The 55,893-nt window shown below is 72.8% G+C and carries 49 protein-coding genes, 3 tRNA genes and 1 pseudogene (2 of these 53 cut by a window edge); 23 read left to right on the forward strand and 30 right to left on the reverse strand.

Annotated features, from left to right (window positions below):
- On the forward strand, positions 1-496 hold the final stretch of the coding sequence (locus IEZ01_RS23490) for an ArsR/SmtB family transcription factor (protein WP_189203609.1). The gene continues 521 nt to the left of window position 1, outside the view; the window shows 496 of its 1,017 coding nt (coding positions 522-1,017); its start codon lies off the left edge, out of view; the stop codon is at positions 494-496.
- Here the strand turns inward: IEZ01_RS23490 and IEZ01_RS23495 are convergent.
- Both IEZ01_RS23495 and IEZ01_RS23500 read right to left on the reverse strand, forming a co-directional pair.
- Positions 466-1,626, reverse strand: a complete 1,161-nt coding sequence (locus IEZ01_RS23495) for a PhoX family protein (RefSeq protein WP_189203611.1) — start codon at positions 1,624-1,626, stop codon at positions 466-468. The two genes, IEZ01_RS23490 and IEZ01_RS23495, sit on opposite strands and share 31 nt — an antisense overlap.
- Before the next feature lie 149 nt (positions 1,627-1,775).
- The gene (locus tag IEZ01_RS23500) at positions 1,776-2,345 is read right to left on the reverse strand and encodes a hypothetical protein (protein WP_019886110.1); all 570 of its coding nucleotides are present in this window, start codon (positions 2,343-2,345) and stop codon (positions 1,776-1,778) included.
- A 178-nt stretch (positions 2,346-2,523) separates the two neighbouring features.
- Between IEZ01_RS23500 and IEZ01_RS23505 the strand changes: the two genes are divergently transcribed.
- Entirely contained in the window at positions 2,524-2,934 is a 411-nt protein-coding gene (locus tag IEZ01_RS23505) for a VOC family protein (RefSeq protein WP_019886108.1), read from the forward strand.
- Between the two features lie 21 nt (positions 2,935-2,955).
- Here the strand turns inward: IEZ01_RS23505 and IEZ01_RS23510 are convergent, their stop codons facing one another.
- The 4 genes from IEZ01_RS23510 to IEZ01_RS23525 are packed head-to-tail and all read right to left on the reverse strand — an operon-like array spanning position 2,956 to position 8,048.
- Positions 2,956-3,891 carry an oxidoreductase gene (locus IEZ01_RS23510; protein ID WP_189203613.1) on the reverse strand — a complete coding sequence of 312 codons (936 nt, stop codon included), beginning with the start codon at positions 3,889-3,891 and terminating at the stop codon, positions 2,956-2,958.
- A 59-nt stretch (positions 3,892-3,950) separates the two neighbouring features.
- A complete protein-coding gene (gene nirD, locus IEZ01_RS23515) occupies positions 3,951-4,322 on the reverse strand; it encodes a nitrite reductase small subunit NirD (RefSeq protein ID WP_028797499.1) in 372 nt (123 codons plus the stop codon).
- Positions 4,319-6,862 carry a nitrite reductase large subunit NirB gene (nirB, locus tag IEZ01_RS23520; RefSeq protein ID WP_308427233.1) on the reverse strand — a complete coding sequence of 848 codons (2,544 nt, stop codon included), beginning with the start codon at positions 6,860-6,862 and terminating at the stop codon, positions 4,319-4,321. Before nirB ends, nirD begins: the two co-directional genes overlap by 4 nt.
- Before the next feature lies 1 nt (position 6,863).
- Positions 6,864-8,048, reverse strand: coding sequence for an NAD(P)/FAD-dependent oxidoreductase (locus IEZ01_RS23525; protein ID WP_189203616.1), 1,185 nt, complete (start codon positions 8,046-8,048; stop codon positions 6,864-6,866).
- Between the two features lie 198 nt (positions 8,049-8,246).
- Between IEZ01_RS23525 and IEZ01_RS23530 the strand changes: the two genes are divergently transcribed.
- Positions 8,247-9,026 carry a TSUP family transporter gene (locus tag IEZ01_RS23530; protein ID WP_019886100.1) on the forward strand — a complete coding sequence of 260 codons (780 nt, stop codon included), beginning with the start codon at positions 8,247-8,249 and terminating at the stop codon, positions 9,024-9,026.
- Positions 9,027-9,046: 20 nt separating this feature from the next.
- Here IEZ01_RS23530 and IEZ01_RS23535 read toward each other — a convergent pair whose 3' ends face one another.
- The 3 genes from IEZ01_RS23535 to IEZ01_RS23545 form a co-directional block, all read right to left on the reverse strand.
- The gene (locus IEZ01_RS23535; RefSeq protein WP_019886099.1) at positions 9,047-9,664 is read right to left on the reverse strand and encodes a class F sortase; all 618 of its coding nucleotides are present in this window, start codon (positions 9,662-9,664) and stop codon (positions 9,047-9,049) included.
- 123 nt (positions 9,665-9,787) lie between these two features.
- The gene (locus tag IEZ01_RS23540) at positions 9,788-10,390 is read right to left on the reverse strand and encodes a GVDTG sorting domain-containing protein (RefSeq protein WP_019886098.1); all 603 of its coding nucleotides are present in this window, start codon (positions 10,388-10,390) and stop codon (positions 9,788-9,790) included.
- A gap of 246 nt (positions 10,391-10,636) precedes the next feature.
- Entirely contained in the window at positions 10,637-11,392 is a 756-nt protein-coding gene (locus IEZ01_RS23545) for an aminotransferase class IV (RefSeq protein ID WP_189203618.1), read from the reverse strand.
- 82 nt (positions 11,393-11,474) lie between these two features.
- Here IEZ01_RS23545 and IEZ01_RS23550 point away from each other — a divergent pair, with 82 nt between their 5' ends.
- From IEZ01_RS23550 to IEZ01_RS23570, 5 genes are read left to right on the forward strand one after another with little or no spacing between them, the layout of a single operon-like run.
- A complete protein-coding gene (locus tag IEZ01_RS23550; protein WP_189203620.1) occupies positions 11,475-12,062 on the forward strand; it encodes an NADPH-dependent FMN reductase in 588 nt (195 codons plus the stop codon).
- A gap of 12 nt (positions 12,063-12,074) precedes the next feature.
- Positions 12,075-13,808 (forward strand): ABC transporter ATP-binding protein, encoded by a 1,734-nt coding sequence (locus IEZ01_RS23555; RefSeq protein WP_019886095.1) that lies wholly within the window; start codon positions 12,075-12,077, stop codon positions 13,806-13,808.
- The gene (locus IEZ01_RS23560) at positions 13,805-15,727 is read left to right on the forward strand and encodes an ABC transporter ATP-binding protein (RefSeq protein WP_229833182.1); all 1,923 of its coding nucleotides are present in this window, start codon (positions 13,805-13,807) and stop codon (positions 15,725-15,727) included. Before IEZ01_RS23555 ends, IEZ01_RS23560 begins: the two co-directional genes overlap by 4 nt.
- A 39-nt stretch (positions 15,728-15,766) precedes the next feature.
- Complete coding sequence (gene cutA, locus IEZ01_RS23565; protein ID WP_189203622.1) at positions 15,767-16,090, forward strand: divalent-cation tolerance protein CutA; 324 nt, start codon at positions 15,767-15,769, stop codon at positions 16,088-16,090.
- Positions 16,087-16,512: a gamma-glutamylcyclotransferase family protein gene (locus IEZ01_RS23570; protein WP_019886092.1), complete on the forward strand. Its 426-nt coding sequence runs from the start codon at positions 16,087-16,089 to the stop codon at positions 16,510-16,512. Before cutA ends, IEZ01_RS23570 begins: the two co-directional genes overlap by 4 nt.
- Here IEZ01_RS23570 and IEZ01_RS23575 read toward each other — a convergent pair.
- The 3 genes from IEZ01_RS23575 to IEZ01_RS23585 form a co-directional block, all read right to left on the reverse strand.
- Positions 16,472-18,604: a molybdopterin oxidoreductase family protein gene (locus IEZ01_RS23575; RefSeq protein ID WP_019886091.1), complete on the reverse strand. Its 2,133-nt coding sequence runs from the start codon at positions 18,602-18,604 to the stop codon at positions 16,472-16,474. The genes IEZ01_RS23570 and IEZ01_RS23575 overlap by 41 nt on opposite strands.
- Before the next feature lie 440 nt (positions 18,605-19,044).
- Complete coding sequence (locus IEZ01_RS23580) at positions 19,045-19,722, reverse strand: SanA/YdcF family protein (RefSeq protein ID WP_189203624.1); 678 nt, start codon at positions 19,720-19,722, stop codon at positions 19,045-19,047.
- Positions 19,723-19,856: 134 nt separating this feature from the next.
- On the reverse strand, positions 19,857-20,588 hold the full coding sequence (locus IEZ01_RS23585; RefSeq protein WP_229833184.1) for an aquaporin: 732 nt from the start codon (positions 20,586-20,588) through the stop codon (positions 19,857-19,859).
- Between the two features lie 391 nt (positions 20,589-20,979).
- On the opposite strand from IEZ01_RS23585, the gene IEZ01_RS23590 reads away from it, so the two are divergent.
- The 5 genes from IEZ01_RS23590 (at position 20,980) to IEZ01_RS23610 (ending at position 27,976) form a co-directional block, all read left to right on the forward strand.
- Positions 20,980-21,900: a sirohydrochlorin chelatase gene (locus IEZ01_RS23590; protein WP_189203626.1), complete on the forward strand. Its 921-nt coding sequence runs from the start codon at positions 20,980-20,982 to the stop codon at positions 21,898-21,900.
- A gap of 35 nt (positions 21,901-21,935) precedes the next feature.
- Positions 21,936-23,210 (forward strand): deoxyguanosinetriphosphate triphosphohydrolase, encoded by a 1,275-nt coding sequence (locus IEZ01_RS23595; protein WP_189203628.1) that lies wholly within the window; start codon positions 21,936-21,938, stop codon positions 23,208-23,210.
- 200 nt (positions 23,211-23,410) lie between these two features.
- Positions 23,411-24,670: an NAD(P)/FAD-dependent oxidoreductase gene (locus IEZ01_RS23600; protein WP_189203630.1), complete on the forward strand. Its 1,260-nt coding sequence runs from the start codon at positions 23,411-23,413 to the stop codon at positions 24,668-24,670.
- Between the two features lie 58 nt (positions 24,671-24,728).
- A complete protein-coding gene (gene dnaG / locus IEZ01_RS23605) occupies positions 24,729-26,627 on the forward strand; it encodes a DNA primase (RefSeq protein WP_028797494.1) in 1,899 nt (632 codons plus the stop codon).
- 80 nt (positions 26,628-26,707) lie between these two features.
- Entirely contained in the window at positions 26,708-27,976 is a 1,269-nt protein-coding gene (locus tag IEZ01_RS23610) for an RNA polymerase sigma factor (protein WP_019886082.1), read from the forward strand.
- Positions 27,977-28,088: 112 nt separating this feature from the next.
- On the opposite strand, the gene IEZ01_RS23615 is transcribed toward IEZ01_RS23610, so the two are convergent.
- The 4 genes from IEZ01_RS23615 to IEZ01_RS23630 all read right to left on the reverse strand — a co-directional run bounded on the left by IEZ01_RS23615 (position 28,089) and on the right by IEZ01_RS23630 (position 33,585).
- On the reverse strand, positions 28,089-30,014 hold the full coding sequence (locus tag IEZ01_RS23615) for an ABC transporter ATP-binding protein (RefSeq protein ID WP_028797493.1): 1,926 nt from the start codon (positions 30,012-30,014) through the stop codon (positions 28,089-28,091).
- Complete coding sequence (locus tag IEZ01_RS23620) at positions 30,014-31,747, reverse strand: ABC transporter ATP-binding protein (RefSeq protein ID WP_028797492.1); 1,734 nt, start codon at positions 31,745-31,747, stop codon at positions 30,014-30,016. The genes IEZ01_RS23615 and IEZ01_RS23620 overlap by 1 nt, the downstream gene beginning before the upstream one ends.
- 68 nt (positions 31,748-31,815) lie before the next feature.
- On the reverse strand, positions 31,816-33,255 hold the full coding sequence (locus tag IEZ01_RS23625; protein ID WP_189203633.1) for an FGGY family carbohydrate kinase: 1,440 nt from the start codon (positions 33,253-33,255) through the stop codon (positions 31,816-31,818).
- Positions 33,256-33,294: 39 nt separating this feature from the next.
- Positions 33,295-33,585 (reverse strand): hypothetical protein, encoded by a 291-nt coding sequence (locus tag IEZ01_RS23630; RefSeq protein ID WP_019886077.1) that lies wholly within the window; start codon positions 33,583-33,585, stop codon positions 33,295-33,297.
- Positions 33,586-33,774: 189 nt separating this feature from the next.
- Between IEZ01_RS23630 and IEZ01_RS23635 the strand changes: the two genes are divergently transcribed.
- From IEZ01_RS23635 to IEZ01_RS23645, 3 genes are all read left to right on the forward strand, one after another.
- Positions 33,775-33,847: transfer RNA gene (locus tag IEZ01_RS23635), tRNA-Asn, on the forward strand.
- A gap of 5 nt (positions 33,848-33,852) precedes the next feature.
- Positions 33,853-33,925: transfer RNA gene (locus IEZ01_RS23640), tRNA-Asn, on the forward strand.
- A gap of 167 nt (positions 33,926-34,092) precedes the next feature.
- A tRNA-Ile gene (locus tag IEZ01_RS23645) sits at positions 34,093-34,166 on the forward strand.
- A 176-nt stretch (positions 34,167-34,342) separates the two neighbouring features.
- Here IEZ01_RS23645 and IEZ01_RS23650 read toward each other — a convergent pair.
- Positions 34,343-34,756, reverse strand: a complete 414-nt coding sequence (locus tag IEZ01_RS23650) for an organic hydroperoxide resistance protein (RefSeq protein WP_019886076.1) — start codon at positions 34,754-34,756, stop codon at positions 34,343-34,345.
- A gap of 98 nt (positions 34,757-34,854) precedes the next feature.
- Here IEZ01_RS23650 and IEZ01_RS23655 point away from each other — a divergent pair, with 98 nt between their 5' ends.
- Entirely contained in the window at positions 34,855-35,349 is a 495-nt protein-coding gene (locus IEZ01_RS23655; RefSeq protein ID WP_019886074.1) for a MarR family winged helix-turn-helix transcriptional regulator, read from the forward strand.
- A gap of 70 nt (positions 35,350-35,419) precedes the next feature.
- On the opposite strand, the gene IEZ01_RS23660 is transcribed toward IEZ01_RS23655, so the two are convergent.
- From IEZ01_RS23660 to IEZ01_RS23670, 4 genes and pseudogenes are all read right to left on the reverse strand, one after another.
- The gene (locus tag IEZ01_RS23660; RefSeq protein ID WP_189203635.1) at positions 35,420-36,913 is read right to left on the reverse strand and encodes an MFS transporter; all 1,494 of its coding nucleotides are present in this window, start codon (positions 36,911-36,913) and stop codon (positions 35,420-35,422) included.
- Positions 36,910-37,134 (reverse strand): NADPH-dependent FMN reductase family protein, encoded by a 225-nt coding sequence (locus IEZ01_RS35725; protein WP_267907292.1) that lies wholly within the window; start codon positions 37,132-37,134, stop codon positions 36,910-36,912. The genes IEZ01_RS23660 and IEZ01_RS35725 overlap by 4 nt, the downstream gene beginning before the upstream one ends.
- Before the next feature lie 82 nt (positions 37,135-37,216).
- Positions 37,217-37,498 (reverse strand): annotated as a pseudogene (locus IEZ01_RS35730) (NAD(P)H-dependent oxidoreductase); the annotation flags it as partial.
- Between the two features lie 14 nt (positions 37,499-37,512).
- The gene (locus IEZ01_RS23670; protein WP_019886070.1) at positions 37,513-38,262 is read right to left on the reverse strand and encodes an SDR family oxidoreductase; all 750 of its coding nucleotides are present in this window, start codon (positions 38,260-38,262) and stop codon (positions 37,513-37,515) included.
- A 152-nt stretch (positions 38,263-38,414) separates the two neighbouring features.
- Here IEZ01_RS23670 and IEZ01_RS23675 point away from each other — a divergent pair, with 152 nt between their 5' ends.
- On the forward strand, positions 38,415-41,606 hold the full coding sequence (locus tag IEZ01_RS23675) for an AfsR/SARP family transcriptional regulator (protein WP_189203638.1): 3,192 nt from the start codon (positions 38,415-38,417) through the stop codon (positions 41,604-41,606).
- 20 nt (positions 41,607-41,626) lie between these two features.
- Here IEZ01_RS23675 and IEZ01_RS23680 read toward each other — a convergent pair whose 3' ends face one another.
- From IEZ01_RS23680 to IEZ01_RS23700, 5 genes are all read right to left on the reverse strand, one after another.
- The gene (locus IEZ01_RS23680) at positions 41,627-43,015 is read right to left on the reverse strand and encodes a carboxyl transferase domain-containing protein (RefSeq protein ID WP_189203640.1); all 1,389 of its coding nucleotides are present in this window, start codon (positions 43,013-43,015) and stop codon (positions 41,627-41,629) included.
- Positions 43,008-44,447, reverse strand: coding sequence for an acyl-CoA synthetase (locus IEZ01_RS23685; protein ID WP_189203642.1), 1,440 nt, complete (start codon positions 44,445-44,447; stop codon positions 43,008-43,010). Before IEZ01_RS23685 ends, IEZ01_RS23680 begins: the two co-directional genes overlap by 8 nt.
- Positions 44,448-44,687: 240 nt before the next feature.
- A complete protein-coding gene (locus tag IEZ01_RS23690) occupies positions 44,688-46,223 on the reverse strand; it encodes a GAF domain-containing protein (RefSeq protein WP_189203644.1) in 1,536 nt (511 codons plus the stop codon).
- 24 nt (positions 46,224-46,247) lie between these two features.
- A complete protein-coding gene (locus IEZ01_RS23695; protein ID WP_019886062.1) occupies positions 46,248-47,297 on the reverse strand; it encodes a rod shape-determining protein in 1,050 nt (349 codons plus the stop codon).
- A gap of 108 nt (positions 47,298-47,405) precedes the next feature.
- Positions 47,406-47,975 carry a hypothetical protein gene (locus IEZ01_RS23700; protein ID WP_189203646.1) on the reverse strand — a complete coding sequence of 190 codons (570 nt, stop codon included), beginning with the start codon at positions 47,973-47,975 and terminating at the stop codon, positions 47,406-47,408.
- Between the two features lie 124 nt (positions 47,976-48,099).
- Between IEZ01_RS23700 and IEZ01_RS23705 the strand changes: the two genes are divergently transcribed.
- Entirely contained in the window at positions 48,100-49,017 is a 918-nt protein-coding gene (locus tag IEZ01_RS23705) for an SCO2400 family protein (RefSeq protein ID WP_189203648.1), read from the forward strand.
- A 3-nt stretch (positions 49,018-49,020) separates the two neighbouring features.
- Here IEZ01_RS23705 and IEZ01_RS23710 read toward each other — a convergent pair whose 3' ends face one another.
- A complete protein-coding gene (locus IEZ01_RS23710) occupies positions 49,021-49,470 on the reverse strand; it encodes a MarR family winged helix-turn-helix transcriptional regulator (RefSeq protein WP_019886058.1) in 450 nt (149 codons plus the stop codon).
- A gap of 90 nt (positions 49,471-49,560) precedes the next feature.
- On the opposite strand from IEZ01_RS23710, the gene IEZ01_RS23715 reads away from it, so the two are divergent.
- The gene (locus IEZ01_RS23715) at positions 49,561-50,580 is read left to right on the forward strand and encodes an NADP-dependent oxidoreductase (RefSeq protein ID WP_189203650.1); all 1,020 of its coding nucleotides are present in this window, start codon (positions 49,561-49,563) and stop codon (positions 50,578-50,580) included.
- A gap of 62 nt (positions 50,581-50,642) precedes the next feature.
- Positions 50,643-51,065: an organic hydroperoxide resistance protein gene (locus IEZ01_RS23720; protein ID WP_019886056.1), complete on the forward strand. Its 423-nt coding sequence runs from the start codon at positions 50,643-50,645 to the stop codon at positions 51,063-51,065.
- Positions 51,066-51,196: 131 nt separating this feature from the next.
- Here the strand turns inward: IEZ01_RS23720 and IEZ01_RS23725 are convergent, their stop codons facing one another.
- Positions 51,197-53,737 carry a M14 family zinc carboxypeptidase gene (locus IEZ01_RS23725; RefSeq protein WP_189203651.1) on the reverse strand — a complete coding sequence of 847 codons (2,541 nt, stop codon included), beginning with the start codon at positions 53,735-53,737 and terminating at the stop codon, positions 51,197-51,199.
- A 111-nt stretch (positions 53,738-53,848) separates the two neighbouring features.
- On the opposite strand from IEZ01_RS23725, the gene IEZ01_RS23730 reads away from it, so the two are divergent.
- On the forward strand, positions 53,849-54,646 hold the full coding sequence (locus tag IEZ01_RS23730; protein WP_189203652.1) for an EI24 domain-containing protein: 798 nt from the start codon (positions 53,849-53,851) through the stop codon (positions 54,644-54,646).
- 31 nt (positions 54,647-54,677) lie between these two features.
- Here IEZ01_RS23730 and IEZ01_RS23735 read toward each other — a convergent pair whose 3' ends face one another.
- Entirely contained in the window at positions 54,678-55,394 is a 717-nt protein-coding gene (locus IEZ01_RS23735) for a carbon-nitrogen hydrolase family protein (protein WP_189203654.1), read from the reverse strand.
- Positions 55,395-55,478: 84 nt separating this feature from the next.
- On the opposite strand from IEZ01_RS23735, the gene IEZ01_RS23740 reads away from it, so the two are divergent.
- Positions 55,479-55,697 carry a hypothetical protein gene (locus IEZ01_RS23740; RefSeq protein ID WP_019886051.1) on the forward strand — a complete coding sequence of 73 codons (219 nt, stop codon included), beginning with the start codon at positions 55,479-55,481 and terminating at the stop codon, positions 55,695-55,697.
- On the opposite strand, the gene IEZ01_RS23745 is transcribed toward IEZ01_RS23740, so the two are convergent.
- Positions 55,688-55,893, reverse strand: partial view of a pyroglutamyl-peptidase I gene (locus IEZ01_RS23745; protein WP_189203656.1) — the 3' end only. It continues 1,051 nt past the right edge of the window; only the last 206 of its 1,257 coding nucleotides appear in the window; its start codon lies off the right edge, out of view; it ends in the stop codon at positions 55,688-55,690. The two genes, IEZ01_RS23740 and IEZ01_RS23745, sit on opposite strands and share 10 nt — an antisense overlap.

Raw genomic sequence — 55,893 nt, forward strand, 5'->3', positions numbered from 1 at the left:
ACTCCTCGCCACCCTCCCGCCGATGCTGCGCTGGCGGGCGCCGGTCCTGGAGGCCGACTACCCGGTCGACCGCGAGGTGCGGCTCGACGGGCGGGGCCTGCTGCTCCAGCCGTCGTACTTCTGCCGGGGTACGCCGGTGATGTACCGCAACCAGGAGCTCCAGCCGGTCCTGGTCTATCCGATCACGCACACGGACGCGCCGGTGTGCAGCGAGCCTGGCGGTACGTCGCTGGGCAAGCTGGTCGGCCACACCCGCTCGGCGGTGCTGCACGCGATCGGCGACGGCAGTACGACGAGCGAACTGGCCCGCCGGGCGGGGGTCTCCCTGGCCTCGGCGAGCCAGCACGCGGGCGTGCTCCGGGACGCGGGTCTGGTGGTGACCCTGCGGCACGGCAATTCGGTGCTGCACACCCTGACGCCACTGGGCGCCGCCCTCCTCGGGGCGGGCGCCCAGCAGGTGCTGTGTTACGCCCGGAACGGTCCGGTCACCTCGTAGGTGATACCGCCCGAGGAGCTGCCGGTGGTGCCGCGCTGGCTGGAGAAGTACAGCCGCTTGCCGTCGGGGGAGAAGGCCGGGCCGCAGATCTCGGAGCTGGACTGGCCGGTGATCCGCAGGAAGGGTGCGACGACGTCGTCCGGGGTGATGACGCAGATCTCCATGTTGCCGCCGTCCTCGGCGACGAACAGGTCGCCGGAGGACGACCCGGTGACGTTGTCCACGCCGGTGAGCGGGGCGCCGCCGCCGACCACGAGCGAGTCGTCGTAGGCGAGTTCGTAGGTGTTGGTGGTGAGGTTCAGCTGCCACAGGCGGTTGTCGCCCTTGGTGGTGAACCAGACCTTGTCGTCGGCGTAGTGGCAGCCCTCGCCGCCGTTGAAGCGCTTGGCGCCGGAGACCTGGTCACGGGTGTAGGTGGGGGAGCCGTCCGGATCGGGGACGGTCTGCCAGGTGAAGGAGCCGGAGGTGGCGGTGCCGGCCTTCAGGACCTGGAGCGTGCCGGAGGAGAGGTTGCCCCAGGTGGTGGGCAGGAAGCGGTAGAAGCAGCCGTTGCTCTCGTCCTCGGTGAGGTAGATCGCCCGGCGGACCGGGTCGGCGGCGGCGGCCTCGTGCTTGAAGCGGCCCATGGCGGGGCGGCGGACGGCGGCGTTCACGCCGTACGGGTCGGTCTCGTAGACGTACCCGAGGCTGACCTCCTCGCAGGACAGCCAGGTGTTCCACGGGGTCTTGCCGCCCGCGCAGTTCTGGCGGGTGCCGGAGAGGATGCGGTACGCGCCGGTGATCGAGCCGGACGAGTTGAACTTGACCGCGCTGGCGCCGCCGGACGGGTTGATCTCCGAGTTCGACACGTAGATCCAGCCGGTGCCGTCGGCGAAACAGGCGCCGCCGTCGGGGGCGTTGTGCCAGGTGTACGAGGTGCCGCCGACGGTCTGGCCGGACCGGGCGATGATCCGGCTGGTGAACCCGCTCGGCAGCTGGATGCCGTTGGCGTTCGCCGCGCCGAGGGCCCCGTAGGGGCCGGGGCCGGGCTGAGCCGGGGCGGCGTAGGCCGCGCCCCGCATCAGCGTGCCGCCGAAGGCGGCGGCCGACGTGCCGATGACCGCTCCACGCAGGAAACTGCGTCGCTCCACGTCTCACTCCTGAAGGGGTGGTGATGGCCGCCCCACCGCACGGCCGCGGCGGGGTCGCGCGCTTCCGGAACCTAGGAGTACCGAATTGACAGTGCAGCAACAGGCGGTGAAGGGGAAGCGTCAGGAGCGGGTCCGCTGCCCCCGTGGGCTCAGCCGGAGGATTCCAGCAGCGTCTTCAGGTCGGTGAGGCGCTCGCGCCAGAAGGTCTTGTACGCGGCGACCGCGTCCGCGTCCGGGAGCTTGGTGTGGCCGAGGCCGACCTGGGTCTTCGTGTGGCCCATGGGGGTCAGATAGACCGAGATCCGGCTCGTGCCGCCGTCCCAGTCGGCGGTCAGGGACTTGCCGGGGCGGTGGGTGCGTACGGCCAGGTCGCCGTCGGGGAGCCAGCGGCGGCGCAGGTCCTCGCGGACGAAGGCGTCGATGACCCGGTTCGGCGGCGCGCTCACCGTCTTGCTGGCGCTGACCTGCCAGTCGCCCTGGCTGGACTGGCCGACCTCGCGCATCCCGCGTTCCTGTTCGTAGCCGACCGTGATCGACTGGGCGTGCCAGCCGCTGACGCCGTGCGCGTTCACGAGATGCTGGGCGATCTCCCTGTGGCCCCGGTCCGTGGCGCCCCAGGCGTCCAGCTCGGCGAACCACTCCGCCCAGCCCCGGCCGGTGGCGGCGGTCAGCGCGTCTTCCGACAGCTTCTCGACGATCTTCTTCCCGGAGGCGCTCATGGCGCCGACGCTAGGCCGGGAGCCGGGGCGCTGCAACAGCGGAGCCGGCTCCTCGAAAAAATCTTCGCGGATCTTCGCGGCAGCGATGAGTTTCGCTCGGCGCCGCTGTCTACCTTCCCGTAAGCACGTAACACCGAGACCGACACAGCCAGACCGACACAGGGAAGAGACCGCCACCATGCCTCAGATGATCTTCGTGAACCTGCCGGTGAAGGACCTTGAGGCCAGCAAGGCCTTCTGGGGCAAGCTCGGCTACTCCTTCAACCCGCAGTTCAGCGACGACACCGCCGGCTGCCTGGTCATCAGCGACACGATCTTCGCGATGCTGCTGACCGAGGCCAAGTTCAAGGAGTTCACCAAGCCCGGCAAGGAGATCGCCGACGCGTCCCGCACCAGTGAGGTCCTGCTGGCGCTGAGCGCGGAGAGCCGGGAGAAGGTCGACGAGCTCGCCGACGCCGCCCTGAACGCCGGGGGTACCGCGGCGAAGGAGCCGATGGACTACGGCACGATGTACGGCCGCTCCTTCACCGACCCCGACGGGCACCACTGGGAGCTCATCTGGATGGACCCGGCCGCCGTCGAAGGCTGACCGGTCGGCCGCAAAGGCCGGTCAGCGGTCCTTCAGACCCTCGTACGTGACGCCGGTGAGCTGCTCGGACGCGATCCAGAGCCGCTCGCCGGCGACGTCGTCCAGGGTCCACTTGGCCCGCCACGACGGCGCCGGGGCGCCCCGCCACAGCAGGTACTTCGGGCCGGTGAAGGAGTCCGGGCGGACCCCGCGCGCGGTCGCCGCGTACAGCGTGGGCAGCGCCCCCGCCTCCGCGGGCTGGGCGATGAGCCGGTTGCCGAGGGCCACGATCCGTTCGGCGCCGTGGCGTCCTTCCATCCGTACGCCCGCGGTCTGCAGGTTCGTCGCGGCGTAGCCCGGGTGCGCGGCCGCGGCGACGATGTCCGAGCCGGCGGCCTTGAGGCGGCGGGCCAGCTCGTGGGTGAAGAGCAGATTGGCGGTCTTGGACCGGCCGTAGGCGATCCAGCGCCGGTAGCGGCGCTCGCTGTTGAGGTCGCCCATGTCGAGGTCGGCGAGGGCGTGCAGTCCGCTGGAGACGGTGACCACCCGGGCCCCGGGGGTCGCCAGGAGCCGGGGTGTCAGCAGCCCGGTGAGGGCGAAGTGGCCCAGGTGGTTCACGCCGAACTGGGTCTCGAACCCGTCGGCGGTCCGGCCGTAGGGCAGCGCCATCACCCCGGCGTTGTTGACGAGCAGATCCAGCCGTTCGTACGGGAACGTCTCGGCGAACCGGCGTACGGAGCCCAGGTCGGCGAGGTCCAGGGCGGTGAACCGCACCTTCGCGCCCGGTATGTGGCGCCGGATCAGTCCGGCGGCCTCGGTGCCGCGGGACTCGCTGCGGCAGGCGAGGACCACCGTCGCGCCGCGCCGGGCCAGTTCGCGTGCCGTGACCAGCCCGATGCCGCTGTTGGCTCCGGTGACGACGGCGGTCCGCCCGCTCTGGTCGGGGATGTGGTGCGCGTTCCAGCCGGTCGTGGCCATGCGGACCTCCTCGTTCTTACCGCAGAGTAGGAAGAGAGCTCCGCACAGCCTATGCCGGATCAGTCCTCCTGGACCGTACGGACCGGGTACACCGCCACCGCCACTTCCTCGTCGTCCAGGCAGCGGCCCGTCTCCAGGTCGAAGCGCTGCTTGAGCAGGGGCGAGGCCACGAACGGCCGGCCGTCGGCCGTACCGAGCAGCCCCCGCGCCAGCACCTGCGCGCCGGTGAACGGATCGCGGTTGTCGATCGCGTACGCGCGGCCCTTGCGGTCGAGGAAGAGCGCCGCCTGCCGGCCGTCCGGCAGCAGCGCCGCCATGCCGCGCCCCGGCGTCAGCCGGGACTCCTCGCAGACCGTGAGCCAGGCGTCGTCGGCGTGGGCGAGCTGAAGCGTCGGCCGAGCAGCCGTCGGCCGAAGAGTCTGAGGCGTCATCGGGCGAGCGTCCCTTCGAGGGCGGGGGCGGAGGGGGAGAGGGTGAGCGGGGTGAGGTCGGGCTTGATCTGGTCGCGCTCCGGGACGAAGCGGACCGACGGGTCCGGGGTGTCCGGGGCGTTCACGAAGGAGACGAAGCGGCGCAGCCGGTCCGGGTCGTCGAGGGTCGCGGCCCACTCGTCCTCGTAGGCGTCGACGTGCGCGGCCATCATCGCCTCCAGCTCGTCGCAGAGGCCGAGGGAGTTATGGACGACGACGTCCCGCAGATGCTCCAGGCCGCCCTCCAGCCGCTCCAGCCACACCGAGGTGCGCTCCAGCCGGTCGGCGGTGCGGATGTAGAACATCAGGAACCGGTCGATCAGCCGGACCAGTTCGGCGTCCGAGAGGTCCTGGGCGAGCAGGTCGGCGTGGCGCGGGGTCGCGCCGCCGTTGCCGCCGACGTACAGGTTCCAGCCGCTCGCCGTGGCGATCACACCGAAGTCCTTCGACTGGGCCTCGGCGCACTCGCGGGCGCAGCCGGAGACCGCCGACTTGAGCTTGTGCGGGGAGCGCAGGCCGCGGTAGCGCAGCTCCAGCTGGATCGCCATCTTCACCGAGTCCTGCACGCCGTAGCGGCACCAGGTCTGCCCCACACAGGACTTGACCGTGCGCAGCGACTTGCCGTACGCGTGCCCCGACTCGAAGCCGGCGTCCACAAGACGGGTCCAGATCGCCGGGAGCTGGTCCACACGGGCGCCGAACAGGTCGATCCGCTGACCGCCGGTGATCTTGGTGTAGAGGCCGAAGTCCCGGGCCACCTCGCCGATCACGATCAGCTTCTCGGGGGTGACCTCGCCGCCGGGGATCCGCGGCACCACCGAATAGGAGCCGTTGCGCTGCATGTTGGCGAGGAAGTGGTCGTTGGTGTCCTGCAGGGCGGCCTGCTCGCCGTCGAGGATGTAGCCGCTCTGCAGGCTGGCGAGGATCGAGGCGACCGTCGGCTTGCAGATCTCGCAGCCGTCACCGCCGCGCGCGGCCTCCCGGCCGTGCGAGTCCAGCAGCTCGGCGAAGGAGGTGAGCCGCAGGGTGCGGATGATCTCGTACAGCTCGCTGCGGGTGTACGAGAAGCAGGCGCACAGGCCGCTGTCGGCGGGGGCGGGCAGCAGCTGGCCGATGAGCTTCACACAGCTGCCGCAGCCCGTACCCGCCTTGGTGCACTTCTTCACCTCCGGCAGGGAGGTGCACTGGGTGATCGCGTGCTTGGTGACGTTGTGGCAGGAGCAGATCACCGCGTCGTCGGGGAGGGCGGAGGGGCCGAGCGCGACCGGCGCGCCCGCGCCGGCCGGCAGGACCAGCTGCTCCGGAGCGACGGGCGGGACGGTGCCGGTGAGCGGGCGCAGCATGCCATACGCGTCGGCGTCACCGACCAGGACGCCGCCGAGCAGCACACCCTGGGCGTCGACGACGAGCTTCTTGTAGATGCCGGAGCGGGAGTCCGAGTAGACGACGTCGAGGCTGCCCTCGGCGGCGCCGTGCGCGTCGCCGAAGGAGGCCACGTCCACGCCGAGCAGCTTCAGCTTGGTCGACAGGTCGGCGCCGGTGAACTCCTTGGCCTCCTGCTCGGCGATGGCGGCGGCAGCCGTCTGCGCCATCTCGTAGCCGGGTGCCACCAGGCCGTACACCCTGCCGTCCGCGGCCAGCGCGCACTCGCCGATCGCGTACACCGCCGGGTCGGACGTACGGCACAGCTCGTCCACGGCGATGCCGCCGCGCTCGCCGACGTCGAGGCCGCAGTCGCGGGCCAGCTGGTCGCGGGGGCGTACACCCGCCGAGAAGACCACCATGTCGGTGGCCAGCTCGGTGCCGTCCGACAGGCGCATCGCGGTGACCGAGCCGTCGGCCGTGACGACCTCCTGGGTGCCCGTGCCGGTGTGCACGACGAGCCCCATGTCCTCGATGGTGCGCAGCAGCGCCGCGCCGCCGCCCTCGTCGACCTGCACCGGCATCAGGCGCGGCGCGAACTCCACGATGTGGGTCTCCAGGCCCAGGCCCTTGAGGGCGCCGGCCGCCTCCAGGCCGAGCAGACCGCCGCCGACGACGGCGCCGGTGCGGGAGGTCTTGGCGAACTCCTCGATGGCGAGCAGGTCCTCGATGGTGCGGTAGACGAAGCAGCCGTGCGCGTCCTTGCCGGGCACCGGCGGCACGAACGGGTACGAGCCGGTGGCCAGGACCAGCGCGTCGTAGGTGAAGGTCCGTCCCGAGCGGGAGGTGACCTGCCGGGCGGCCCGGTCGACGCTCACCGCCGGGTCGTCGACGTACAGCTCGATGCCGTGCCGCTCCATGAAGCCGTCCTCGACCATGGAGAGGTCGTCCGGGGTCTTCCCGTCGAAGTACGAGGTCAGCTTGACCCGGTCGTAGGCGGGGCGGGGCTCCTCGCACAGGACCACGACCCGGGAGGTCGCGGTGGTGCCCTGCTCGGCGAGGGCCTCCAGGAACCGCTGCCCGACCATTCCGTGGCCGACCAGGACGATGGTGGGGGTGTTCACGGGCGTGGTCGACATCTCAGGAGCCTCCGTCATGGGTGAGCAGGTGGAGCAGGGGAGCGTCGGGCAGGGCCTCGTCGCCCTCCCAGGCGCGGGCGAGCGCGCCGACCGCGGCGAGATCGCCGAGCAGGACACCGCCGACCAGCCGGTCGCCGCGGACGACGACCTTGCGGTAGGCCCGGCGGGTGGCGTCGGTCAGCTGGACCACGTCGTCGCCGGGCTGGGCCGTGGCCTCGCCGAACGCCGCCAGGTCCAGGGCCTCGGGGCCGCCGAGGGTGAGCCGGGTCAGGGCGCGGGTGCCGCCGTAGCGGCCGGTGTCGCCGAGCAGGATCCCGGCGAGTACGTCGGCCTGCTCCAGGGCGGGGCCGGCCAGGCCGTAGACCCGGCCTTGGTGCTCGGCGCAGTCGCCGACGGCGTGGATGTACGGGTCGGAGGTGCGCAGCTCGTCGTCGACGACGATGCCGCGCTGGACGTCGAGCCCGGCGTCGCGGGCCAGACCTACGCGGGGCCGCACCCCGCAGGCGAGGACGACGACGTGGGCGTCGAGGACGAAACCGTCGGCGAGCTCGACCGCGGTCACGGCCCCGTCGTGCTGGCGCAGACCGCTCACCCGGCACTCGGTGTGCACCTCGACCCCGAGGGATTCGACATGGGCGCGCAGCAGCGCCGAGGCGCGCGCGTCCAGCTGCCGTTCCATCAGCCGCTCACCCTGCTGGGTCAGCACGACCTCCGCGCCGCGCGCCGCGAGCGCCCGCGCCGCGGACACCCCGAGCAGCCCGCCGCCGACGACGACCACGCGGACGCCGGGGCCGACGAGGCTCCGCAGCGTCAGGCAGTCGTCGAGGGTGCGGAAGGGGTGGACCCCCTCGGGCAGCCGGCTGCCGCGCAGTCCGCGCAGCGGCGGCAGCACCGGGTTGGAGCCGGTGGCCAGGACCAGCCGGTCGTAGCCGACCGTGGAGCCGTCGGCGCAGTGCACCAGCCGGGCATCCCGGTCGATGCGCTCGGCCCGCACCCCGCGCCGCACCGGCTCTCCCGGGGCGGGCAGGGCGATCACCTCGGGCGCGTACCGTCCGGCGAGGACGTCGGCGAGCAGCACCCTGTTGTAGGGGGCGTGCGGCTCTTCGCCGAGGAGGGTGACCGGCAGCCGCTGGGCGAGCCGGGCGCCCGCCGTCCCGCCGCCGACCACCACGATCCGTGTACTCATGTCCGCAGCGTGCGCGGTCGGTGTTACCCGACGGCATCCCGTCTGTTTCCCGTACGGAACGCTGACCTCAGCCGCCGTCCACCTCGGGTGTGAGGGAGACGGCACCCGGTGCCAGGTGGGGTGCCGAACCTCAGACGTACCTCAAGACTCAGAAGATCGTGGGGCAGTACACCCATCGCCTGTCCTAGGCTCGCGATCATGCCTGACATATCACTCACCACCCTTGTCCTGCTCTGTGTCGCCGCGCTCGTGGCCGGCTGGATCGACGCGGTGGTGGGCGGTGGCGGGCTGCTGCTGATCCCCGCCCTGCTGCTTGGCATGCCGAACGTCCCGGCCGCGCAGATCCTCGGCACCAACAAGGCGGTCGCGATCGTGGGCACGACCGGCGCCGCCGTGACGTACGTACGCAAGGCGCCGGTGAAGGTGAGCACGGCCGTACGGATCGGGCTCGCCGCGCTCGTCGGATCGATGGCCGGCGCGTTCTTCGCCGCCGGGATCAGCAGCGACGTCCTGCGCCCGGTGATCATGGTGGTGCTGCTCGGGGTGGCCGCGTTCGTGCTGCTGCGGCCGTCCTTCGGGACCCGGACCGAGGACAAGGGCCCGGCGACCCGGGCCCGCGTGATCGCCGCGATCGTCCTGGTCGGCGGCGGCATCGGCTTCTACGACGGCCTCTTCGGGCCCGGCACAGGCACCTTCCTGGTCCTCGCGCTCACGGCCGTCCTCCACCTCGACCTGGTGACCGCCTCCGCCACCGCCAAGATCGTCAACGTCTGCACCAATGCCGGGGCGCTGGCGATGTTCGCCTACCAGGGGGCCGTGCTGTGGCAGCTGGCCGTGGTGATGGCGGCGTTCAACCTGCTCGGCGGGACGGTCGGCGCGCGGATGGCACTGCGCAAGGGCAGCGAGTTCGTCCGTGGGGTGCTGCTGTTCGTGGTGTTCTCGCTGGTCGCGAAGCTCGCCTTCGACCAGTGGAGCTGACCCGGCCTGCCCGGGCCTGGTCAGCGGACGCCGATGAGGTGGGCGAAGGCGACCACGTTGCCCTGGTAGCCGGACTTCTTCGTGAACCCGCCGCCACACGTGATCACCCGTAGCTCGGCCCGGTCCGCCTGCCCGTAGACCTTCCGGTCCGGGAAGGCGTCGTTCTCGTACACCTCGACCGCGTCGATCGTGAACACGGCCGTACGCCCGTCCGCGCGGTCGACCTCGACGCGCTGGCCCTTCTTGAGCGTGCCGAGCGCGTAGAAGACGGCCGGTCCCTTGGCGTTGTCGACATGACCGGCGACGATCGCGGTGCCCTTGGCGCCCGGCGGGGTGCCGTCCTTGTACCAGCCGGCCAGATTGCTGTCGCCGGCCGGCGGCACCTGGAGGCTGCGGTCCGGGGCGAGACCGAGCCGCATCACGGGCGTGTCCACACCGATCTTCGGGATGCGCAGCCGGACCGGGGCGGACGGCGGCAGCGGATCGGCGGCCGCGTCGGTGTGCTGCTCGGGGCCCGCGGCGAACGCCTCGGCGGCCGACGGGACGGGCGGAGTGACCGGTTCGGAGCCGTTCTCGACCAGCCAGATACCGAGGCAGGCGGCGGCCGCTATGCCCCAGGCCTTGCTCTTGGTGCTCACTGTCGGAGTCCTTCGGGTCCTTCGGGGCGGTCCACGGGTGGCCGGGGCCGGACGGAGTGACCCCGCCCGCGCCGGCTCGGGGCACGGCGGGGGCGGGGCGGCGGATCGACGGGAGGAGTCCCGCTACCGGCCCTGCGCGCCGCTCGCCCGGCGGCGCAGGAGCCAGGTCCCGCCGACGGCGGCCGCGGCCAGAAGGGCCACACCCGCCGCGATCTGGGTGCTGTCGGGCCCGACGCTGCCGCCGATGCCGGTGCGCACATGTCCGCTGGGGCCCTGGTGGTGGTGGCGGATCTCCAGGTTGCCCTTGGCGGTGCGGCCGTTGTCGCAGGCCACGGCGATGCTGTAGGTGCCCGGCTTGGCGTGGTGCGGGACCGTGAAGTGGCCGACCACGATCTCCTTGTGGGCGCCCTGCGACAGCTGGAAGTCACCCGCGCCCAGGCTCTGGGCGTCGCCGATGCCGTGGCCGCCGGACCCGCAGGCGGTGGTGTTGACGGTGATCCGCTCACCCGGCGCGGCGGTCGTCGGGAAGATCTCCAGCCGCTCCTTCTTGTCGCCCCCCTGGTGGTTGTCGGTGCGCTCGTGGTTCTCGCCCCGGTCTTGGTTCTCGGTGCGCTCGGTGGTGTCGGCCCGCTCGTGGTTGTCGGCGTACGCCGGGGGTGCGGCGAGCGCGCCGAGCGTCAGGACCGTCAACGCGGTACCGGTGAGCAGGCGGGCAGTGGTGCGCATGGGATCCTCCGGAGCGCGCTTTCGGGGCGGTTGTCCTGCTCCCAGAGGTAAGGCTCTGCCGCCCGCCCCCGCCTGCTGATGAGGGGTCAGAATTGGGCCGTTCGGTGCGGCCCGCCACCCCGGACACCGGCTGTCACCACAGGTCAGGGCCTGTTGGGCGGTCCCGCCGGGGGGCCCGCTCCGAACGGGTGACCGGACGAGGCGGACCACCGGAAGCGGGCTGCGACCGCGACGGCCGTGTCGGCCTCACAGGGTCTCCCACTCCACCGACGCGTACGCCTCCCGCACCCGGGCCATCAGCCGCTCGTCCCCGGGCAGCACGGTCTCGTCGATCCGGCTCACCGGCGCGATCCCGCGGGAGTTCGTCACGAACGCGGCCCGGAACGACGGCACGTCCGCCAGGGTCACCGGCCCCCGTACGGACCCCAGGAGCGGTTCGAGCAGGGCCATCGTGACGCCGTGGAGAGCGGGCGCGTCCGGCCAGCGGACCGAAGCGCCGTCCCAGAAGGCGATGTTGGTGACGGCGCCCTCGCTGACCGTCCCGTCCGGGGCCGTCAGCAGCGCCTCGTCGAAGCCCTCGCGCCGGACCGCTTCGCGGTGGTACGTCTGCCCGAAGCCGCCCAGATGCTTCAGATGGGCCGCCGGGCGCTGGTACGGGACGGACTTGAGCGCCTGCGGGGCGTCGTCGAACGCGAACGGCTCCCGTACGGTCACCATCGCCGTCCCCTCGTACATGTACACCCGCACAGCCGCCTCGGCGCGCCCCGCCGCCCGCAGAGCCTGCCGCATCAGAGCCCGCACATGGTCCTTGTCCACGCCGGTGCCGAAGAGTTCCCGGGAGGCGCCGTCGAGCCGGTCCAGATGGAGGCCGAGTCCGCGCACCCCGCCGTGGCGTACCTGCATCGCGGTGAAATGCCCGTAGGCGCTCTGGAGGGTGGCGATCAGCTCGGGGTCCGCGGCGGGTCTGCCGTCGATCTCGATGTACACGGGTGCGTGGCTCATCTCCTCACCGTACGGGGGCCCGTGAGAGTGCCGAAAAGATCCGCTTGACCTCAACCAAAGTTGAGGTACGAGGCTCTTCCCCATGACCACGCAGACACCGCTCAAGCTCGCCGTCATCGTCGCCAGCAACCGCGAGGGCCGCTTCGCCCCCGTCGTCGCCGACTGGTTCCTCGCCCGGGCCGAGGAGCACCCCGGCTTCGACGTCACCGTCGTCGACCTCGCCACGATCGACCTGCCCACCGCCCTGTCCCACACCCCCGGCCCCGACGCCGCCGCCGAACTGGCCAAGGTCACCCCCACGCTCGCCGCCGCCGACGCCTTCGTCGTCCTCACCCCCGAGTACAACCACTCCTTCCCCGCCCCCCTCAAAAACCTCATCGACTGGCACTACGTCGAATGGCAGGCCAAGCCCGTCGGCTTCCTCTCCTACGGCGGAATCTCCGGCGGCCTGCGCGCCGTCGAGCAGCTGCGGCAGGTCTTCGCCGAACTGCACGCCGTCACCGTCCGCGACACCGTCTCCTTCGCCTTCGTCCACGGCCTGTTCGACGCGGACGGTCAGCTCAAGGACCCCTCCGGCCCCGAGGGCGCCGCCAAGACGATGCTCGACCAGCTCGTCTGGTGGGGCGAGGCGCTCCGGTCCGCCAAGTCCGTCCACCCGTACGCGGGTTAAGGACCGCACGCCATGCTGACCAGACTTCTCCTGCGCCATCTGCGGCCCTACCGGGGAACCTTCGCCCTGGTCGTGGGCCTCCAGCTGATCCAGTCCCTGGCCACCCTCCTGCTCCCCACCCTCAACGCCGACCTCATCGACCACGGCGTCCTGCGCGGCGACACCGGCTACGTCCTCACCACCGGCGTCCTGATGATCGCCGTCACCCTCCTCCAGATGGCCGCCGCCGGCGCCGCCGTCCTCTTCAGCGCCAAGATCGCCATGGGAATCGGCCGCGACCTGCGGGCCACCGTCTTCCGCCACGTCCAGGACTTCTCCGTACGGGAGATGGGCCGCTTCGGCGCCGCCTCCCTGATCACCCGCACCACCAACGACGTCCAGCAGGTGCAGACCCTCGCCCTGCTCGCCCTCACCCTCGTCGTCGCCGCGCCGCTGATGGCGATCGGCGGAATCGCGATGGCGCTCGGCCAGGACGTCCCGCTCGCACTGCTCCTGCTGGTCTTCGCCCCGCTGATGGGCCTCGCCGTGGGCCTGATCGTGCGCCGCCTGCCCCCGGTCTTCCGGGGCATGCAGGGCCGTGTCGACCTGATCAACCGCGTCCTGCGGGAACAGATCACCGGCATCCGCGTCATCCGCGCCTTCGTCCGAGACCGGCACGAACAGCGCCGCTTCGCCGACGCCAACGATGAACTCCTCGCCGCCGGACTGCGTGCCGGCCGCCTCCAGGCCCTGATGATGCCCACCGTCTTCATCGTCTGGGAGCTCGCCACCGTCGCCATCATCTGGGTCGGCGGACACCGCATCGACTCCGGCTCCCTCCAGCCCGGCTCGCTCATCGCCTTCCTCGGCTATCTGATGCAGATCTTCATGGCCGTGATGATGACCCTCTTCCTCGCCATGCAACTGCCCCGCGCCGAGGTCAGCGCGGAACGCCTGCAGGAGGTCCTCGCCACCGAACCCGGCCTCACCCCGCCTGCCGCTCCCGTCCGCCACTTGCACGGCTCCGGCCGGCTGGAGCTGCGCGGCATCGACTTCAGCTACCCCGGCGCCGAGGAGCCCGTCCTGCGCGGGATCGACCTCACAGCCCGGGCCGGCCGCACCACCGCCGTCATCGGCTCCACCGGCAGCGGCAAGTCCACCCTGCTCGGCCTCGTGCCCCGCCTGTTCGACGCTACCGCCGGAGAGGTACGGGTCGGCGGCGTGGACGTCCGCGACCTCGACCCGGCGCTGCTGGCCAGAACCGTCGGTTTCGTACCCCAGAAGCCGTACCTCTTCTCCGGCACCGTCGCCTCCAACCTGCGCTACGGCAACCCCGGCGCCACCGACGACGACCTCTGGCACGCCCTGGAGACCGCGCGGGCGGCCGACTTCGTCCGCGGCCTCGACGGCGGCCTGGACGCCACCGTCGCCCAGGGCGGCACCAACTTCTCCGGCGGCCAGCGCCAGCGCCTCGCCATCGCCCGGGTCCTCGCCGCCCGGCCCGACGTCTACCTCTTCGACGACTCCTTCTCCGCCCTCGACAACGCCACCGACGCCGCCCTGCGCCGCGCCCTCGCCGCAGAGACCCGGGACGCCACCGTCGTCATCGTCGCCCAGCGCGTCTCCACCATCCGCGGCGCCGACCGGATCGTCGTCCTCGACCAGGGCCAGGTCGTCGGCACCGGCACCCACGACACGCTCATGCGTGACAACCCCACCTACCGGGAGATCGTCCTCTCCCAGCTCACCGAGGAGGAAGCGGCATGAACGCCACCCCCGAGCGCCACGGGCCCGGCGTCCAGCGCCGAGAAGACGGTACGGGCGCCACGCCCGAGCGCCGGGAGCCGGGCGCCACCCCCGAGCGGCGCGGGCCCGGCGTCCAGCAGCGCGGGCCGGGCGGCATCGGCACCCCGCCGCTGGAGCGCTCCCTCAACTTCCGTACCTCCGGCCTGCGTCTGCTGCGCCTCACCACCCCCGACCGACCCCTGATCCTCGCCGTCCTCGCCGCCGCCGTCGCCGCCGTCGCCTTCTCCGTCACGAGCCCGCTCATCCTCGGCCACGCCACCGACCTCATCGTCCGCGGCGCCGGCACCCCCGGCGGCGTCGACTTCACCGCCGTCGCCCAGATCCTGCTCCTCGTCCTCGGCGTCACCACCGCAGCGGCCGCGTTCACCTGGATCCAGACCCGGCTCACCATGGTCGTCGTCCAGCGCCTGGGGCACCGGCTGCGCGAACGGGCCCAGACCAAGCTCGCCCGGCTGCCGCTGCGCCACGTCGACCGGCAGCCCCGCGGCGAACTCCTCAGCCGCACCACCAACGACATCGACAACATCGTCCAGACCCTCCAGCAGGCCTTCGGACAGATGGTCCGCTCCCTGTTCATGATCGTCGGCGTGCTGGCGATGATGTTCGTGATCTCGCCGCTGCTCGCGCTCGTCGCGCTGGCGACCGTCCCCCTCTCCGTGCTCGTCGCCGCCCGCATCGGGCGGCGCGCCCAGCCGCAGTTCGTCCGGCAGTGGGCGGTCACGGGCAAACTCAACGGCCACGTCGAGGAGATGTTCACCGGCCACGCCGAGGTGCGGGCCTTCGGCCGCCGCGCCGAGGCCGTGGAGACCTTCGACCGGCTCAGCGAGGAGCTGTACACCGCCGGCCTGCGCGCCCAGGTCATGTCCGGCTTCATCCAGCCCGCCCTGAGCTTCGTCGGCAACCTCAACTACGTCCTCATCGCCGTCGTCGGCGGCCTGCGCGTGGCCACCGGCACCCTCTCCGTCGGCGACGTCCAGGCCTTCGTGCAGTACTCGTACGAGTTCAACGGCCCCATCACACAGGTCGCCGCGATGGCCAACCTCCTCCAGTCCGGCGTCGCCTCCGCCGAGCGCGTCTTCGACCTCCTCGACACCGAGGAGGAGACCCCCGACCCCGCCGAACCGCACCGCCCCGGCCAGGTCACCGGCCGCGTCTCCTTCGAGAAGGTGTCGTTCCGCTACGAGCCGGACAAGCCGCTGATCGACAATCTGTCGCTGGCGGTGGAGCCGGGCCAGACGGTCGCGATCGTCGGCCCCACGGGCGCGGGCAAGACGACGCTGGTCAATCTGCTGATGCGGTTCTACGAAGTCACCGGCGGCCGGATCACCCTCGACGGCGTCGACGTCTCGCGGATGTCGCGCGAGGAACTGCGGGCCGGAATCGGCATGGTCCTTCAGGACACCTGGCTCTTCGGCGGCACCATCGCCGACAACATCGCCTACGGCACCTCAAGGAAGGCCACCCGCGAGGAGATCGAGCGGGCGGCCATGGCCACCCACGCCGACCGGTTCATCCGCACCCTGCCCGACGGCTACGACACCGTCGTCGACGAGGAGGGCGGCGGCCTCAGCGCGGGCGAGAAGCAGCTGATCACGATCGCCCGGGCGTTCCTGACCGAGCCCTCCATCCTCGTCCTCGACGAGGCGACCAGCTCCGTCGACACCCGCACCGAAGTCCTCATCCAGCGGGCCATGTCCTCCCTCCGACAGGGCCGCACCTCCTTCGTGATCGCCCACCGGCTCTCCACGATCCGGGACGCGGATGTGATCCTGGTGATGGAGAACGGCGCCATCGCCGAACAGGGCAGCCATGAGGAACTCCTCACGGCGGGCGGCGCGTACGCCAGGCTGTACGCCTCCCAGTTCGCGGCGGTCGCGTGACCGGCGATCCGAACCCCGAAGACCTCTGAAGGAGTGACCGTGACCCTCGCCCTGACCGTCCTCACCACCACCGACAGCGCCGCCAGGGCCGAGGAGCTGGCCCGGGGCGCGGTCGAGGCGCGGCTCGCGGCCTGTGCCCAGATCTCGGGCCCCGTCACCTCCGTCTACCACTGGCAGAAGGCGATCGAGACCGCGGAGGAGTGGCAGGTCACCTTCAAGACGACGGAGGCCTGTTACGCCGCCCTGGAGGCCCACCTCCTCGCGGCCCACACCTACGACACCCCCGAGATCGTCGCCACGCCCGTGGTGCGCGCCAGCGCGGCCTATGTGGCCTGGATCCAGGCGGAGACGTCGGCGCGGTGAGCCTGCCGTTCTTCGTCTACGGCACGCTGCGGCCCGGCGAACACAACCACGACCGCTTCCTGCGCGGCCGCACCGCCGCCGAGGAACCGGCCCGGCTGCCCGGGGCCGTCCTCCACGACGGCCCCGGCTTCCCGTACGCCGTACCCGGCGAGGGGGAGGTGCGCGGCGCGCTGGTGACGGCCGCGCCCGGCGGGTACGGGCAGCTGCTGTCCGTACTGGACGACCTGGAGGAGTACGCCGGCCCCGGCCATCCGCTCAACCTGTACGACCGCGAGGCCCGGGACGTCGTACGGGACCGGGACGGCGCGACCGTCCGCGCCTGGGTCTACTTCGCGGCGCCCGGGACGGCCCTCGGCCCCCGGATCGCCGACGGCGACTGGCTCACCCGGACCCGCTCCGGGCCCCGGTCCCCGCGTCCGTAGCCCCGGTCCCGGACCCGGCCTCCAGGCGTACCGCGCACACCTTGAACTCCGGCATCTTCGACGTCGGATCGAGCGCCGGGTTGGTGAGCGTGTTCGCGCGGCCCTCGCCCGGCCAGTGGAACGGCATGAAGACCGTGTCGGCCCGGATGGCGGTGGTGACCCGGGCCGGCGCCACGGCCCGGCCGCGTCGCGACACCACGGTCACGTCCTGCCCTTCGGTGACGCCGAGGCGCGCCGCGAGCCGCGGGTGCAGCTCCACGAACGGTCCCGGCGCGGCGGCGTTGAGCTCCTCGACACGCCGGGTCTGGGCGCCGGACTGGTACTGCGCGACGACCCGGCCGGTGGTGAGCACGATCGGATACGTCTCGTCGGTCTCCTCGGCGGAGTCGCGGTGCACCACCGGCACGAACCGGGCCCGCCCGTCGGGCGTCGCGAACCGGTCCAGGAAGAGCCGGGGCGTGCCGGGGTGGTCCGGCTCGGGGCAGGGCCAGAACACCCCGTCCTCCTCGGCGATCCTGCGGTAGCTGATGCCGGAGTAGTCGGCGGGCCCGCCCGCGGAGGCGCGGCGCAGCTCGTCGAAGACCTCCTCCGGGTCGGTGGGGAACCCCTTCTCCCAGCCCAGGAGTGCGGCGAGGGCGTGGAGCACCTCCAGGTCGGTGCGGACCCCGTCGGGCGGGGTGATCGCCCGCCGCCGCAGCAGCACCCGCCCCTCCAGGTTGGTCGTCGTCCCCGTCTCCTCCGCCCACTGCGTCACGGGCAGTACGACGTCGGCGAGCGCGGCGGTCTCGGAGAGGACGACGTCGGCGACGGCGAGGAAGTCCAGGGAGCGCAGCCGCTCCTCCACGTGCGCGGCGCGCGGCGCGGAGACGACCGGGTTGGAACCCATCAGCAGCAGCGCCTTGATGTCGCCGCCGAGCGCGTCGAGGAGTTCGTACGCACTGCGCCCAGGGCCGGGCAGCGACTCGGGCGGCACGCCCCAGACCTGGGCGACGTGGGCGCGGGCGGCGGGGTCGTCGAGCTTGCGGTAGCCGGGCAGCTGGTCGGCCTTCTGGCCGTGCTCGCGGCCGCCCTGGCCGTTGCCCTGCCCGGTCAGACAGCCGTAGCCGGACAGCGGCCGGCCGGCCCGGCCGGTGGCGAGGCAGAGATTGATCCAGGCGCCGACGGTGTCGGTGCCCTTGGACTGCTGCTCGGGCCCGCGGGCGGTCAGCACCATGCCGGAGGGCGCGTCGCAGAACATCCGTACGGCGTCCCTGAGCTGGGGCACGGCGACGCCGGTGATCCGCTCGACGTGCTCGGGCCAGTGCGCCATCGCCCCGGCGCGGGCGGCCTCCCAGCCCTCCGTGCGCTCTTCCACGAACGCCTCGTCGACCCGGCCCTCGGCGACCACGAGGTGCAGCAGGCCGAGCGCGAGGGCCAGGTCGGTGCCGGGCCGTGGCGCGAGATGGAGGTCGGCCTGCTCGGCGGTGCGGGTGCGGCGCGGGTCGACGACGATCAGCTTGCCGCCGTTCTCCTTGAGTTCGGTGAGGTAGCGCAGCGCGGGCGGCATGGTCTCGGCGAGGTTGGAACCGACGAGGATCACACAGCCGGTGCGGGGGATGTCCTCCAGCGGGAAGGGCAGACCCCGGTCGAGCCCGAAGGCGCGGTGGTGGGCCGCGGCCGCGGACGACATGCAGAAGCGGCCGTTGTAGTCGATCTGCGAGGTCCCGAGGACGAGCCGGGCGAACTTCCCGAGCGTGTACGCCTTCTCGTTGGTGAGCCCGCCGCCGCCGAAGACCCCGACGGCGTCGGCGCCGTACGCCCCCCGGGCCCGGCCCAGCCCCTCGGCGACCGCGGCGAGCGCCTCGCTCCACGTGGCCGGCTCCAGCTCGCCGCTGCGCGCACTGCGTACGAGCGGCCCGCCCAGCCGCACCCGCGCGTCGAGCACGGCCGCCGCGGTCCGCCCCTTCCCGCACAGAGCCCCGCGGTTGACGGGAAAGTCCGCCCGCTCCTCGACGCCGACCCCGGCGCCGGGCAGGGACCGGAGGTTCATCCCGCACTGCAGGGCGCAGTACGGACAGTGGGTGGGGGTGCTGACCTGCGGCGCGTCGTACATGCCCCGAGCCTGCGCCCGCAGTGTTACGACGGGCGTCGCGGGGCGTTACGGCCGGGGTACGGGGCCTTCTGCGGTGGGGGAGGGGAGTGGTGAGGGGGCGGTCGTGCCCGCCGGGCGGGGGCGGCGGGCGGGGGTGGCGCGGGGTGGCCGCGCCAGGCCCGCGCGGCGGGCGCGGGTCTCCGTGCTGCCCAGCGGGGCCGGGGGCGCGGGCCCCGCGGCTACCCGCCGGGCCGGGGAGTGGGGCGCGCGAGGCGGCGCGGGGCCCCGGGCTGTCCGCCGAGGCCGTGGTGGGAGCGCCAGGCAGGCGCGGGCGGCGCGGGTTTCCGGCGCGCCTACGGCGAGGGGCCCGCGGACGGTCAGGTCCGAGGGCCCCTTGCCTAGCCCGCCGAGGCCAGGGCGGTGGGAGCGCCAGGCAGGCGCGGCCGGCGCGACCCTCCGGGCTAGCCCGCCGAGGCCAGGGCCTCCGGCACGCCCCGTTCCCGCTCGCCCAGGAACCTCGGATCCGGGCGCAGGGTCGCGTCCAGGGCCGCCTTGCCCGCCGCCAGCATCTCCCGGGTGCCGCCGTAGTACCAGGTCACGTCGTGCGGTTCCGCGACGCCGACACCGTACGACTCCACGCCCGCCGCCCCGCACAGCGCCAGCGCCCGGCGGATGTGGAAGCCCTGGGTGACCAGGACCGCGCGGTCCACGCCGAAGATCTTCTTCGCGCGGACGCAGGAGTCCCACGTGTCGAAGCCCGCGTAGTCGCTGACGATCCGTCCGTCCGGCACACCCCTCTTCGTGAGGTACGTCCGCATGGCGTCCGGCTCGTCGTACTCGGCCCGGCTGTTGTCGCCGGTGACGAGGACGACCTTCACCTTCCCCGCCCGGTACAGCTCGGCCGCCGCGTCCAGGCGGTGGGCGAGGTACGGCGTGGGCCGGCCCTTCCACAGGCCCGCGCCGAAGACGACGGCGACGTCCTGGGTGGGCACGTCGGCGACGGTCCGTACCCGGCCGTCGGCGACCGTGTGCATCCAGGTCGGCGGGGCCAGCGCCAGGACGCAGCCGGCCATCAGGGCCTGGACGGCACGCCGCCGCCCCCGCGTGGTCAGGGGCAGCCGCAGCCGGAGTCGCCGCATCGAAGAACCTCCAGGTGAAGGGGACCGTCGACTCCTCCGACGCGCCCGGCGCCCGTGCGGTTGCCGCCCCCGCCGAATCGTTCCGCCAGCCGCGCCTGACCCACCCGCCCCGCCCGGGTCCGTACCGGCCCCGCTCAGCCGGCCTCCCGTACCCGCCGCCCGTACAGCACCGCCGCCAGCGCCGTCCCCAGCGCCCCGCCGACCAGTTGTGCCGCGATGAAGCCGGGCAGCGAGGCGGGGGCGATGCCGGTGAACGAGTCGCTGAAGGCGCGGCCCACGGTCGCGGCCGGGTTGGCGAAGGAACCGGAGGAGGTGAACCAGATCGCCGCCGCGATGTACGCGGCGACGGCGAGGGGCATCAGCCGGTCCCGGCCGAGCCGCTGGAGGCCCAGGATGAGCAGGACGAGACCGGCGGTGGCGACGATCTCGCCGAGCCACAGGTGCCCGGCCGACCGGACCTGGGTGGACCAGGCGCCCGGCATCCGCCCGAACATCGCCTCGGCGAGCAGCGCGCCCGCCACCGCCCCGGCGACCTGCGCGGCGATGTAGAGGGCGGCGGCCCGACCGTCGGGGCCTTCCGCGCCGCCCCGCCGCCGGGCCCACCAGGCGGAGAGGGTGACGACGGGGTTGAGATGGCCGCCGGAGACGGGGCCGAACAGCGCGATGAGCAGGCCGAGTCCGATGGCGGAGGCGAGCGAGTTCGCGAGCAGCTGTACGCCGATGTCCTGGCTGAGGCCGGCGGCCTGGATGCCGGAGCCGATGACGACGGCGACCAGCGAGGCGGTGCCGACGAGCTCGGCGACGGCCTGGCGCGGCAGGGCGCGCGGGGTGGTCATGGTGGTGGTGTCTCCCCTCACTTCATTCATGCAGCGGAAAATATATTCCGTGTTGTGGAATGGGGAGAGCGCGCGGGGGGCGTGCGGGGGCGAGGTGGCATGATCCGCGCATGATCGAAAAGGCGAGGGCCGCCGCCCGCAACAACGCACGGCCTGCCCTCGCCCCCGCCGCCCCGGACGGGTGAGCCCGGGGCTTGCGGGGCGGCTCCCCGCCGCGGTCCACCGGGCGCGCCGCCTCCGGCCTCGCCGCGCCCTGCGCCTTACTCCCCCTCGCCCCCGCCGCCCCGGCCGGGTGAGCCCGGGGCGGCTCACCGCCGCGCGCCCCTCGGGGGCGCCCCCCACCCCCCACCTGTGAGCCCCCCGAAAACACCCGTCACCACCCGGCAACGCCCCGGCAACACGCGCCCGTCAGGATCGGTTCATGACGGAGCCGGTGCCCCTTCCCACACCCCTTCCCGAATTCAGCACGGCCGAGCTGCTCTCCCGCTTCACCGTGCAGCTCGGCAGCCAGTTGAGCCACGTCCAGCGGAACGGAGCCCGCAGACCCATGAGCAGCCCCACCCCCGGCTCCGACCGCCCCGGCTCCGACCGCACCGCCAGCGGCCCCCCGCCCCTCATAGCCGTCGCCCACGGCTCCCGCCATCCCGGGGCCGTCACCGCGGTCCAGGCCCTGCTCGACCGGGTCCGGGAGCTGCGGCCCGGGCTCGACGTCAGGCTCGGGCACATCGAGCTCAACGCGCCGCTGCTCGACCACACCCTCGCCGGGGTCGACGGCGACGCCGTTCTCGTGCCGCTCCTGCTCAGCCGTGGCTACCACGTCACCCACGACCTGCCCGCCGCCGCGCTCGCCGCCCCCCACGCGCGCGTGCGCATCGCCCGGCCCCTCGGGCCGCACCCTCTGCTCGTCGAGGCCCTCCGGGACCGGCTCGTCGAAGCCGGCTGGCGGGCCGAGGACGGCGACAGCGGGGCCGCCGGGGTCGTCCTCGCCGCCGCCGGGTCCCGCGACCCCGCCTCCGCCGCCGACACCCGCCGCACCGCCGCCCTCCTCGGCGAACGGCTCGGCGGCGTCCCCGTCGTCCCCGCGTACGCCTCCGCCGCCGCCCCCAGCGTCCCCGCGGCCGTCCGCGCCCTCGCCGCCCGCGGCCGCCACCACATCGCCGTCGCCTCCTACTTCACCGCCCCGGGCCTCTTCGCCACCCGCAGCGCCGCCGCCGCGCCCGGCCCCGCCGCCGCGCCGCTCGGCGACCACCCGGCCGTCGCCCGGCTCGTCCTGCACCGCTACGACCAGGCCCTCGCGCCCGCCCCGCACCGCACGTACACGAGGGAACTCGCCACCGCCTAGCACCCACTGTCGGTGGCGACCGTTACCTTCGGTGCATGGACGGCACCACCGCGATCCCCGGATACGACGACACCGACACCGAACGCTGGGCCACCGAACCCGACAAACGCCCCGGCCGCACCGCCTTCCAGCGCGACCGGGCCCGCGTACTCCACTCCGCCGCGCTGCGCCGCCTCGCCGGCAAGACCCAGGTCGTCACGCCCGGCACGCGCAACCCCGCCTGGGACGCCAGCCCCCGCACCCGGCTCACCCACTCCCTGGAGTGCGCCCAGGTCGGCCGCGAGCTCGGCGCCGCGCTCGGCTGCGACCCCGACCTCGTCGAGGCCGCCTGCCTCTCCCACGACATGGGCCACCCGCCCTTCGGGCACAACGGCGAGCAGGCCCTCAACGACTTCGCCAAGGACTGCGGCGGCTTCGAGGGCAACGCCCAGTCACTGCGGCTGCTCACCCGCATCGAGCCCAAACGATTCGTCACCGACCCCGCCACCGGCGAGCCGGTCAGCGTCGGACTCAACCTCACCCGCGCCGCGCTCGACGCCGCCACCAAATACCCCTGGCCCCGCGGCGAGAACCCCGACGACCCCGACTCGCCAAAATTCGGGGTCTACGACGACGACCTGCCGGTCTTCGAATGGGTCCGGGCCGGCGCCCCCGCCCACCGCAAATGCTTCGAAGCCCAGGTCATGGACTGGTCCGACGACGTCGCCTACTCCGTCCACGACTTCGAGGACGGCATCCACGCCGGCCACATCGAGCCCGCCATGCTGCTCTCCGCACCCGAGCGGGCCGGCATCTGGACCGTCGCCATCGGCCGGTACGTACCCGAGGACACCGACCCCCAGGAGCTCTCCGACGCCCTCGACCGGCTCGTCGCCCAGGACTGGTGGCCGGACGGCTACGACGGCTCCGCCGTCGCGCAGGCCCGCCTGAAGGACGCCACCAGCCAGCTCATCGGCCGCTTCTGCCTCGCCGCCGAAGGCGCCACCCGCCAGACCCACGGCACCGGACGCCTCACCCGCTACGCCGCCGAACTGGTCGTCCCCCGCGAGACCCGCAACGAATGCGCCGTCCTCAAGGCCGTCGCAGACCGGTACGTCATGCAGCGCGCCGAGCAGGAAGCGCTCCGCGCCGACCAGCGCGTCATCCTCGCCGAACTGGCCGAAGCCCTCACCCTCCGCGCCCCCGAAGGCCTCGACCCCCAGTTCCGCGCCCTTTTCGAAGCCGCCCCCGACGACCGCGCCCGCAAACGAGTGATCATCGACCACATCGCCTCCCTCACCGACGCCTCCGCCAGCCTTGCCGCCTTTTAGGCCTCCGCTCAGGCATCCGCCCGGGCCTCCGCTCAGGCCTTCGCGCGCCCCCTCGGCGCGCCGACGTGACACGCCCGAAGGACGGTCCCTCTTCCGCCATCACGCTCCGTGCGGGACGCTCGGCCCAGTGGACCGGCCGCCCCGCAGCGGGGTACGGCCGGCGGCGTAGCGTAGAAGCGGGCGTAACGAGGAGGCATCAAGTGGTCGACGCAGATCAGACCTTCGTCATCGTCGGCGGGGGCCTGGCCGGGGCCAAGGCGGCGGAGACCCTCCGCGCCGAGGGGTTCAACGGCCGGGTCATCCTCATCGGCGACGAACGCGACCAGCCGTACGAACGGCCGCCCCTCTCCAAGGGCTACCTCGTCGGCAAGGAAGAGCGCGACAGCGTCTTCGTCCACGACGCCGCCTGGTACGCCGCCCACGACATCGAGCTCCACCTCGGCCAGCCCGTCACCGCCATCGACCGCGACGGCCGGACCGTCCGCCTCGGCGACGGCACCACCATCCGCTACGACAAGCTGCTCCTGGCCACCGGCGCCGAACCCCGCCGCCTCGACATCCCCGGCACCGGCCTCGCCGGCGTCCACCACCTGCGCCGCCTCGCCCACGCCGACCGGCTCCGCCACGTCCTGGCCGCCCTCGGCCGCGACAACGGCCACCTCGTCATCGCCGGCGCCGGCTGGATCGGCCTGGAGGTCGCCGCGGCCGCCCGCGGCTACGGCGCCGAGGTCACCGTCGTCGAACCCGAGCCCACCCCCCTCCACCGCGTCATCGGGCCCGAGCTCGGCCAGCTCTTCGCCGACCTCCACGCCGAGCACGGCGTCCGCTTCCGCTTCAACACCCGCCTCACCGAGATCACCGGCCAGGACGGCATGGTCCTCGCCGTCCGCACCGACAACGGCGAGGAACACCCAGCCCACGAGGTCCTCGCCGCCATCGGCGCCGCCCCCCGCACCGCCCTCGCCGAAACCTCCGGCCTCGCCCTCGTCGACCGCGCCCACGGCGGAGGCGTCGCCGTCGACGCCTCGCTGCGCACCTCCGACCCCGACATCTACGCCGCCGGGGACGTCGCCGCCGTCCACCACCCCCTCCTCGACATCCGGCTGCGCGTCGAACACTGGGCCAACGCCCTCAACGGCGGCCCGGCCGCCGCCCGCGCCATGCTCGGCCAGGAGGTCTCCTACGACCGGATCCCGTACTTCTTCTCCGACCAGTACGACCTCGGCATGGAGTACTCCGGCTGGGCGCCCCCGGGCACGTACGACCAGGTGGTGCTGCGCGGCGACGTCGGCAAGCGGGAGTTCATCGCCTTCTGGCTGAAGGACCGCATGGTCCTCGCCGGCATGAACGTGAATGTGTGGGACGTCACAGACGCTATCCAGAAACTCATCCGTTCCGGTGCCCAGGTGGACCCGGACGCCCTGGGGGCCCCGTCGGTGCCTCTGGACAGCCTCGTCTGACACTCGTCCGGCATCCGGTGGCACCCGGCGGCCGGCCGGCGGCCCGTAGAATTCCCACGTGGCAGGCAGGATCAACGATGACGACGTGAAGGCGGTACGGGACGCGGTCCCGATCGACGCCGTCGTGTCCGAGTACCTCCAGCTGCGCAACGCGGGCGGCGGCAACCTCAAGGGCCTGTGCCCTTTCCACGACGAGAAGTCCCCCTCCTTCCAGGTCAGCCCCAGCAAGGGCCTCTTCCACTGCTTCGGCTGCCAGGAGGGCGGCGACACCATCGCCTTCGTGATGAAGATCGACCACCTCTCCTTCTCGGAGACGGTCGAGCGCCTCGCCGCCAAGGCGGGCATCACGCTGCGGTACGAAGAAGGCGGCTACAACCCCGGACATCAGCGCGGCGAGCGCATCCGGCTCATCGAGGCCCACAAGGCGGCCGCCCAGTTCTACAGCGACCAACTGGGCGGCGCCGAGGCCGAGATCGGCCGCAAGTTCCTCGCCGAGCGCGGCTTCGACCAGGCCGCCGCCGAACACTTCGGCGTCGGCTACAGTCCCGCCGGCTGGGACCACCTCACCCGCTACCTGCGCGGCAAGGGCTTCAGCGACAAGGAGCTGATCCTCTCCGGCCTCTCCCAGGACGGCCGCCGCGGCCCCATCGACCGCTTCCGCGGCCGCCTGATGTGGCCCATCCGCGACGTCGGCGGCGAGGTCGTCGGCTTCGGCGCGCGCAAGCTCCGCGACGACGACAACGGCCCCAAGTACCTCAACACCCCCGAGACCCCGATCTACAAGAAGTCCCAGGTCCTCTACGGCATCGACCTGGCCAAGAAGGACATCGCCAAGGCCAGCCGCGCCGTCGTCGTCGAGGGCTACACCGACGTCATGGCCTGCCACCTCGCCGGCGTCACCACCGCCATCGCCACCTGCGGCACCGCCTTCGGCGGCGACCACATCAAGATCCTCCGCCGGCTCCTGATGGACAACGGATCGGCCCGGGTGATCTTCACCTTCGACGGTGACGCCGCCGGCCAGAAGGCCGCGCTGCGCGCCTTCGAGGACGACCAGAAGTTCGCCGCCGAGACCTACATCGCCATCGCCCCCGACGGCATGGACCCCTGCGAGCTGCGGCTCGCCAAGGGCGACGAGGCCGTCGCCGAACTCGTCGAGCCCCGCACCCCGCTCTTCGAGTTCGCGCTGCGCCAGATCGTGGGCCGCTACGACCTGGAGACCCCCGCCGGCCGGGCCGCCGCCCTCGACGAGGCCGCCCCCATCGTCGCCCGGATCAAGAACGTCGCCTCCCAGCACGAGGTCGCCGTCCAGCTCGCGGGGCTCGTCGGCATCCTCGACACCCAGTTCGTCGTCCGGCGCGTCGCCCAGATCGCCCGCTGGGCCAGGGACCGCGGCGGCAAGGGCCCGGCCGCCCCGCACTCGCAGCGTACGTACGAGACCCAGGCCCCGCCCGCCGCCCGCACCGCCCCCGCCGGGCCGGCCCTCAACCTCCGCAGCCCCGCCCACCGCACCGAACGCGAGCTGCTCAAACTCGCCCTCCAGCGCCCCGAACTGGTCTCCCCGGCCTTCGACGCGTACGGCATCGACGAGTTCACCGCCCCGCCCTACGCCGCCGTCCGCCAGTGCATCCAGGACGCCGGCGGCGCCACCGGCGCGCCCTCCGACTACGTCACCGCTGTCCTGGAATCCGCCCCCAACGACACCGTCCGCGCCCTCGTCACCGAACTGGCCGTCGAGGCCATCCACGCGCGCGTGGTGGACGAGACCTACGCGGGGGAGCAGCTGGTGTGGGTCCGCAGGCGCGCCGTCGAGCGGCGCCTGCGGGACATCAACGGCACCCTGGCCCGGCTCGGCCAGCACGGAGACCCGCAAGCGCTGGCGGCCGTCCAGAACGAGCTGTGGGTGCTCACGCAGTACGGCGAGGCGCTCAAGAACCATGGCGCGGCGGCCCTCTGACGTTCCGTCACCCGCCGGACTCAAAAAGTCACCGCACGCCCCTCGTGGCGATGATGTGTCGTACCCCACACTAAGGGGCGGTGCCTGAGTCCTCGGAGCGCACCCCCGCGGTTCCGCTCAACGTGTACGGGACGGATCCCGGCGGCCCGGCCGCCGCCGTCCCGCTGCCGTACGCCCCCGACCCGGCAGCGATCACCCTGGAGGTCGCCCCCGTGCAGACCCAGACCCTGACCGACACCGAACCGGACACTCTGGTCCCGGCGCAGAGCCTGGCCCCGCACCACCCGGAAGCCGTGCCCGACGCGCTCCCGGATCCCACCCGGTCCGCCGCCGAGGCCGCCCCCGAGGACGCTCCTGTAAACATCGCCGAGGATGTCGTCGAAGCGCCGGAGCCGCCTGAACCGCCCGAGCCGCGCGCGGTCCGCGCCGACTCCACCGGCCCCTCCTCCGACCTCTTCCGCCAGTACCTGCGCGAGATCGGCCGTATCCCGCTGCTCACCGCGGCCGAGGAGGTCGAGCTGGCACGCCGGGTCGAAGCCGGCCTGTTCGCCGAGGAGAAACTGCTCTCCACCCCGAGCCTCGACTCCCAACTCGCCCTGGATCTCGACCGGCTGGTCGTCCTGGGCCGGATGGCCAAGCGCCGGCTGATCGAGGCCAACCTGCGGCTGGTCGTCTCCGTCGCCAAACGGTACGTGGGCCGCGGGCTGACCATGCTCGACCTCGTCCAGGAAGGAAACCTGGGTCTGATCAGAGCGGTCGAGAAGTTCGACTACGCCCGCGGCTACAAGTTCTCCACGTACGCGACCTGGTGGATCCGCCAGGCCATGTCCCGGGCCCTGGCCGACCAGGCCCGCACGATCCGGGTGCCGGTCCATGTCGTCGAACTCATCAACCGGGTCGTCCGCGTCCAGCGCCGCATGCTGCAGGAACGCGGCTACGAACCCACCGCCGAAGAGGTCGCCGCCCACCTCGACCTGTCGCCCGAACGCGTCGGCGAAGTCCTGCGCCTCGCCCAGGAACCGGTCTCGCTGCACGCCCCCGTCGGCGAGGAGGACGACGTCGCCCTCGGCGACCTGATCGAGGACGGCGACGCGGCGTCCCCGGTCGAAACGGCGGCCTTCCTGCTCCTGCGCCAACACCTCGAAGCGGTGCTCTCCACCCTCGGCGAACGCGAACGCAAGGTCGTCCAGCTCCGCTACGGCCTCGACGACGGCAGGCCCCGCACCCTGGAGGAGATCGGACGGCTCTTCGGCGTCACACGCGAACGCATCCGCCAGATCGAGTCCAAGACCCTCAACAAACTGCGGGACCACACCTTCGCCGACCAGCTGCGCGGCTATCTGGACTAGCGGCCATCCGGACTGGAGGTCCGGCCCGTCGACCGTGAGCGACCCAGGTGACCCATGCCGCTCACGATGCGGCACGGGTCACGGTGAGGCGACCACTCCGGTCGCGCGCCGGTCAGTCGACCTCGGCGACCGCCTGCGCGAACTGGGCGGCGTACAGGCGCGCATAGGCCCCGTCCGACGCCAACAGTTCCTCGTGCGTGCCCTGTTCGACGATCGAACCGTCCTCCATCACCAGGATCACATCCGCGTCCCGGATCGTGGAGAGCCGGTGCGCGATCACGAAGGACGTACGGCCGTGCGCCAGGCGCGCCATCGCCTTCTGGATCAGCACCTCCGTACGGGTGTCCACCGAGCTCGTCGCCTCGTCCAGGACCAGGATCACCGGGTCCGACAGGAACGCCCGGGCGATCGTGATCAGCTGCTTCTCGCCCGCGCTCACCCCCGCGCCCTCCTCGTCGAGGACCGTGTCGTAGCCGTCCGGCAGGGTCCGGATGAAACGGTCCGCGTGAGCCGCCCGCGCCGCCGCCTCGATCTCCTCGCGGGACACCTCCCGCGAGGTGCCGTAGGCGATGTTCTCGGCGATGGTGCCGCCGAAGAGCCAGGTGTCCTGAAGGACCATGCCGATTCCGGCCCGCAGCTCCTCGCGCGACATCCGCGAGACGTCGACGCCGTCGAGGGTGATCCGGCCGCCGGTGACTTCGTAGAACCGCATCAGCAGATTGACCAGCGTCGTCTTGCCCGCGCCTGTGGGCCCGACGATCGCGACCGTCTGCCCGGGCTCCACCGCCAGCGACAGGTTCTCGATCAGCGGCTTGTCCGGCTCGTAACGGAACGACACCTTCTCCAGCGCGACCCGGCCCTGCGGCCGCCGCGGCATCCGGGACTCCGCCTCGTCCGGCTCCTGCTCCTCGGCGTCCAGCAGCTCGAAGATCCGCTCCGCGGACGCCACCCCGGACTGCACCAGGTTCGCCATCGACGCGACCTGTGTCAGCGGCATCGAGAACTGCCGCGAGTACATGATGAACGCCTGGACGTCACCGATCGACAGCGTCCCCGACGCCACCCGCAGCCCGCCCACCACGGCCACCAGCACATAGTTCAGGTTCGAGACGAAGAACATCACCGGCTGCATCAGCCCGCTGTTGAACTGCGCCCGGAACCCGGCCTCGTACAGCGCCTCGTTCTGCTCCCGGAAGCCCGCCGCGGACTCCTCCTGCCGGCCGAAGACCTTCACCAGCGCATGGCCGGTGTACATCTCTTCCACATGTGCGTTGAGCGCGCCCGTGGACTTCCACTGCTGGACGAAGTGCGGCTGCGACCGCTTGCCGATCCGGGTGGCCACGTACACCGACAGCGGCACCGTCACCAGCGCCACCAGCGCGAGCAGCGGCGAGATCCAGAACATCATCGCCAGCACACCCACGATCGTGAGCAGCGAGTTGATCAGCTGGCCCATCGACTGCTGCATGGTCTGCGAGATGTTGTCGATGTCGTTGGTCGCCCGGCTCAGCACCTCACCACGCTTGGCCCGGTCGAAGTACGACAGCGGCAGCCGCGCCAGCTTCGCCTGCACGTCCTCCCGCATCCGGTGCACGGTCCGGTTGATCACCTTGATCGACATCCGGGTCGACACCAGCATGAGCAGCCCGGCCGCCACATAGATCAGCGTGACCCACAGCAGCACCTCGCCGACCGCGGTGAAGTCGATGCCCTGCCCGGGCACGAAGTCCACCCCGGACAGCATGTCGGCGAGCCCGTCGTCGCCCTCGGCCCGCAGCGCCTCGATCGCCTGTGCCTTCGTCGACCCGTCGGGCATCTCCCGCCCCACGACCCCGGCGAAGACCACGTCGGTCGCCCGGCCGAGGATCATCGGCCCGACCACCGACGCCGCCACGCTCAGCACACACGCCGCGAGCATCACCCACAGCGCGGTCTTCTCGGGGGCGAGCTGCCGCAGCAGCCGCTTGCCGGAGCCCTTGAAGTCCATGGACCGCTCACCGGACTGGCCCATCATCATGCGTCCGCCAGGACCGGCCATCAGGCTGCCTCCGCCTCGGTCAGCTGGGAGAGCACGATCTCCCGGTACGTCTCGTTGCCCGCCATCAGCTCGTGATGACGTCCGGTGCCGACGACCCGGCCCTCGTCGAGGACCACGATCCGGTCGGCGTCACGGATCGTCGACACCCGCTGGGCGACGATCACCACCGTCGACTCGGCGGTCTCCCGCGCCAGCGCCGTGCGCAGCAGCGCGTCGGTCGTGTAGTCCAGCGCCGAGAACGAGTCGTCGAAGAGATAGATCTCCGGGCGCTGCACCAGCGTCCGCGCGATCGCAAGCCGCTGCCGCTGACCGCCGGAGACGTTCGTGCCTCCCTGCGCGATCGGCGCGTCCAGACCGTGCTCCAGACCGCGGACGAAGTCGGCCGCCTGGGCGACCTCCAGCGCGTGCCACAGCTCCTCGTCGGACGCGTCCGGGTTGCCGTACCGCAGGTTCGTCGCCACCGTCCCCGAGAAGAGGTACGGCTTCTGCGGCACGAGCCCGACCGTACGCGCCATCAGCGCCGGATCCAGCTCCGCCACGTCCACCCCGTCGACGAGCACCTCGCCGTCGGTCGCGTCGAACAGCCGCGGCACCAGACCCAGCAGCGTCGACTTGCCGCTGCCCGTCGACCCGATGATCGCGGTGGTCTCGCCGGGCCGGGCGACCAGGTCCACGTCCCGCAGCACCGGCTCCTCCGCACCCGGATAGCGGAAGCCCGCGCCCCGCACCTCCAGATGGCCCGTACGGCGCAGCTCGGTCACCGGCGCGGCCGGCGGCACCACGCTCGTCTCCGTGCCGAGGACCTCCTCGATGCGCTCGGCGCACACCTCGGCGCGCGGCACCATCATGAACATGAAGGTGGCCATCATCACGGCCATCACGATCTGCATCAGATAGGCGAGGAAGGCGGTCAGCGCGCCGATCTCCATCCCGCCGCTGTCGATGCGGTGGGCACCGAACCAGACCACCGCGACGCTGGAGATGTTCACGACCGTCATCACGGTCGGGAACATCAGCGCCATCAGCCGCCCGGTCGCCATCGACACATCGGTCAGACCGGTGTTGGCCCGCCCGAACCGCTCGGTCTCGTACGCGTCCTTCACAAAGGCCCGGATGACGCGGTTGCCGGTGATCTGCTCGCGCAGCACCCGGTTCACCGTGTCCAGCCGGTCCTGCATCGTGCGGAACAGCGGCCGCATCCGCGCCACGATGAGGCCGACGCAGACACCGAGGACGGGGACGACGGCCAGCAGCACGGCCGACAGCGGCACGTCCTGGCCGAGCGCCATCACGATGCCGCCCACGCACATGATCGGCGCCGACACCATCAGCGTGAACGCCATCAGCACCAGCATCTGGACCTGCTGGACGTCATTGGTGGTACGGGTGATCAGGGAGGGGGCGCCGAACTGGCCGAGCTCCCGGGCCGAGAAGGACTGCACCCGGTCGAACACGGCGGCGCGCACGTCCCGGCCGAGCGCCGAGGCGGTCCGCGCCCCGTAGTACACCGCCCCGATGTTGCAGACGACCTGGATCACGGAGACCGCGATCATGAGCGCGCCGAAGCGCAGGATGTAACCGGTGTCGCCCCGCACGACACCCTCGTCGATGATGTCCGCGTTCAGGGTCGGCAGGTAGAGGCTGGCGCAGGTTTGCAGGAACTGGAGCGCCACCAGCAGCGCGATGGGTTTTCGGTACGGGCGCAAGTGCGTTCGGAGGAGTCGTATGAGCACGGCTCCTACTATCGCCCGAGCCCTCCGAACGTTACGACCGGGTTTTCCGGGCCCGCCGGCCCGTCGGCTCAGCCCCCGAACGCCCCGGGGTGCAGCTGGTCACGCGTGGCGATGTACTGCTGGCGCACCGCCTGACCCACCGCCAGCTCCTCGCCCGGCTCGAATATCTGGGCTGCCGCGCCCTGCCACGCCGGCGGGATCTGCGGCGACAGCTTCCCCTGCGAGACACCCAGCGCCCAGGCGGCCTGCCGGGCCGCGCCGAGCGCCGCGTAGTCGGCCGGCTGGGGGACGACGACCTGCGCCGCGAACACCGCCGGGGCGAGGGCCTGCACGGCGGGCAGCTCGGCGGCCGCGCCCAGCAGGAACACCCGGCGCACCTCCACCCCGCGCCCGCGCAGCACGTCCATCGCGTCGGCGAGCGAGCACAGCATGCCCTCGAACGCGGCCCGCGCCAGATGCTCCGGCTTCATCGACTCCCGGCGCAGCCCGCTCAGGGTGCCCGCGGTGTGCGGCAGCTGCGGCGTCCGCTCACCCTCCAGATAGGGCAGCAGCACCAGACCGGACGCGCCCGGCGTGGACTTCAGGGCCAGCGCGGACAGCTCGGCCAGGTCCTCGGTGCCGAGCATCTCGGCGGTGCCGCGCAGCGCCCGTACGGCATTGGAGGTGTGGACGACCGGCAGGTGCATACCGGTCGCGTCGGCGAACGAGGTGATCATGCCCTGCGGGTCGGCCAGCGCCCCGTGGTGCACGGCCATGACGGAACCGGACGCGCCCAGGGAGACGACCGCGTCACCGGCGCCGAGACCGAGGCCGAAGGCGGCCGCCATGGTCTCGCCGGTGCCGGCCGAGATCAGCAGTCCCTCGGGGGTGGTGCCGGCCGCCTCGGCGGGGCCGAGGACCTCCGGGAGTATCGCCTGATGGCCGAGGGCCAGTTCGACGAGGTCGGGCCGGTACGCGCCGGTGGCCGCCGACCAGTAGCCGGTGGCCGAGGCCGCGCCCCGGTCGGTGGTCCGCCGCACCGGACGGCCGAGCAGCTGCCACACCAGCCAGTCGTGCGGCTGCATCAGCAGGGCGATGCGCTGGGCCGCCTCGGGCTCGGTCCGGGCCAGCCAGCGCAGCTTCGCCACCGCCTGCGAGGCCTGCGGTACGGACCCCACGGCCTCGGCCCACGCCTGGCGGCCGCCGAAGCCCTCGATGAGATCGGCCGCGGCGACCTGGGCCCGCTTGTCGTTGCCGACCAGCGCGGGCCGCACCAGCGCGCCCTGCGTGTCCAGCGGGACCAGTCCGTGCTGCTGGGCGGAGACGCCGATGGCCTGCACGCCTTCAAGCAGCCCGCCGGTGGCGGCCTCGCCCAGCGACAGCAGCCAGGCCTGCGGATCGACGTCGGTGGCCTTGGCCTCGACGGGGTGCGGGGCATAGCCCTGCCGCAGCACGGCACCCGTGTCCGCGTCACAGACGACGACGCGTGTGAACTCCGACGAACTGTCCAACCCGGCGACTATCCCCATGGGTGAGGATTCTGCCGCACTCCTGGGCCGTCCGGGGCATCAGGTGTTGCTCGTACCCCAGTCGTCATCCACGTCGCCCTGGCCGCGCTCACGCAGGGACCGGACCCGCTCGGAGACCGAGCCGGGCACCTTCTCACTCACGGCGTGGAAGGCCTTGCCCGCCACCTCACGGCCGGTCTGCGCGGCCGACTCGGCGGCGTTGCGCACGGCCGGGTTCTGGGAGAACTCGCGCGCGGACTTCTTCAACTGCTCGTAGCGCTCGCGCCCGGCCCGGGTGCCGATGACGTACCCGAGGGCCAGTCCGACGACGAATGTGAGCTTGTACCGCATGGCAGCCACCCTTCCCTGGTGTCGGTGCAGGTGCAGGCCGCCTACCCGGCGGGGCCCGTGATCACCCGGCGTCTCGCCCTCGGCGATACCGATTGGCGGAGCACCCCCCTGCTTGCGCTAATGTATGTGTCGCAGCGAGCGAGCGCCGCCCGGGACACCCAGGTGGGTACGTTCGATGCAACGCAGCAATCCCCTGTAGCTCAATTGGCAGAGCAGCCGGCTGTTAACCGGCAGGTTACTGGTTCGAGTCCAGTCGGGGGAGCGCGATCCCCTGTAGCTCAATTGGCAGAGCATTCGGCTGTTAACCGGAGGGTTGCTGGTTCGAGTCCAGCCGGGGGAGCGGAAAGAAAGAGGACCCTTAGGGTCCTCTTTCTTGTGTTCCGGGAACCGCAGGGCGCGTGGTGCGGTCCTCTTGGTCGTGCGTTGCCACCATCCGGAGCAGGAGATCGTATGAGCGGCTATGCTGCGGCAGACGGCGCGCACACATGTACGCGCCACGCCGTACAAGGGGCGGTAGCTCAGCCGGTTAGAGCAGCGGACTCATAATCCGTCGGCCGTGGGTTCGAGTCCCACCCGCCCCACCGCGTGTCGTGCATGCAGGAAGGTTTCCGCCTGACGCGACCAGGATGCCCCCGGAGTGACGTACACCACGTACGACACGCCGGGGGCATTTTTCATGTCCGCCCGTCCGGAGGTGGTTCCGGGAGTGGAATGCGCCTCGGCCGCCGGAATTACGAATTCCGGCGGCCGGGTGGGATTACTCGATGACGAGGTCCACCGCGATGTTGCCGCGGGTGGCCTTGGAGTACGGGCAGAACGCGTGGGTCTTCTCCAGCAGCTCGCGGCCGGGCTCGCCCTGGAGGTGGTCCGGGAACTCGGCGCGCATCACGACCGCGAGCCCGAAGCCGCCGTCGGTGTCCTTGCCGATGCTCACCTCGGCGGTGACCGAGACATCCTTGATGTCGATCTTCTCCTGGCGGGCGATCACGCCCATGGCGCTGGCGAAGCAGGCGGCGTAGCCGGCGGCGAAGAGCTGCTCGGGGTTGGTGCCCTGGCCGTTGCCGCCGAGGGCCTGCGGGTGGGCCAGCGGGAGGTCGATGTGGCCGTCGGAGCTGACGGCACGGCCCTCGCGGCCGTTGGCGGTGGCGACGGCGGTGTACAGCGCGTTCATGTGGGGTCCTGTCCTCTCGTCCTTGCGGTACCTCATTGATAGCGCACGATTCAGTTGTGCACAACTCAATCGCGTGGATGTGACGTAGTCTGGGAACCATGAAGACCACGCTCGGCACCGTGCGGGACGAGGACTTCCTCCGTCTCGACCACCAGATCTGCTTCTCCCTGCACGCCGCCACCCGCGCCTTCAACGGCGTCTACCGCGGCGCGCTCAAGGAGCTGGGCCTCACCTATCCGCAGTACCTGGTGATGCTGGTGCTCTGGGAACACGGCGAACTGCCGGTCAAGAAGATCGGCGAGCACCTCCGGCTCGACTCCGGCACCCTCTCCCCGCTCCTCAAACGGCTGGAAGCGGCCGGATACGTCGAGCGCCGCCGCAGCGCCGAGGACGAGCGCTCCGTCACCGCCCGCGCCACCGACGCCGGAACGGAACTGCGCGAGCGCGCGCTCGGCGTACCGCGCCGGATCGCCCTGGCCACCGGCCTCTCCCTGGAGGAGATCCGCGACCTGCGCGAGCAGCTCGCCGCTCTGTCCGCCCGGCTGGACGCCGTCGACCCGGACCTCCTCGAAGGCACCTGCGCGACGGACTGACCCCGGACCGAAATGACACAGCGCCCCTCCCGAGGGAGGGGCGCCGACCTGTGTCATCCGGGAAGCGCGGTCAGTGCGACGCGGAGGTGATCCTCGGGACCCGGCGCAGCAGTACGGCCACCAGCACCGCCGTCACCAGCGCGAACCCGGCGCTCAGCGCGGCCGCCGACTGCAGCCCAGCCGTGAACGCCTCCCGCGCCACCGCCGCGAGCCCCGCGTCACCGGCCGACACCGCCGCCCCCAGCGTGTCCCGCGCCCCGGCCGGGGCGTCCGCCGGCATCCGGCCCCGGTAGACGGCGACCGCGACACTGCCGGTCACCGCGATGCCCAGGGCAAGCCCCAGGTCGTACGCCGTCTGCCCGGTCGCCGCCGCCGCGCCCGCCTTCCGCGCCGGCGCCGCGCCGACCGCCAGGGCCGTGCCCAGCACGCTGATCGGAGCCACCCCGAACATGATCACGGTCAGCCCGAGAGAGGCGACGGCCACCCCCTCGGACAGGGCCAGCGCCGCGTACCCGGCCAGCGACACGAGCAGCCCGCCGACCAGCACGTACGCGGGCCGTATCCGCCGGGCGAGTACCGGTGTCAGCTGGGAGCCGGCGACCAGCCCCGCCGCCCCCGGCAGTAGCCACAGCCCCGCCTGGAGCGGCGACTGCCCGGCCACCCCCTGGAGGTACTGCGGCACCAGATACTCCACACCGTTGAGCGCGGTCATCCCCAGCAGCAGCGCCAGCAGCGCCCCGGTGAAGGTCCGGTCCCGGAAGAGCCGCAGATCCAGCAGCGGGGCCGCGAGCCGGTTCTGGCGCCGGACGAAGACAGCCGCGAACAGCGCCCCGAACGCGAAGGCGACCCCCGCCGACGCGCCCGGCCCGTGCGAGGCCAGCGACTTGACCCCGTACACCACCGGCAGGACGGCCAGCAGGAACAGCGCCACGCTCGCCACATCCAGCCGACCCGCCGCCGGATCGCGGTACTCGGGCAGCAGCGCCGGGGCCGTGACCAGCGCGACCAGCATGACCGGCACCCCGATCAGGAACACCGACCCCCACCACCACACCGCCAGCAGCATCCCGCCGATCACCGGGCCGATCGCCAGACCCACCGACAGGGCGGTCACCCACATCGCGAGGGCGGTGGCCCGCTGCCGGGGATCGGCGAACAGCTGGCTGATCAGCGCCAGGGTGGAAGGCAGCACGGCGGCCCCGGCGACACCGAGCAGGGCGCGGGCCACGATCAGCACCTCCGGTCCCGGGGCGTACGCGGCGACCAGCGAGGCCACGACGAACCCGGCCGAACCCGCCATCAGCAGCCTGCGGCGGCCCAGCCGGTCGCCGAGCGTACCCATGATCACCAGCGTGCCGGCGGTCAGGAAGCCGTAGATGTCGGTCGTCCACAGCAACTGCGCGCTGCTGGGCCGCAGATCGGCCGCGAGATACGGGGTGGCGAGCCACAGAACCCCCAGATCGGCGGTCATCAGGGACACCGGCAGCAGCAGGACCGCCAGACCCAGCCACTGCCGGGCACCGGCCCGCGCGGGCGCCGCGGGAGACGTCTCGGTGAGCGTCATGGCGTCACCGCCTCCTCGGCCGCCGCCAGAATCTCCCGCACCCGCGCGGGGCGCAGGTCACGGGGGACACCGGAGAGTTCGGTGCCGTACAGCAGCCGGACCGACACGTCCTCGATGCCGCAGAACTCCGCGATCGCCCGCAGCGGACGCTCCGCCGTACCGCCAAGGCCCAGCTCCTCGATCCCCTCCGCGGTGCCGCCCGTCAGACCGAGCCACCGCATCCGGCGGCCCGCCAGCCGGGGCCTGGCGGCCGTAGGCGAAGCCGTAGTTCCACACCCGGTCGATCCAGCCCTTCAGGATCGCCGGCGGGGCCCACCACCACACCGGGAAGACGACCACGATGTCGTCGGCGGCGAGGATCCGGTCCATGTGGGCGTGGACCTCGGGGGAGTAACGCTTCTCGCGGTCCTCCCAGTCCGGTTCGTCGACCGGGGTGAGCCGCGGGTCGAACCCCTCGGCGTACAGGTCGAGGAGGTCGACGGTCCCGCCCCCGGCCTTCAGCCGGGCATGGAGGTGATCGGCGACCTGCGCGGTGAGCGAGTCGGCGCGCGGGTGGGCCACCACCAGCAGCGTGTGCATGGTCATCGTGTCGCCCCCGCTCACAGACCCAGTCCGGAGCCGCCGCTGACGTCGACGTTCTGCCCGGTCACCCAGCGCGCGCCGTCCGAGGCGAGGAAGCCGACCACGTCGGCGACGTCCTCCGGCTGCCCCACCCGGTCGAAGACCGAGAACGCCGCCGCCTGCGCCCTGGCGTCCGGATCGGCCATCCAGGGATGGATGTCGGTCTCGATCGTGCCGGGCGAGACCGCGTTGACCGTGATGCCCCGGGCGCCCAGCGTCTGCGCCAGGGTCAGCGTCAGCACCTCGACCGCGCCCTTGGAGGCGGCGTACGACGTCATGCCGGGGAAGGCGACCCTCGTGACCCCGGAGGAGATGTTGATGATCCGTCCGCCGTCCCGCAGCCGGTCGAGACCGTGCTGGATGATGAAGAACGGCGCCTTGGCGTTGACCGCGAACACCCGGTCGTACTCGGCCTCCGTCACCTCGTGGATCAGACCCGGGCCTGCCACGCCCGCGTTGTTGACCAGGATGTCGACACCGTCCGCGTGCGCGTCGAAGGCCCGCCACAGCGCCTCGGCGTCGCCGGGGACGCCCAGTTCGGTCCGCAGCGCGAAGGCGCTGCCGCCGGCCGCCTCGATCAGGGCGACCGTCTCCTTCGCCGCCGCCTCGTTGCCGCCGTAGTGGACGGCGACCCGGGCGCCCTCGGCGCCCAGCCGCAGGGCGATCGCCCGGCCGATACCGCGGCTGCCGCCGGTGACCAGAGCCGTCTTTCCGGTGAGCTGTCCCATCACGTTCTCCCTCGGTGGTGGTGGTTCTTCGGGGTGCTGGGAAGACCATCCGCCGCCGGTGTTCGGGTCCTGCTCGGGTCTCGTTCGGGGCCCGTTCGGGCTGGTGACCGCGCGCACGGAGAGACAGAAGGGCGACGGGATACCGTGAGCCCATGCGATTCGGGGTGCTGGGGGAGACATCCGTACGGACCGACGACGGACACGACGTCCGGGTCCCGGAACGAAAGGTCCGCGTCCTGCTGGCGTCCCTGCTCGCCCGGGCCGGCCGGCCCGTCGCCACCCACCACCTCATCGACGACCTGTGGGGCGACGAACCCCCCGGCAACCCCCAGCGCGCCCTCCAGGCCAAGGTCTCCCAGCTGCGCCGCGTCCTCGCCGACGCCGAACCCGGCGGACGCGACCTTGTCGTCTCCCGCGCCCCCGGCTACCTCCTCGACGTACCCGACGGCGCCCTGGACGCCCACCGCTTCACCGCACTCGCCGAACAGGCCCGCCGCGAGCCCCGGCCCCACGCCCGGGCCGCGCTGTTCACCCAGGCACTGGAGCTGTGGCGCGGACCCGCCTTCGCCGACGTCACCGACCAGCCCTTCGCCCGGGCCGCCGCGACCCGCCTCGAAGAAGACCGGCTCGTCGTCCGCGAAGAACAGGCCGAAGCCCGCCTCGACGCCGGCGAACACGCCCAACTCGCCGGCGAACTGGCCGAACTCGTCACCCTCCACCCCCTGCGCGAACGACTCCGCTCCGTCCACCTGCGCGCGCTCTACCACTCAGGCCGCCAGCACGAGGCACTCGCCGGATACGAAGACCTGCGCGCCCGCCTCGCCGACGAACTCGGCCTCGACCCCAGCCCCGAACTCGCCGCCCTGCACAGCGCCCTCCTGCGCCAGGAACTGCCCCCCGCCCACCCCGAGCCGCACCACCCCCCGGCACCCCCGCGCACCAACCTCCCCACCCCGCTCAGCGAAACCATCGGCCGCGACGACGCCGTCACCGAACTCCTCACCCTCCTCGGCACCCGGCGCCTGGTCACCCTCACCGGACCCGGCGGCGTCGGCAAGACCCGGCTCGCCGTCGAAACCGCCGGACGGCTCCACCACGCCTTCCCCGACGGCGTCTGGCTCGTCGAACTGGCCGGAGCCGGCGGCGAACTGGCCGAAGTCGTCGCCGCCGCACTCCACCTGCGCGACGACGGCGTCTGGGGCGTACACCCCGAAGGACCGCCCGACGCCGCCCGCCACCTCGCCGACGTCCTGCGCGACCACCGCACCCTGCTCGTCCTCGACAACTGCGAACACGTCGTCGACGAAGCCGCCGCCCTCACCGAACTGCTCCTGCGGACCGCACCCGGCCTCGTCGTCCTGACCACCAGCCAGGAACCCCTCGCCCTCGCCGGTGAAACCCTGTGGCCCGTACCCCCGCTCACCGACGAAGCAGCCGTCGCCCTCTTCACCCGCCGCGCCGCGGCCACCGCCCCAGGCTTCACCCTCGACCACGACAACAAAGCCGCCGTGGCAGGAATCTGCCGCCGCCTCGACGGCATCCCCCTCGCCCTCGAACTGGCCGCCACCCGCGTCCGCGCCCTCGGCGTACACCAACTCCTGGAACGGCTCGACGACCGCTTCCGGCTGCTCAACGCCGGCCACCGCGGCGCACCCGCCCGCCAGCAGACCCTCCGCGCCATGATCGACTGGAGCTGGGAGCTGCTCGGCGACCCCGAACGGGCCGTACTGCGCCGCCTCGCCGTCCACGCCGAAGGCTGCACCCTTCAGGCGGCCGAAGACGTCTGCGCCGGTGCCGGCGTCGCCGCCGAGGACGTCCTCGACCTGCTCGTACGCCTCGTCGACCGCTCCCTGGTCGTCGCCGTGGACGGACCCGCCGGGCCCCGCTACCGGCTCCTCGAATCCGTCGCCGCCTACTGCGCCGAGCGGCTGCGCGAAGCCGGCGAGACCGACGCCGTACGGGCCCGGCACCTCACCCACCACCTCGCCCTCGCCGAACGCGCCGCACCCGAACTACGCGCCGGCGCCCAGCGCACCTGGCTGACCCGGCTCGACACCGAGAGCGCCAACCTGCGCCTCGCCCTCGACTCCGCCCTCGAACACGGCGCCCACGAGCAGGCCCTCCGGCTCGTGGACGCACTCGCCTGGTACTGGATCCTGCGCGGCCGCCTCGGCGAGGCCCGACGCTCCACGGCGGCCGCGCTCGCCCTGCCCGGCACCAGCCCCCTCCGGCCCCGCGTCGCCACCTGGCACGTCGGCATCACCGTCATGACCGGCGACGGCACCGACCGCACACGACGCATCCAGCACGCCCTCGACACCCGCCCGCACGACGACGACAAAGGCAGGACCTGGGCCCGCTGGTTCCTCGCCCACGCCCTGTGCGGCACCGGCGACCTCACCGAAGGCGAGGAGCTGACCGCACTCGCCCTGGACGGCTTCCGAACCCAGGGCGACCGATGGGGCGAAGCGGCGGCCCTCGCCGACCGCGCCGTACAGCGCCTCCTCAAAGGCGACCTGACCGGCGCCGAGACCGACGCCGCCCGCAGCGCCGAACTCTTCGGCCAACTCGGCGACGCGTGCAGCGGACTCTGGTCCGTCCACCCCCTGGCATCCATCGCCGAAATCCACGCCGACTACACACGCGCCGCACGCCTCAAACGGGCCGCCCTGGACACCGCGCAGACCTTCGGCCTCTCCACCCAGGCCGCCGACCTCCTCTCCGGCCTCGGCCGCACCGCCCTGCTCACCGGAGACCTCGCCGAAAGCCGCACGTACCACCAACGGTCCCGCGAGCGCGCCGCCGAACTCGGCTTCCGCGCCGGCGAGATCAACGCCGTACTCGGACTCGGCCTCGGCGCCCGCCGCGAAGGACTCCTCACCGAGGCCGAAACCCACCTGCGGGCCGTCCTCGACTGGCACCGCCTGGTCGGCCTGGACGGCGCCAACGCACTCATCCTCGCCGAACTCGGCTTCGTCGCCGAGCTCCGCGGCGACGTGCCCGGCGCCCTCGACCTCCACACCCAGGGCTACGAGACCGCCGTCGCCACCGGCGACCCCCGGGCCGTCGCCCTCGCCCTGGAAGGCCTCGCCTGCGCCCACGCCGCCGCCTCCCCCGCCCGCACCGCCCTCCTGCTGGGCACGGCGGACGCCCTGCGCGCCGCGACCGGCGCCCCGCTGCCCCCGGCCGAACGGGCCGACGTGGACCGCGCCCAGACCCGGGCCCGCGACGCCCTCGGCGAGACCGCCTACGCGGCGGCGTTCACCCGCGGCCGCACGCTCCCGGCAGCCCAGGCGCTCACCGCAGAGATCCCGGAGGGCCGACCACTCACCACACAGCGGTAGCCGGCCCTCCAAGCCAACGGCTACGCCCTCCGCGGCACGATCCCGCGCACCACACCCAGCTCCACCAGATCCTGCGGGCGCAACCGCAGCTGGTCGGCCGTGGCCGGCGCCTGCTCCGGCGGCCGCTTGAGGATCGCCGCGGCCAGCTCCGGGGCGATCACCGAAAAATAACTGTCCGGCGTGGCCCACGTGTTGCCCGCGGCGGCCAGCGCCAACGCCCCGCCCGACCCGCCCTCGCCGATCAGCAGCGACGTGACCGGCACCCTCGCCGCCGCGATCGCGGCGAACACTTCCGCGATCGCCGGCCCCGCCCCCGCCCGCTCCGCCTCGGCGTCGTTGGCCGCGCCCGGCGTGTCCACGAGCGTCAGGACCGGTATCCCGAGCCGGTCCGCGAGCCGCACCAGCCGGGCCGCGGTGCGGTAACCGGCCGGCCGGGTCGGCGTCCCGCCCTGCGCGGCGTACGCCACCACCCGCCCCTCGTACCACCCGAACCCGCACCGCATCCCCGGATCCACACCGCCGCAGCGGTCACCCCGGATCTCCGCCCGCCCCTCCACGTACGCGTCCAGATACGCCCCCGCGCGAGGCCTCTCAGGCGCCCGGGCCAGGGCGACGGCCTCCCACCCGGTGGCCGGGGCCGACACCTCGGCGAGCGCGGGCGGCGGGCCGACGGGAGCCGCCGCCAGGCGGGGACCACCGCCCGTCAGCAGCCGCAGCCACCGGCCCACGGCCGCCCGCAGCTCCAGCCCGGGGACGAGCGTGTCCACATGGCCCGCGGCCCACTGCCCCTCGGCCGTGTACGCCGCCGGATCGGCGTCCGGCGGGCGCACCCGCGAGCCGGCGAACCCGATCTGCGCCGACGGCAGGGCCAGCACCACATCGGCGCCCGCACCGACCGTGGCCCAACCCCCGCCCGTCGCCGGGTCACGCAGGACCGCCACATGCGGGACCGCCGCCTCCCGCAACGCCACCGTCTCGGCGGCCACGCGCTGGAGCTGGGTGAGGGCGACCATGCCCTCCTGCATCCGGCTGCCGCCCGTCGCGACCAGCGACACCAGCGGAAGACGGCACTCCCTGGCCCTGCGGTACGCGGCGACCAGCCGGTCACCCGTACGGCGCCCCAACGACCCGCCCAGGAACCCGAACTCGAAGGCCACCAGCACACATCGCTGCCCGTCGACCACCGCCGTACCGTGGACGACCGACTCCGACTCGCCGGTACGGGCGGCGGCCAGGGCGTGCGAGGCGTCGTACCCCTCCCAGCCGAGCGGCCCGTCCGCCGGGCCGTCGCTGGTGCCGTCGCCCGTCACCTCGACCGTCACCTCGCCCGTCACCTCGACCGTCACATCGTCCGTGAAGTCGTCCGTCAGGAGGGCGATCGCCTCCCGCGCGCTCAGCCGCTCAGCCATGGAGGGCCTTCTTCATGACCTTGCCCATGTCGTTGCGGGGCAGCGACTCCAGGAACCGCACCACCCGCGGCCGCTTGTGCGGCGCCAGCTGACCGGACACATGGTCCACCAACTCCTGCCCCGCCGGCGGCTCCGCCGGATCCGCCGCCACCACCCAGGCCACGATCCGCTCACCGAGATCCGGATCCGGCTCACCCGTCACAGCGGCCTCCCGCACCCCAGGGTGGTCAAGGAGCGCGTTCTCGATCTCGCCCGCGCCGATCTTGTACCCGCCGCTCTTGATCAGATCCGTCGCCTTACGGCCCACGATCCGTACGTACCCGTCCGGGTCCCGGACCGCCATGTCGCCCGTGCGGAACCAGTCCCCGTCGAACGCCGCCGCCGTCGCCTCCGGCCGGTTCAGATAGCCGGTGAACAGATTCGGCCCCCGCACCTGGATCTCGCCGACCGTCTCCCCGTCGTACGCCTCGATCACCGAACCGTCCTCCTCCACGAGCCGCAGCTCCACCCCCGGCAACGGCAGCCCCACCGAACCAGGGCGGGGCTCCCCGTCGACCCGGATGGAGGTGTTCATCAACGTCTCGGTCATGCCGTACCGCTCGATCACCCGCCGCCCGGTCGCCGCCCCGATCCGCTCATGGTCATGGACCGGCAGGGCCGCCGAACCCGACACGAGCAGCCGCGCCCCGGCCAGGGCCGCCACCAGGCCGGCGTCGTCGGCGAGGGCCTCGGCGATGCGGTGGTACATCGTCGGCACCCCGAACAGCATCGTGCCGCCGGCGCCGAGCTCCCGCGCCACGCCCTCGGTGGTGAACCGGCCCAGATGGCGCACCTCCCCGCCGCGCCGCAGCGGCCCGAGGACACCCAGGATCAGACCGTGCACATGGAACAGCGGCAGCGCGTGCACCAGCACGTCGTCGGCGGTCCACGCCCACGCCTCCTCCAGCGCGTCCAGCGAGGCGGCGACGGCCCGGCGGGGCAGGACCGTGCCCTTGGGCGGGCCGGTCGTGCCCGAGGTGTACACGATCAGCGCCGGCTCCTCCGGGCCCGGCTCCGGCGGCAGCGGCACGCGATGGACCGCCGTCACGTCCACGTCCAGCCGCTCCGGCCCGGCGAGACCGGCCGGCAGCGCGTCACCCGGCGCCGCGAGGACCAGCGCGGGGGCGCTGTCGTCGAGGATGTGCGCGAGCTCCCGTTCCCCGGTCCGTGGATTGAGCGGTACGGCCGGGACCCCGGCCAGCAGCGCGGCGACCACCGCGACCGCGGTCTCCAGCGTCGGCGTGGCCCAGACGGCGACCCGCCCCGCCCCGTCGATCCGGGCGGCCAGCGCGCCGGCCGCCGAGGCGAGACCGTCGTACGTCAGCGCACGGTCGCCGAAGCGCACGGCGGGCCGGTCCGACCGGGCGGTCAGGGCCGGGAAGAGGGAGCTCACCCTTCGTCCTCCTCACATCGCGGCAGAGCCTGCCGCACGGGGCTGTTCTTCCGGACTCACAAGCCTCAGCATTCTCCCCACTACACGCGTACTCGTGCGTAACTCCGCCGCTTCGGCCGCCTGGTGATCCGCTGGTACGGGAAGCACGGCGGCGGCACGGAAGACGGATGACGACTGACAGATGACGACTGGCAGACGGCAACCGACAGATGACGGACGTCGGATGCGCGCGTCCGGCGGTCAACGCCCCGGCAGCTCCCACGACCACGTGCCGGTCGTACCGCCTTCCCCGTCGTCCGTGACGCTCAGCGTGACCTCGTCCGCCGCCGTGACCTCCACGCCGACCCTCGACACCCCGGCCCTGCGGTGCGCCGCCGCCAGCGCGCCCCGCAGGGCCGCCAGCAGCTGGTCCGCCACCGGATCCGGGACGAGGGTGTCCACCGCCCCGCCGAAGTGGACGGACGGCTGGAAGCCGAGGAGGGCCGCCGCGCCGCCCGTCTCGCGCAGGACCCGGCCCCGGAAGGAGGCCGGCACGTCGGCGGGCGGCTGCTGGAGGGCGAAGATCGCTGTGCGGACCTCCTGGATGGTGGAGTCGAGTTCGTCGACGGCCCGGCCGAGCATGGTGGACTCCTCGGAGGCGGCCGCCGCCCGGCGGCGCGTCGACTCCAGCATCATCTCGGTGGCGAACAGCCGCTGCACGACGAGGTCGTGCAGGTCGCGGGCGATCCGGTCGCGGTCCTCGAAGACCGCGAGCCGCTCACGGTCGTGCTGGGCGTCGGCGAGGACGAGCGCCAGCGCGGCCTGGGAGGCGAACTGCGAGGCCAGCAGCCGCTCCACGGCCGTGTACGGCGGTCCGCCGCGGCGCCGCGGCAGGGCGAGGGTGCCGATGAGCTTCCCGCCGCTCTGCAGCGGCAGCATCATCGAGGGCCCGAACCGGGACCGTACCGAGGTCGTCATCCTGGGGTCGGTCGCCGAGTCCTCGACGAACACGGGCTCTCCGCCGAGCAGTTGGACCAGGACGGGGGAGCCGGGCGCGATGGTCGTGCCGATCAGGTCGCCCGGGTCGTCGTGGGTGGACGCGGCGACGATCTCCATACCGCCCGCGGCGGTAGGCTGGAGGACCACCCCGGCCGAGGCGTCCGCGAGCAGCCGGGCCCGCTCGGCCACGGTCATCAGCGCGTCGGCCGCGGACTCGCCCGTGAGCAGCGCCGTCGTCACCGCGGCCGCGCCCTCGATCCAGCGTTCGCGCTGCCGGGCGGTCTCGTAGAGGCGGGAGTTGCCGATGGCGATCCCGGCCTGGGAGGCGAGCACCCGCAGCAGGGCGAGGTCTTCGTCGGTGAAGGAGCCGGATCGTTTCTCCGTGAGGTAGAGATTGCCGAAGACCTCGGTGTGGACCAGGATCGGCACGCCGAGGAAGGACCGCATCGCCGGGTGGCCCTCGGGCATCCCGCAGGAGCGCGGATCGGTGGTCAGATCGTCGAGCCGCAGCGGCCGCGGGTCCCGTACGAGCGCGCCGATCACCCCGTGGCGCCCGTCGGGGAGCCGTCCGATGCGGCGCCGTTCGGCCTCGGTCAGTCCGGTGGTGAACAGCTCGGTGATCCGGCCGCGCTCGGGGTCGATCACCCCGAGCGCGCCGTACCGCGCCCCGGTCAGTTCGGTCGCGGAGTCCACCAGGTGCTGGAGGGTGGCCCGCAGCTCCAGCTCGCTGCCGACGCCGAGGACCGCCTCCAGGAGCTGCGGGAGGCGGGGAGCGGCGTGCTCCGGTTCCAGGGACATGCGTACGCCGGGGGGCGCCGGGGGTCATTCGGGCACGGAGGCGGCCACGGGGTCCAGGACCAGCGGCTGGATCCGGCCCTCCAGCATTGCGCCGAGTCCGAGCACGGCGCAGATGTCGGGCCGTTCCGCGATGGCGACCGGCATCTTCGTCGCCTCGCGCAGCATGTGGTCGAGGCCGGGCAGCAGGGCGCTGCCGCCGACCATCATGATGCCGCTGTCGGCGAGGTCGGCCACCAGGTCCGGCGGGCAGTCCCGCAGGATCTTGCCGATGCCGTCGAGCACGGCGGTGAGCGGGGTGTGGATGGCGTCCCGTACGGCGGCGGTGTCCACCCGGACCGAACGGGCCAGGCCCGTGGCCACGTCCCGGCCGTGGATCTCGGTCGACTCCGGGCCCTGGACGGTGAGGCCGTTGCCGCTGAGGGCCAGCTGCAGGGGCCGGACGGACTGGCTGGGCAGCATCAGTTCGTGCTGGTGGCGCAGGTGCTGGATGACGGCGTGGTCGATGGCGTCGCCGCCTACCGGGATCCGTTCGGCGGTGACGATCGAGCCGAGCGAGAGGACGGCGACCTGTGTGGTGGCCGCCCCGCACACCATGATCATGGTGGCGGTCGGCTGCTCGACCGGGAGTCCGCAGCCGACGGCCGCCGCGATCAGGGTGTCGACCAGTTCGACCCGGCGCGCCCCGAGCCCGACCAGGGTCTCGATGGTGGCGCGCTGGGCGAGCGGGTCGGCTTCGTGGGGGGTGCAGGCCGCGGCCCGCAGCCGGGGCTTGCGGCGCAGCTGGCGGCGGAGCTTCTCGCCGAGGAGGTGGCGCAGCATCCGCTGGGCCATCTCGATGTCGACGACCGACCCGCCGGAGACGGGCCGTACGACCCGGATGTAGCCGGGGGTCCGGCCGGTCATCTTCTCGGCGAGGGTGCCGACGGCGATGAGCGCACCGGTGCGGGTGTTCACGGCCGCGACGCTCGGCTCGTCCACGACGAGCCCGGCCCCCTTGACGAAGACACGGGTGCGCGCGGCCCCGAGGTCGACGGCGACATGGCAACGGCGCAGCTGCTCCAGGCTGACTGACACGGCGAACCTCCCGGGAACGGTAGATGTTCGCATCGTCCGTTCGCACGGCCCGGTGCGCGCGCTGGGCTGCGCCGGTCGGGGTGGGGGAGGTGCTTTGCTGACGGCCATTCAGAGCAGTCGCTGCAGCAGGCCCCAGGTGAACTCCGCGACCCGGTCCACCCCGTCGGGGGTGGTGAACGCGAGGCGCCAGCGGGTGGGGGCGCTGCCCTCCATCGGCCGGGCGGGCGCGAACGCCCGCGCGACCTCGTCGACGGTGCACGACCAGGGTCGCAGGTCCGCGGCCGAGCGCAGTGCGGGTCCGGCCGCCCCGGGGGCTCTGACCAGCCATTCGTTCCATACGGCGCCGCCGGGCCCGGCCAGTACCTCGAACCGCAGGTCCGGCCAGAGCGGTACGGGCCACAGCAGCGCGTCGCACTCCAGGTCGCCGATCCGGCGGCGGGCGCGGGTCTCGGGTTCGCCGAGGACGGCGCGGTAGCGGGCGAGCGCGCCGCGGCCGCGCGGGGCGCGGGACATGGCCTGCCAGCGGCGGTTGGCCTCGCGCATCTCGGTCAGGGAGGCGCCCAGTTCGCGGCGGGCGTCCTCGACGAGACCCGGCTGGTGATCGGCCATGCGGCGCAGCAGTACGAGCTGGAAGTCGAGCGGTCCGAAGGGCGCGGCGGCCCCTTTGGCGGGATTCATGACGGCCATCCTGCCCGGGTGCCGTGTCGGCGAGTGGGCGCGCCGTGACACAGCGGAGTCCACACAGGATCCACACAGTCACGGCTACCTCAGGTGTCCCGGGGCCACATAATCTGCGGGCGCCATGGATTACTGCCTTCAGTGCCGGCGGCATCTCAACGGCGCCCTGGCCTGTGCCGGGTGCGGCACCCCCGTGGAGGAGCTGCGGTACCACGCCCCCAGCGCCGCCCGGGCGCCCGAGCCCGTGCGCATGCCCGAGCCCGGTCCGGCGGCGGAGAGCGGCCACGGTCCCGGGCCCGAGGAGGGGCCCGAGGAGCCTTACGGCCCGGTCTTCGAGCTGGATCCGGTCGAGCGTCCCGCCGAGCGGACGAGCGACGGCGGCCGCTCCGCCCGGCGCGCCGCGACGCGCCGCGGGCCCGCGCGTCCCCGCCGGGCCCGGCGCCGCCGCGGCCGCAAAGTGCTGATCGGTACGGTCGGCCTGCTGATGGCGGCCGGCGCCCTGAGCCTGACCGAGCTGGCCATGGAACAGCCGGGCGAGGACGGCCCCGCGACGTCGGTGCGCCAGGATGACGTGGTCGAGACGGAGCTGCCGGCCGAGCCGTCGGAGGGGGTGACCGAGCCGCCGCAGGGGCCGAGCCCGGTGGACCGGCCCGCCTCGGCGACCTCGCCCGCCCCGCGGCCTTCGTCGACGTACCGCGGCCCGGGTAAGTCCACGGGCCCAGGCGACGGCGACAGCTCGGGGACCGGCACGGGCTCCGGTACAGGTACGGGCAGCGGCTCCGGTGACGGTACGGGTACGGACGCGGGAGCGGGCGCCGGGGGCGTGCCCGGCGCGGGCAGCGGTACGTCCGGTCCCACGGCCGGTCCGCCCCGGACGCCGTCCGCCTCCGCCCCGCGCCCGAGCGGCTCGCCCGGCGAGCGGCCCACCGCCACGCCTCCGGGCCAGCAGCCGCCGCCCGGCCAGGATCCGCCGCCCCCGCCGCAGGAGCCGGAGCCCACCCCGTCGGAGACGTGTACGCGGTTCCTGTGGTGGTGCGTGTAGCCGCTACCGCCCGGGTGTGTCCGTGCTGTCCGCGCCGAGCATGCGGCGCAGCAGATCGCGCAGGACGGTCCGCTCCTCCTCGGAGAGCTGGGCGAGCGGTTCGCGGGCGAAGCGGAGGGACTCGCGCAGCTCGCGGGCGGTGCGCCGGCCGTCGTCGGTGGCGGCCGCCAGTTTGACCCGGCGGTCGGCCGGGTCCGGGCGGCGCTCGACCATGCCCCGGGTTTCGAGGCGGTCGACGATGCCGGTGACGTTCGACGGTTCGCACTTCAGCTTCTGGGCGATCTTGCGCATGGGGACCGGCTCCAGGGCGAGCAGTCCGAGAACCCGTGCCTGGGCGCCGGTCAGCGCGTGCTCGGCGGCGGCCTGCTCGTACTCCTCGTAGTAGCGGGCCACGACCGAGCCGATGAGTTCCACGACTTCGGTGGTCAGGGGGTCTGTGTGTGGGGCGGCCATGGGCATCATCGTACCCAGATACTTGACAACATGAAATATCCAGGCGCATGGTTGTTTCAGGTAGTGAAGCTTTTTTAGGAGGCCCGCCCAATGTCCGCACTTCCCGCGTTTAGCCGTGAATGGCACCTGACCGCCCGCCCGCACGGCTGGCCCACGCAGGAGGACTTCGCCCTGCGCGAGGCCCCTGTCAGCGCCCCGGCCGAGGGCCGCGTCCTCGTCCGCAACCTGCACTTCTCGGTCGACCCGTACATGCGCGGCCGGATGAACGACGTGAAGTCCTACATCCCGCCGTTCAAGCTCGACCACCCGATGGACGGCGGCGCCGTCGGCGTGATCGTCGCCTCGAACGCCGAGGGCTTCGCGGTCGGCGACCACGTCCTGCACGGCCTCGGCTGGCGCGAGTACGCCGACGTCCCGGCCCAGCACGCCACCAAGGTCGACCCCGAGCTCGCCCCGCTCTCGGCCTACCTCGGCGTCCTCGGCATGACCGGCCTGACCGCCTACGCCGGCCTCTTCGAGACCGCCTCCTTCAAGGAGGGCGACGCCGTCTTCGTCTCCGGCGCGGCCGGCGCCGTCGGCAGCCAGGTCGGCCAGATGGCGAAGCTCCGCGGCGCCTCCCGGGTGATCGGCTCGGCCGGCTCCGACGAGAAGGTCGCCTACCTCGTCGACGAGCTCGGCTTCGACGCCGCCTTCAACTACAAGAACGGCCCCGTCCGCGACCAGCTGCGCGCGGCCGCCCCCGACGGCATCGACGTCTACTTCGACAACGTCGGCGGCGACCACCTCGAAGCCGCGATCTCCTCGCTCAACGTGCACGGCCGCGCCACCATCTGCGGCATGATCGCCGGCTACAACGACACCGAGCCGACCCCCGGCCCGCGCAACATGGCCATGATCATCGGCAAGCGGCTGCAGCTCAAGGGCGTCCTCGTGGGCGACCACTACGGCCTCCAGCCGCAGTTCGTCAAGGAGGTCGGCGGCTGGCTGCGCTCCGGCGAGCTGAAGTACCGCGAGACCTTCGTCGAGGGCATCGAGAACGGCGTGGACGCCTTCCTCGGTCTGCTCCGCGGGGACAACACCGGGAAGATGATCGTTTCGGCGACCAGCTAGTCTCGTCCCCAGCCGTCGCGATCGTGGGCGCGAGTCGCGGCGAACCAGAGAAGGAAGAGCAGATGTCCATCCAGCACTCCGAGGTCCTGTACACCGCTGTCGCCACCGCGGAGAACGGCCGCGACGGCCGGGTCGCCACGGACGACGGCCAGCTCGACGTCGTCGTCAACCCGCCGAAGGCGATGGGCGGCTCCGGCGCGGGCACCAACCCCGAGCAGCTCTTCGCCGCCGGCTACAGCGCCTGCTTCCAGGGTGCGCTCGGGGTCGTCGCCCGCAACGAGAACGCCGACATCTCCGGCTCGACGGTCACCGCCGAGGTCGGCATCGGCAAGAACGACGACGGCTTCGGCCTCATCGTCAAGATCTCGGCGACGATCCCGAACGTGGACGTCGAGACGGCCAAGAGCCTGATCGAGAAGGCCCACCAGGTCTGCCCGTACTCCAAGGCGACCCGCGGCAACATCACGGTCGAGCTCGCGGTCTGATGTTTTGAGGGCTCGGCTCACTCGCCGATCTGAGCCCCGGACCGGACCGAGGCCCGCACCCCGACCGACCGGGGTGCGGGCCTCGTTCCTTTCATCGGCTCATCGGCTCATCGGCTCATCGGCTCATCGGCTCAGCGGGCCAGCAGGGCGCGTCCGACCTGGGCGAAGAGGCCCTTCGGGTGGTCGCGGAACAGGGGCTCCGTGCCGAAGAGGACCACCGGCGCGCCCTTCGCGTGGCCGCTGACCACCGACGCCTGGCCCGCCGCGTTCCGGGGGCCGCCCGTGCCGTTCTCGGCCGGGCGCCAGTGGCCCGACACGAGCGGGGCGCCCGTGCCGTACGTCTGGTCGGCGCGGACTCCGGCTCCCAGGGCGGTGAACCAGAGCGGCGAGTAGACGAAGGAGTGCGCGGGGGCGCCGCCGGTGACCGGGCCGCCCGCGTTGCGGACCCGTACGACGCCGTTCGCGGCGCCGTTGCCCTCGACCGCCGTCACCTTCAGCAGCCCGGCCGCCTTGTTGAACGCAGCGCCCTGGGCGCCGAGTCCGACCACGCCCACCCCGCTCGCGGCGAACGCGGCCCGCGCGGCGGGCGTCAACTCCCCGTGGTCCAGGCCCTGGGAGACGTACAGCACATCCGCCCGGCCCCAGTCGAAGCCCGCGTTGAGGATCTCCGTGGAGACCGGCACGGTCTCGAAGCCCATCTCCCGCAGCGCGGTCAGCTCACCGGCCGACACCGCCGCCGCGATCCTGGTCCGCTTCAGCGGCGCCACGCCCCGTTCCCGGGTGGCCGTGAACACCACACCGAGCCGGTCGGCGAGCACCCGCGCCCGGCCGCGCGCAGACGCCGGGACCACCGCCCCGCCGTTGCCGGTGCCACGCACGGAAACGCCCTGAGCGAGCAGCGCGTTCAGCGCGGTGAGCTCCTTCGGGTCGTCCAGGCGCAGCAGCAGGTCGCCGCCGGGCGCCACATGTCCGGTCGGCGCGGCCGCCAGGACCTGGCGCCCCGGCACCTTCACCGGCCCGCGCGTGACCTTGTCCACGCTCGCGCCCCACAGCAGCCCCAGCGACCAGCCCGAGATGTCGTACATCGTGGAGACGTCGGTGCTGATGTCCCGCCCCTCGGCGAGGATCACATTGGCCAGCCCCCGCTTGGGCTGGCGCATGTCGACGACATACGAGCCGGCGGCGTACGCACGCCCGCCGAGCCGGAAGCCCTTGCCCGCCCGTATCACCTTCACGTCGTTGACCAGCAGATGGTCCACCAGCCGTGCCGCGGCCGTGGCCGACCTCTGTGTCCGCCCGGCCGGGATGACGTACGCCTTCGGGAAGGTGGTCGTGTAGACGTCCTCCGGCCCGATGCCCGGCACTCCCGGCACGGTCCGCTCCGACACCGGCCGCTGCGCCTCGCCCGCGGCCCCGCGCCGAAACGTTTCGATCTGGTCGGCGAGCACCGAGGCGCGGTTGCGGTACGTGTAGTCGAGGGTGGCCCGCATCGCGGCGCCCGCGACGGCGACGTTGATCGAGGCCCGGCGGCGCAGCTCGACGACCGGCAGGGTGTCGTACTCCTCGTTGTTCACCGCCATCGGGAACTCGATGGTGTGCGCGGCCACCGCGCCCTGGAAGGGCATGTACTGCGGTGTGAAGATCGGCGGCCAGTCGTCCCAGCCCTCCTTCTCGTCGCGGAAGGGGATGACCGCCGGCCGGACGCCGTCCTTCGCGGGCGTGTACCCGAGGCCGTTGACCGCCTTCTCCATGCCGAGCGCGTTGGCGTAGGAGTTCTTCAGGAAGAGGTCGTACTCGTAGTTCTCGCCGTGCGGCGGGGTCGTCGGCTCGATCAGCGTGCCGTTGACGTAGCCGTGCAGGTCGAGCATGACGGCGGGCTGCTTGTCGATCGCGATCCGCCGGATCGCGCGCGCCTCGGGCTGGGAGCCGGTGATGAAGTCCCGGTTGAGGTCGAAGCCGTTGCCGTTGGCCCGGGTGCCGGCGATCCGGCCGTCCGGGTTGGCGGTCATGTTGAGGTGGATCCGGGTCCGCGCCAGCAGGTCGGCGGTCTTGCGGTCCTTGGCCTTGGCCAGCCGCTCGATCAGCTTGAGGGCCGCGTCGGTGCCCTCCCACTCGTTGCCGTGGATGTTGTTGTTGATGAAGACGGGCGTCTTGTACGCGGCCTTCACCCGCCGGTCCTTGGCCGCGGCCGCGGGCGCGTTCTCGATGAGCTCCCGCATCCGCTCCTGCTCACGGCTCTGCGCGGCGCTCTCCGGCGCGGTCACCGTCACCAGATAGAGCGCGTGCCCGCCCGCCGAGTAGCCGGCGACCTCCGCGCTGACCCGGTCGCCCAGCTTCTGCAGGGCGTTGAGCTTCGGGGCGAGGGAGTGGTACGGGGCGAGGCCCAGCTTGACCGAGGCGTCGGCCGGGTTCAACGGCGGCGCTTTCAGTACCGTCCGCCGGGGGTAGCCGGTGTTCTCGCGCAGCCGGCCGGCGGCGAGGGCCTCGGCCTGGGGCAGCGCCGCGCGGGGCGCCCCGGCCGCGGCGTCCTTCGCCGTGCGTCCGCCGCCCTCCCGTACCGGATGCTGCCCGGGCCTGCCCTCGTGGGCCGTCGCGGGCAGCGGCGTCATCAGCAGCGCGCCCGCGACGGCGGCACCGGCCGTGGTGATCAGAACAGGTCTCCGTAGCGGCATCCGTACCCAACCTCCGTCAGTGATCAGTACGGAGGGGTCTACCGTCTCAATCCAGGAACAACAAGAGGGCGCCCGGCCAGGACACGTCCGTGCCGCGGTTAGGGTGGCCGCATGCGTGATCTTGGGGTCGGTTTCGGCTATCTGATGAAGGGCCAGCGGTGGGTGGCCGGGCACGGGCGGTGGTTCGGTATCGGGCTGCTGCCCGGACTGATCACCCTGGTGCTGTACGCGGGCGCGCTCCTCGGGCTCGGTTACGGCGCCGACGACCTGGCCGCCTGGGCGACGCCGTTCGCCGACGACTGGTCCTCGCCCTGGCAGGGCATGTTCCGCGGCTTCCTCACCGCGCTGGTCTTCGTCTTCGGGCTCTTCCTCGCGGTGATCACGTTCACCGCCGTGACGCTCCTCGTCGGCCAGCCCTTCTACGAGTCGCTCTCCGAGGAGGTCGACCGCACCGAGGGCGGCGAGGTGCCCGAGTCGGGGCTGCCGCTCTGGCGCGAGCTGTGGATCTCGGCGCGCGACAGCCTCAGGGTGGTGCTGCGGGTGGCGCTGTACGGGATCGGGCTCTTCGCCCTCGGTTTCATCCCGGTGATCGGACAGACCGTCATTCCCGTGCTCGGCTTCTGCGTCTCCGGTTTCTTCCTCGCCGAGGAGCTGACCGCGGTGGCGCTCCAGCGGCGGGGCGTGGAGCTGAAGGAACGCCTGCGCATGCTGCGTGGCCGCCGCATGCTCACCCTCGGTTTCGGTGTGCCGCTGGCGCTGGCCTTCCTGGTGCCGTTCGTCGCGGTGTTCCTGATGCCGGGCGCGGTCGCCGGGGCGACGCTGCTCGTACGGGACCTGGAGGCGCCGCAGCAGCCGCCGGAGCCCGCGCCCGCGCCGTACGGCGCCACTCCCTCCTTCCACAAGGCCTGACCCGGGCCGCGCTCGCCGAAGGGTGCCGTGTTCACAGCGGCAGTTCGGCGAGTGCGAGCCCGGGCGCGGCCGTGCCCGCGTCGGCGATGATCGTTCCGTCGGGGGCCCAGACGGCGCTGCCGCCCCGGCACTCTCCCTCCTCGCTCGCTCCGACGGCGTTGCCGAGGACGACATGGAGGCCGTTGTCCCGGGCCCGGACGGGATAGACCTTCTCGAACGAGTCGTTCTCGGTGTTCAGCACCGAACTGGCCAGGTAGACCTGGCAGCCGTCGGCGGCCGCCTGCTCGGCGATCTCCGGGAAGCGGTTGTCGTAGCAGGTCGCCAGCGCGAACCGGACGCCGTCCAGGATGAACCGGCCCGGCGCCGAGCCGGCGGCGAAGACCTCGTTCTCCCACCCGTGCAGGTGCGTCTTGTCGTAGCGGGCCAGGAGCCCGCCGTCCGGGCCGATCACGAGGCTGGTCACGGCGGGCCGTCCGGTCGCGGTCCGCACCGGGCCGCCGACGACCGCGACGGCGCCGGTGGCCCGGCACGCCTCTCGGACCGGCTCCAGCCGGGCGTCGTCCTCGGTGAGCCACAGCGAGGGATCCCGGTGGATCAGGGCCGGCTCGTACCCGGTCGCCGCCAGTTCGGCGAAGACCACGACCCGGGCCCCCCGCCCACCCGCCTGCCGCACGAGCGCGGCCATGGCGCGGACGTTGGCCTCGATGTCGCCCCGTACGGACGTGAACTGAGCTCCAGTGACGATCACAGTCATATCATCGTCCCCATGCGGCCCGGCGCGCCATGCCCCGGGCCGTGGCGCAGCCGCGCCAATCTCAGGGGGGAGTCGTCCATGGCCGCGCTCGGTGTCTTCTTCGGCCTGCTGGCCGTCGGGGTGCTGTGTCTGATCGTCACGCTGGTGCGGCGCGGCAGTGGCCGTACGGAGAACGTGGAGGGGCTGCTCATCGAGCAGCAGCGGCGGCTCCAGGCGCACAGCGACCGGAACACCTACCACTCCACCGTCGTGCACAACACCCCGCACGGCCTGGACGGCCGGCGCCGTCAGCCCTGACCGGCCGCCGCCACCGCGACGATCGAGCGGACCTGGGCGACGATGTCCAGGCGGTTCTGGACGAACTCCGGGTCGGTGACCGTGCCGGTCGCCGGGTCGGTGTTGTCCGGGGCGAACTGGAGGACCGGGGTGTGGACATGGCCGCCGGGCAGCTCCGGGCGGCCGATGCGGTCGCGCAGCAGGGTCGCCCGGTAGG

Source organism: Streptomyces purpureus, from assembly GCF_014648195.1.
In the GTDB taxonomy this organism is placed as follows: Bacteria; Actinomycetota; Actinomycetes; order Streptomycetales; family Streptomycetaceae; genus Streptomyces; species Streptomyces purpureus.

What these genes read in the sequence shown, in the direction of transcription:
- IEZ01_RS23710 (WP_019886058.1), bottom strand. Translation starts at nt 49,470, where the DNA reads ATGGCCGCCCCACACACAGACCCCCTGACCACCGAAGTCGTGGAACTC.
- IEZ01_RS23700 (WP_189203646.1), bottom strand. Translation starts at nt 47,975, where the DNA reads ATGAATCCCGCCAAAGGGGCCGCCGCGCCCTTCGGACCGCTCGACTTC.
- IEZ01_RS23555 (WP_019886095.1), top strand. Translation starts at nt 12,075, where the DNA reads ATGCTGACCAGACTTCTCCTGCGCCATCTGCGGCCCTACCGGGGAACC.
- IEZ01_RS23530 (WP_019886100.1), top strand. Translation starts at nt 8,247, where the DNA reads ATGCCTGACATATCACTCACCACCCTTGTCCTGCTCTGTGTCGCCGCG.
- IEZ01_RS35725 (WP_267907292.1), bottom strand. Translation starts at nt 37,134, where the DNA reads ATGCGGTGGCTCGGTCTGACGGGCGGCACCGCGGAGGGGATCGAGGAG.
- nirB (WP_308427233.1), bottom strand. Translation starts at nt 6,862, where the DNA reads ATGTCGACCACGCCCGTGAACACCCCCACCATCGTCCTGGTCGGCCAC.
- IEZ01_RS23625 (WP_189203633.1), bottom strand. Translation starts at nt 33,255, where the DNA reads ATGGGGATAGTCGCCGGGTTGGACAGTTCGTCGGAGTTCACACGCGTC.
- IEZ01_RS23740 (WP_019886051.1), top strand. Translation starts at nt 55,479, where the DNA reads ATGGCCGCGCTCGGTGTCTTCTTCGGCCTGCTGGCCGTCGGGGTGCTG.
- nirD (WP_028797499.1), bottom strand. Translation starts at nt 4,322, where the DNA reads ATGACGCCTCAGACTCTTCGGCCGACGGCTGCTCGGCCGACGCTTCAG.
- IEZ01_RS23680 (WP_189203640.1), bottom strand. Translation starts at nt 43,015, where the DNA reads ATGGCTGAGCGGCTGAGCGCGCGGGAGGCGATCGCCCTCCTGACGGAC.
- IEZ01_RS23730 (WP_189203652.1), top strand. Translation starts at nt 53,849, where the DNA reads ATGCGTGATCTTGGGGTCGGTTTCGGCTATCTGATGAAGGGCCAGCGG.
- IEZ01_RS23650 (WP_019886076.1), bottom strand. Translation starts at nt 34,756, where the DNA reads ATGAACGCGCTGTACACCGCCGTCGCCACCGCCAACGGCCGCGAGGGC.
- IEZ01_RS23630 (WP_019886077.1), bottom strand. Translation starts at nt 33,585, where the DNA reads ATGCGGTACAAGCTCACATTCGTCGTCGGACTGGCCCTCGGGTACGTC.
- IEZ01_RS23500 (WP_019886110.1), bottom strand. Translation starts at nt 2,345, where the DNA reads ATGAGCGCCTCCGGGAAGAAGATCGTCGAGAAGCTGTCGGAAGACGCG.
- IEZ01_RS23585 (WP_229833184.1), bottom strand. Translation starts at nt 20,588, where the DNA reads ATGAATGAAGTGAGGGGAGACACCACCACCATGACCACCCCGCGCGCC.
- IEZ01_RS23615 (WP_028797493.1), bottom strand. Translation starts at nt 30,014, where the DNA reads ATGGCCGGTCCTGGCGGACGCATGATGATGGGCCAGTCCGGTGAGCGG.
- IEZ01_RS23505 (WP_019886108.1), top strand. Translation starts at nt 2,524, where the DNA reads ATGCCTCAGATGATCTTCGTGAACCTGCCGGTGAAGGACCTTGAGGCC.
- IEZ01_RS23510 (WP_189203613.1), bottom strand. Translation starts at nt 3,891, where the DNA reads ATGGCCACGACCGGCTGGAACGCGCACCACATCCCCGACCAGAGCGGG.
- IEZ01_RS23705 (WP_189203648.1), top strand. Translation starts at nt 48,100, where the DNA reads ATGGATTACTGCCTTCAGTGCCGGCGGCATCTCAACGGCGCCCTGGCC.
- IEZ01_RS23720 (WP_019886056.1), top strand. Translation starts at nt 50,643, where the DNA reads ATGTCCATCCAGCACTCCGAGGTCCTGTACACCGCTGTCGCCACCGCG.
- IEZ01_RS23575 (WP_019886091.1), bottom strand. Translation starts at nt 18,604, where the DNA reads ATGTACGACGCGCCGCAGGTCAGCACCCCCACCCACTGTCCGTACTGC.
- IEZ01_RS23715 (WP_189203650.1), top strand. Translation starts at nt 49,561, where the DNA reads ATGTCCGCACTTCCCGCGTTTAGCCGTGAATGGCACCTGACCGCCCGC.
- IEZ01_RS23580 (WP_189203624.1), bottom strand. Translation starts at nt 19,722, where the DNA reads ATGCGGCGACTCCGGCTGCGGCTGCCCCTGACCACGCGGGGGCGGCGG.
- IEZ01_RS23550 (WP_189203620.1), top strand. Translation starts at nt 11,475, where the DNA reads ATGACCACGCAGACACCGCTCAAGCTCGCCGTCATCGTCGCCAGCAAC.
- IEZ01_RS23725 (WP_189203651.1), bottom strand. Translation starts at nt 53,737, where the DNA reads ATGCCGCTACGGAGACCTGTTCTGATCACCACGGCCGGTGCCGCCGTC.
- IEZ01_RS23545 (WP_189203618.1), bottom strand. Translation starts at nt 11,392, where the DNA reads ATGAGCCACGCACCCGTGTACATCGAGATCGACGGCAGACCCGCCGCG.
- IEZ01_RS23690 (WP_189203644.1), bottom strand. Translation starts at nt 46,223, where the DNA reads ATGTCCCTGGAACCGGAGCACGCCGCTCCCCGCCTCCCGCAGCTCCTG.
- IEZ01_RS23595 (WP_189203628.1), top strand. Translation starts at nt 21,936, where the DNA reads ATGGACGGCACCACCGCGATCCCCGGATACGACGACACCGACACCGAA.
- IEZ01_RS23590 (WP_189203626.1), top strand. Translation starts at nt 20,980, where the DNA reads ATGACGGAGCCGGTGCCCCTTCCCACACCCCTTCCCGAATTCAGCACG.
- IEZ01_RS23670 (WP_019886070.1), bottom strand. Translation starts at nt 38,262, where the DNA reads ATGGGACAGCTCACCGGAAAGACGGCTCTGGTCACCGGCGGCAGCCGC.
- IEZ01_RS23655 (WP_019886074.1), top strand. Translation starts at nt 34,855, where the DNA reads ATGAAGACCACGCTCGGCACCGTGCGGGACGAGGACTTCCTCCGTCTC.
- IEZ01_RS23525 (WP_189203616.1), bottom strand. Translation starts at nt 8,048, where the DNA reads ATGAGTACACGGATCGTGGTGGTCGGCGGCGGGACGGCGGGCGCCCGG.
- IEZ01_RS23660 (WP_189203635.1), bottom strand. Translation starts at nt 36,913, where the DNA reads ATGACGCTCACCGAGACGTCTCCCGCGGCGCCCGCGCGGGCCGGTGCC.
- IEZ01_RS23560 (WP_229833182.1), top strand. Translation starts at nt 13,805, where the DNA reads ATGAACGCCACCCCCGAGCGCCACGGGCCCGGCGTCCAGCGCCGAGAA.
- IEZ01_RS23675 (WP_189203638.1), top strand. Translation starts at nt 38,415, where the DNA reads ATGCGATTCGGGGTGCTGGGGGAGACATCCGTACGGACCGACGACGGA.
- IEZ01_RS23540 (WP_019886098.1), bottom strand. Translation starts at nt 10,390, where the DNA reads ATGCGCACCACTGCCCGCCTGCTCACCGGTACCGCGTTGACGGTCCTG.